The sequence below is a fragment of the Maridesulfovibrio pacificus (SeqCode) genome (genome assembly GCF_048612815.1).
Classification (GTDB): domain Bacteria; phylum Desulfobacterota; class Desulfovibrionia; order Desulfovibrionales; family Desulfovibrionaceae; genus Maridesulfovibrio; species Maridesulfovibrio pacificus.
In genome coordinates, this window is the sequence record NZ_JBLZNE010000001.1 from 1,374,799 (window position 1) to 1,432,469 (window position 57,671).

At 44.3% G+C, this 57,671-nt stretch carries 43 protein-coding genes (1 of these 43 running past the window's edge); 19 read left to right on the top strand and 24 right to left on the bottom strand.

Annotated elements, in window-relative coordinates:
* Window positions 1–303 precede the first annotated feature (303 nt).
* The gene (locus ACNI23_RS06445; RefSeq protein WP_420247377.1) at window positions 304–1,296 is read right to left on the bottom strand and encodes a hypothetical protein; all 993 of its coding nucleotides are present in this window, start codon (window positions 1,294–1,296) and stop codon (window positions 304–306) included.
* A gap of 176 nt (window positions 1,297–1,472) precedes the next feature.
* Here ACNI23_RS06445 and ACNI23_RS06450 point away from each other — a divergent pair, with 176 nt between their 5' ends.
* The 10 genes from ACNI23_RS06450 (at window position 1,473) to ACNI23_RS06495 (ending at window position 10,307) form a co-directional block, all read left to right on the top strand.
* Entirely contained in the window at window positions 1,473–1,796 is a 324-nt protein-coding gene (locus ACNI23_RS06450) for a helix-turn-helix domain-containing protein (RefSeq protein ID WP_420247378.1), read from the top strand.
* 130 nt (window positions 1,797–1,926) lie between these two features.
* On the top strand, window positions 1,927–2,604 hold the full coding sequence (locus ACNI23_RS06455) for an ERF family protein (RefSeq protein ID WP_420247379.1): 678 nt from the start codon (window positions 1,927–1,929) through the stop codon (window positions 2,602–2,604).
* 82 nt (window positions 2,605–2,686) lie between these two features.
* On the top strand, window positions 2,687–3,682 hold the full coding sequence (locus tag ACNI23_RS06460) for an AAA family ATPase (RefSeq protein WP_420247380.1): 996 nt from the start codon (window positions 2,687–2,689) through the stop codon (window positions 3,680–3,682).
* Window positions 3,683–3,763: 81 nt separating this feature from the next.
* Window positions 3,764–4,741 carry a DUF3150 domain-containing protein gene (locus ACNI23_RS06465; protein ID WP_420247381.1) on the top strand — a complete coding sequence of 326 codons (978 nt, stop codon included), beginning with the start codon at window positions 3,764–3,766 and terminating at the stop codon, window positions 4,739–4,741.
* Between the two features lie 12 nt (window positions 4,742–4,753).
* Entirely contained in the window at window positions 4,754–6,292 is a 1,539-nt protein-coding gene (locus ACNI23_RS06470; RefSeq protein WP_420247382.1) for a cobaltochelatase CobT-related protein, read from the top strand.
* 14 nt (window positions 6,293–6,306) lie between these two features.
* A complete protein-coding gene (locus ACNI23_RS06475) occupies window positions 6,307–6,642 on the top strand; it encodes a hypothetical protein (RefSeq protein WP_420247383.1) in 336 nt (111 codons plus the stop codon).
* A 150-nt stretch (window positions 6,643–6,792) separates the two neighbouring features.
* The gene (locus tag ACNI23_RS06480) at window positions 6,793–6,897 is read left to right on the top strand and encodes a site-specific integrase (RefSeq protein ID WP_420247384.1); all 105 of its coding nucleotides are present in this window, start codon (window positions 6,793–6,795) and stop codon (window positions 6,895–6,897) included.
* Window positions 6,898–7,092: 195 nt separating this feature from the next.
* A complete protein-coding gene (locus tag ACNI23_RS06485; protein ID WP_420247385.1) occupies window positions 7,093–8,358 on the top strand; it encodes a GmrSD restriction endonuclease domain-containing protein in 1,266 nt (421 codons plus the stop codon).
* Window positions 8,355–9,416 (top strand): DUF3696 domain-containing protein, encoded by a 1,062-nt coding sequence (locus ACNI23_RS06490; protein ID WP_420247386.1) that lies wholly within the window; start codon window positions 8,355–8,357, stop codon window positions 9,414–9,416. Before ACNI23_RS06485 ends, ACNI23_RS06490 begins: the two co-directional genes overlap by 4 nt.
* A 3-nt stretch (window positions 9,417–9,419) precedes the next feature.
* Window positions 9,420–10,307, top strand: coding sequence for a type II toxin-antitoxin system RelE/ParE family toxin (locus ACNI23_RS06495; RefSeq protein ID WP_420247387.1), 888 nt, complete (start codon window positions 9,420–9,422; stop codon window positions 10,305–10,307).
* A gap of 227 nt (window positions 10,308–10,534) precedes the next feature.
* On the opposite strand, the gene avs3b is transcribed toward ACNI23_RS06495, so the two are convergent.
* From avs3b to ACNI23_RS06510, 3 genes are read right to left on the bottom strand one after another with little or no spacing between them, the layout of a single operon-like run.
* Entirely contained in the window at window positions 10,535–11,242 is a 708-nt protein-coding gene (gene avs3b / locus ACNI23_RS06500; RefSeq protein ID WP_420247388.1) for an AVAST type 3 anti-phage protein Avs3b, read from the bottom strand.
* Window positions 11,172–17,516 (bottom strand): NACHT domain-containing protein, encoded by a 6,345-nt coding sequence (locus ACNI23_RS06505; protein WP_420247389.1) that lies wholly within the window; start codon window positions 17,514–17,516, stop codon window positions 11,172–11,174. The genes avs3b and ACNI23_RS06505 overlap by 71 nt, the downstream gene beginning before the upstream one ends.
* 58 nt (window positions 17,517–17,574) lie before the next feature.
* Window positions 17,575–18,423 (bottom strand): DUF3298 domain-containing protein, encoded by an 849-nt coding sequence (locus ACNI23_RS06510; protein WP_420247390.1) that lies wholly within the window; start codon window positions 18,421–18,423, stop codon window positions 17,575–17,577.
* Between the two features lie 218 nt (window positions 18,424–18,641).
* On the opposite strand from ACNI23_RS06510, the gene ACNI23_RS06515 reads away from it, so the two are divergent.
* A complete protein-coding gene (locus ACNI23_RS06515) occupies window positions 18,642–22,430 on the top strand; it encodes a hypothetical protein (protein ID WP_420247391.1) in 3,789 nt (1,262 codons plus the stop codon).
* A gap of 43 nt (window positions 22,431–22,473) precedes the next feature.
* Here the strand turns inward: ACNI23_RS06515 and ACNI23_RS06520 are convergent, their stop codons facing one another.
* The 14 genes from ACNI23_RS06520 to ACNI23_RS06585 all read right to left on the bottom strand — a co-directional run bounded on the left by ACNI23_RS06520 (window position 22,474) and on the right by ACNI23_RS06585 (window position 35,999).
* A complete protein-coding gene (locus ACNI23_RS06520; protein ID WP_420247392.1) occupies window positions 22,474–22,752 on the bottom strand; it encodes a hypothetical protein in 279 nt (92 codons plus the stop codon).
* Between the two features lie 88 nt (window positions 22,753–22,840).
* Window positions 22,841–23,773 carry a hypothetical protein gene (locus tag ACNI23_RS06525; protein ID WP_420247393.1) on the bottom strand — a complete coding sequence of 311 codons (933 nt, stop codon included), beginning with the start codon at window positions 23,771–23,773 and terminating at the stop codon, window positions 22,841–22,843.
* A 219-nt stretch (window positions 23,774–23,992) separates the two neighbouring features.
* A complete protein-coding gene (locus ACNI23_RS06530) occupies window positions 23,993–24,949 on the bottom strand; it encodes a nucleotidyl transferase AbiEii/AbiGii toxin family protein (RefSeq protein WP_420247394.1) in 957 nt (318 codons plus the stop codon).
* Window positions 24,946–25,677, bottom strand: coding sequence for a DUF6088 family protein (locus tag ACNI23_RS06535; protein WP_420247395.1), 732 nt, complete (start codon window positions 25,675–25,677; stop codon window positions 24,946–24,948). Before ACNI23_RS06535 ends, ACNI23_RS06530 begins: the two co-directional genes overlap by 4 nt.
* Window positions 25,678–25,811: 134 nt before the next feature.
* A complete protein-coding gene (locus ACNI23_RS06540) occupies window positions 25,812–26,333 on the bottom strand; it encodes a DUF6933 domain-containing protein (RefSeq protein ID WP_420247396.1) in 522 nt (173 codons plus the stop codon).
* A 110-nt stretch (window positions 26,334–26,443) separates the two neighbouring features.
* Window positions 26,444–27,583, bottom strand: coding sequence for a tyrosine-type recombinase/integrase (locus ACNI23_RS06545; RefSeq protein WP_420247397.1), 1,140 nt, complete (start codon window positions 27,581–27,583; stop codon window positions 26,444–26,446).
* A 459-nt stretch (window positions 27,584–28,042) separates the two neighbouring features.
* Window positions 28,043–29,377, bottom strand: a complete 1,335-nt coding sequence (locus tag ACNI23_RS06550; RefSeq protein ID WP_420247398.1) for a sigma-54-dependent transcriptional regulator — start codon at window positions 29,375–29,377, stop codon at window positions 28,043–28,045.
* Between the two features lie 15 nt (window positions 29,378–29,392).
* Window positions 29,393–30,889, bottom strand: coding sequence for a PAS domain-containing sensor histidine kinase (locus ACNI23_RS06555; RefSeq protein WP_420247399.1), 1,497 nt, complete (start codon window positions 30,887–30,889; stop codon window positions 29,393–29,395).
* A 121-nt stretch (window positions 30,890–31,010) separates the two neighbouring features.
* A complete protein-coding gene (locus ACNI23_RS06560) occupies window positions 31,011–31,700 on the bottom strand; it encodes a hypothetical protein (protein ID WP_420247400.1) in 690 nt (229 codons plus the stop codon).
* A gap of 1 nt (window position 31,701) precedes the next feature.
* Window positions 31,702–32,982, bottom strand: a complete 1,281-nt coding sequence (locus ACNI23_RS06565) for a sulfite exporter TauE/SafE family protein (RefSeq protein ID WP_420247401.1) — start codon at window positions 32,980–32,982, stop codon at window positions 31,702–31,704.
* A gap of 72 nt (window positions 32,983–33,054) precedes the next feature.
* On the bottom strand, window positions 33,055–33,426 hold the full coding sequence (locus ACNI23_RS06570) for a response regulator (protein ID WP_420247402.1): 372 nt from the start codon (window positions 33,424–33,426) through the stop codon (window positions 33,055–33,057).
* Window positions 33,413–33,814, bottom strand: coding sequence for a response regulator (locus ACNI23_RS06575; RefSeq protein WP_420247403.1), 402 nt, complete (start codon window positions 33,812–33,814; stop codon window positions 33,413–33,415). Before ACNI23_RS06575 ends, ACNI23_RS06570 begins: the two co-directional genes overlap by 14 nt.
* 18 nt (window positions 33,815–33,832) lie before the next feature.
* Complete coding sequence (locus tag ACNI23_RS06580; RefSeq protein WP_420247404.1) at window positions 33,833–34,264, bottom strand: response regulator; 432 nt, start codon at window positions 34,262–34,264, stop codon at window positions 33,833–33,835.
* A complete protein-coding gene (locus ACNI23_RS06585; protein WP_420247405.1) occupies window positions 34,233–35,999 on the bottom strand; it encodes a sensor histidine kinase in 1,767 nt (588 codons plus the stop codon). Before ACNI23_RS06585 ends, ACNI23_RS06580 begins: the two co-directional genes overlap by 32 nt.
* A 557-nt stretch (window positions 36,000–36,556) precedes the next feature.
* Between ACNI23_RS06585 and ACNI23_RS06590 the strand changes: the two genes are divergently transcribed.
* Window positions 36,557–36,943 (top strand): response regulator, encoded by a 387-nt coding sequence (locus tag ACNI23_RS06590; RefSeq protein ID WP_420247406.1) that lies wholly within the window; start codon window positions 36,557–36,559, stop codon window positions 36,941–36,943.
* Between the two features lie 26 nt (window positions 36,944–36,969).
* On the opposite strand, the gene ACNI23_RS06595 is transcribed toward ACNI23_RS06590, so the two are convergent.
* Complete coding sequence (locus tag ACNI23_RS06595; protein WP_420247407.1) at window positions 36,970–39,570, bottom strand: PEP/pyruvate-binding domain-containing protein; 2,601 nt, start codon at window positions 39,568–39,570, stop codon at window positions 36,970–36,972.
* A gap of 452 nt (window positions 39,571–40,022) precedes the next feature.
* Between ACNI23_RS06595 and ACNI23_RS06600 the strand changes: the two genes are divergently transcribed.
* A complete protein-coding gene (locus ACNI23_RS06600; RefSeq protein WP_420247408.1) occupies window positions 40,023–40,670 on the top strand; it encodes a peroxiredoxin-like family protein in 648 nt (215 codons plus the stop codon).
* A 192-nt stretch (window positions 40,671–40,862) separates the two neighbouring features.
* Here the strand turns inward: ACNI23_RS06600 and arsB are convergent, their stop codons facing one another.
* From arsB to ACNI23_RS06625, 5 genes are all read right to left on the bottom strand, one after another.
* Window positions 40,863–41,939, bottom strand: a complete 1,077-nt coding sequence (gene arsB / locus ACNI23_RS06605; RefSeq protein WP_420247409.1) for an ACR3 family arsenite efflux transporter — start codon at window positions 41,937–41,939, stop codon at window positions 40,863–40,865.
* A 307-nt stretch (window positions 41,940–42,246) separates the two neighbouring features.
* Window positions 42,247–42,591, bottom strand: a complete 345-nt coding sequence (locus ACNI23_RS06610) for an ArsR/SmtB family transcription factor (protein WP_015852076.1) — start codon at window positions 42,589–42,591, stop codon at window positions 42,247–42,249.
* 70 nt (window positions 42,592–42,661) lie between these two features.
* On the bottom strand, window positions 42,662–43,360 hold the full coding sequence (locus ACNI23_RS06615; RefSeq protein WP_420247411.1) for a cytochrome c biogenesis CcdA family protein: 699 nt from the start codon (window positions 43,358–43,360) through the stop codon (window positions 42,662–42,664).
* A 4-nt stretch (window positions 43,361–43,364) separates the two neighbouring features.
* Window positions 43,365–43,790 (bottom strand): thioredoxin family protein, encoded by a 426-nt coding sequence (locus ACNI23_RS06620; RefSeq protein WP_420247412.1) that lies wholly within the window; start codon window positions 43,788–43,790, stop codon window positions 43,365–43,367.
* 19 nt (window positions 43,791–43,809) lie between these two features.
* On the bottom strand, window positions 43,810–44,040 hold the full coding sequence (locus ACNI23_RS06625) for a thioredoxin family protein (RefSeq protein ID WP_015852079.1): 231 nt from the start codon (window positions 44,038–44,040) through the stop codon (window positions 43,810–43,812).
* Between the two features lie 343 nt (window positions 44,041–44,383).
* Here ACNI23_RS06625 and ACNI23_RS06630 point away from each other — a divergent pair, with 343 nt between their 5' ends.
* From ACNI23_RS06630 to ACNI23_RS06655, 6 genes are all read left to right on the top strand, one after another.
* Entirely contained in the window at window positions 44,384–45,220 is an 837-nt protein-coding gene (locus tag ACNI23_RS06630; RefSeq protein ID WP_420247413.1) for a nitroreductase family protein, read from the top strand.
* A 109-nt stretch (window positions 45,221–45,329) separates the two neighbouring features.
* The gene (locus ACNI23_RS06635; protein ID WP_420247414.1) at window positions 45,330–46,226 is read left to right on the top strand and encodes a phosphatidylserine decarboxylase; all 897 of its coding nucleotides are present in this window, start codon (window positions 45,330–45,332) and stop codon (window positions 46,224–46,226) included.
* 513 nt (window positions 46,227–46,739) lie between these two features.
* The gene (locus ACNI23_RS06640; RefSeq protein ID WP_420247415.1) at window positions 46,740–47,822 is read left to right on the top strand and encodes a hypothetical protein; all 1,083 of its coding nucleotides are present in this window, start codon (window positions 46,740–46,742) and stop codon (window positions 47,820–47,822) included.
* Window positions 47,823–47,851: 29 nt separating this feature from the next.
* Window positions 47,852–49,399, top strand: a complete 1,548-nt coding sequence (locus ACNI23_RS06645; RefSeq protein WP_420247416.1) for a TolC family protein — start codon at window positions 47,852–47,854, stop codon at window positions 49,397–49,399.
* 2 nt (window positions 49,400–49,401) lie between these two features.
* Entirely contained in the window at window positions 49,402–57,183 is a 7,782-nt protein-coding gene (locus ACNI23_RS06650; RefSeq protein ID WP_420247417.1) for an Ig-like domain-containing protein, read from the top strand.
* A 35-nt stretch (window positions 57,184–57,218) separates the two neighbouring features.
* Window positions 57,219–57,671: the 5' end (the start) of a hypothetical protein gene (locus tag ACNI23_RS06655; RefSeq protein WP_420247418.1), read on the top strand. It continues 495 nt past the right edge of the window; the window shows 453 of its 948 coding nt (coding positions 1–453); the start codon lies at window positions 57,219–57,221; its stop codon lies beyond the right edge, outside the window.

The window sequence follows — 57,671 nt, forward strand, 5'->3', positions numbered from 1 at the left end:
TACTTTTATATACAAGTTTCTTTACAGAAACTGCTAGAATAAAATATTTATTATATTTAGATATTACCATATACCTACTTAGAGTATTCAAGACAGCTTTTTCATTTAAAGCGAACAAAGTTATGTCTTATGCCATTTATATAAATAAAAATTGTGTCTGAATTAACGTTACTTATAATATAGTTGAGGTAATTTATATCATGAAATTTATTTCAAGAGGCTAAACTAAATAGCCCCTACCTGCTTTTTGCTCAGGTAGGGGCTTCCAGTATGTGACTATAGGTCAAAGAATAATTTATTTATTTAATCAAATAGCGTTAATGATGGGCCCCTGTACTCATAAAGGTCAAGATAGCCAACGGCAGGGTATTCTCCGTCTAAGTGTTCAGCTCCATTGCAAAAAGTGCAATTCGCAGCTTTGCTGATACTTATAGTATACGGCATTCCTTTAGATGTCTTGTTCTTTAAGCTGATTTCAGGAGAGCAGCTAGAATCCTTGAAAACAAACTTATCACCAGCTTCGTTTATATTCCCCTCCTCAAAGAAAGAACATGCCATCCCATCGGTTCTGTTGAATCCTCCACCTAAGATTCCTCCAACTAGGTTCCCAAATAGGATGGCCCCTTTATCTTCATTTAGATATACTAAGTATCGCACTCTTCCCAAGCTCTCCGGGAGCTGAAAGGTATTAAATGCATTGACAATAATGTCTCTTTTCTTGCGTTTTAATTCTTTTTTCTTTTCCAAATAATTATAATGAATGACATGAAGAAGGTTGTATGGAACTAGTTTTTGATTCTGATACAACTGCTTCAAGAGTTGAGATGGATCTTGATAAGTTTGCCCTTTGTCTACAAGGGCCTTGTATGCGTCGGGCAAAACAATATCACCTATTAAAATATTGGGCTTAAGGGTTATTCCAGCATAGGTTAATTGGAAAGAGTCATTCTGATTAATCTGAAACTGCAAAGTCAGTTGAAAGACAGGATCGAGGCCCTTTACGATTTCTTTGAGTACATCGATTTCCTGTGTGGTCAACGGAGTGTTAGGAGTAAGTGAATCAATTTTTACAGGTATATCAGCTGTAAAATCTACAACTCTACGTTTCAGGTCCGTTTCGAACTTTGACCACTTGCGATTCTCCAGCCCCTTGCAATTATCGAGAACGTCACCGATTGTGACGCTTTGATCGAAATTCATATACCCTTTTTTTACAATTGAAATATCATCTTTTGTACAAGAGCAAAACAGAAACGCTAGAATCAAAAATAATAAACTTCGCAATAACCGAGACATAGAGACAACTCCTTTTGAAAATACGTATGTTAGTATCGGGCGTTTGAAATATCATAAGACCAAGATGGAAACACACTTAACACCGATAGGTGGTTTTATTCAATGTGAAATGTTACCTGACATGGGTTTATAAAAAGCCAGTACCTCCACAAACTTCATGAATCATTGGAGGTAATATGGCGCATATCGTAGAAGAGATCGGGCAGACAATCAGGGCCATTAGAAAACGAAACAATCTCAGCCAACAAGAATTGGCTGAACGCGCTGAGATAAGTTACAAATATCTTGGAGAGATAGAGAGAGGTCAGGTTAATTTGTCCGTTGAAATTCTGATCAAGATTTCCAATGCGCTGCATGTTGATCCTGCTGAAATCATCGCCATAAAGACTGTTGAAGCCAGTAACCTCTCACGGGCAAAATTCCTGCTTTACGAATTGTCTGAGAAGGATATTGAGAGAGCAATTGATTTACTGGAAGTTCTGAAAAAACATTCAGCATAACTCTCTATTCTACTGCTCCTCAAACAATTTCAAATATATATTATCTCTGTAATACAAACAGATTTTTTATCGAATAAAGCTCCTGACCGATCATTACGGAAAGGAGCTTCTTTTATTGCAGGAGGTAATTATGCAAAACTTCACACTTTGTTCCCCGGAAATCACTGAGCTCGCCGGAGCAATGCTGAAGGTACAACAAGCTTTGAAACCGGCTGCCAAGGATGGGCAAAACAATTTCACCAACAGCAGATATGCATCCCTAAAATCTGTTATGGAGACATGTCGCGACGCCCTGCTTGTAAACGGTATTTGGCTAACCCAACTGCCGGTACAGGTCGAAAATGGTAATCTTGGGTTGGTCAGCAAGATCGTCCACGCTGAATCAGGTCAGTGGCAATCTTCTTTACTGGTCATGCCTTTGCCGAAATCCGATCCTCAGGGCTATGGATCTGCCATGACTTATGCCCGTAGGTATGGATTGGCTGCACTCATCGGTATTGTTACTGAGCATGATGACGATGCTGAAGGCTCATGTCGTCCGCAAAATATGGACAACGATTATGATCCTTCCAGACATCTGGGATCGACTTCATCTGGTCCTCAACAACAGCCACAGAACAAGGGTAGCTCATCACCGAATCTACCTCGTCTTGATGGGATTCAGTACCGTAAAGAGAATGGGCAGAATGGCAGGCCATGCATTTTAGCTACTGGAAATACCCATTCGCAGAAAGAATCACTGCGCAAGGCAGGCTTTCGCTGGGATGGTAACCGTAAGTTGTGGTGGAAATATGAGCAGGCAGCATGATCGAAGACAAGACAGACTATTAATATGAGGCACATCTGAACAAGGTGTGCCTTTTTTCATGCTCAATACTCAGGAGAATAACATGTCAAAAATAAATGAAGAAATTGATAAGCTGGTCACGACAGATCTGGATGCAGGGCAGATCTTCAGCGGTAAAGCTTCCGGGCGTATGGTTAAGGGTTTTGAATCTGCTTCATCTTTCACTCCGGACTCGGATTCTGAATACCTTTTTCATGAATCCAGCCGGGACGTGGTTGTCTGGTTTATGGATAGCTCAGACCCAATATACCTCTTTGGCCCCAGTGGCAGTGGCAAGACCAGTCTTATCAAGCAGCTTGCGGCAAAGCTTAATTACCCGGTGTTTGAAATTACTGGTCATAGCCGTCTGGAGTTCCCGGAAATGGTAGGTCATCTGACTGTTGAAAAAGGAAACATGGAATTCCAATATGGTCCACTAGCCCTTGCCATGAAGTATGGTGGTCTGCTTCTGCTTAATGAAATCGACATCATTGATCCTGCAACCGCTGCGGGCCTCAACGGAATTCTGGATGGTGACCCGCTCTGTATTCCTGAAAAGTCTGGCGAGATCATCCGTCCCCATCCCATGTTCCGTTTTGCAGCTACTGCAAACTCCAATGGTGGAGCAGATGAAACCGGACTTTACCAAGGTGTTGTCCGTCAGAACTTGGCTTTTATGGATCGGTTTTGGCTTTGTGAAATCGGGTATCCTACCCCTGAAGCTGAAACTGAGTTGCTTTCCCGTAAAACCAAAAAACTCCCTGAGAATATCCGTAAGAAAATGGTCGAATACGCCAACTCCGTGCGCAAGCTGTTCATGGGTGAAGCATCAGGCAATCTTACAGATACTATTGAGGTCACATTTTCAACTCGGACTTTGATTCGCTGGGCCGATCTGACGGAACGCTTCCAGCCGCTGGCAAGGCAGGGAATCCAACCTGTTACTTATGCTTTGGATCGGGCTCTTGGGTACCGGGCCAGTCGTGAGACTCGTACTGTTCTGCATGAGCTTGCCCAACGCATTTTCCCGATGGAAGAGGAATCACAATCAACATCATAAACTAAGCACGCAAATTTTTATGAGCGGGGATGGCTCCGGCTGTCTCCGCTTTTATTTTGTGCGTCCGTAAAGGAGATAGCCATGGAATCCAAAACCAAGATTACGGTCCTCAACCATCTTTTAGCCCTAAATTTAGATGTGAGCATCTGGTCAGCCAGAAAGAAACTTACTCCTTATGATTTTGGGGAAACACAGCTTCCGCCGGAAGATCTTGCATCTTTGGGTAGCAAGAAGGTTTGCAACCCTGAAGATCTGCGCATTTTCGGGACACTGAAATCCCGAGCATTCAACATGCTTGATCGTCATGGTGTGCGCTTCCTTGGTGGATGGGCAATTCCTGAAAAAGCAGCAGAAGAAATAGTTAAAGAGCTTGTTATGATTCAGAAAGAGTTCTTCGCAGCCAAGGAAGGTTTCCTCAGCCGCTACGATGAATCTGTGAAGGATTGGGTCAAGTTGCATCCCGGTTGGGAAAAGCTAATTGGCAATTCTAATGTCAGTGCTGAATATGTGCGTTCCCGGATCGGTTTCAAATGGCAATTTTTCAAGCTGGCTGCTCCTAAAGAAAATTCAGTAAAGAAAGGACTCAAGGACGAGGTCAATAAACTCGGTTTTACTCTCTTTGATGAAATTGCCAAAGCTGCAACCGACACTTGGAACCGTTGCTATGCCGGAAAAGTCAAAGTCTCACACAAGGCTCTTTCACCGCTGCGGTCCATTTACAGCAAGCTCGATGGGCTATCCTTTGTTGACCCCAGAGTCCTGCCTATAACCGATCTGCTTCAGACGGCTTTCAACAAAGTTCCATCCCGCGGGTTCATCCGCAACACAGACCTGCTCATGTTGCAGGGAGTGGTTTCCCTGCTCCGGGAACCTGCTCTGCTTGTGGAGAACGCGCAAAAGATTCTTGATGGTTCCACAGCCGAGGTCCTTCTTGAATGTTTGGTCTCTAGCCCCAAGGATGCAACTGCCGAAACTGAAGCCACATCTGAGAATCCAAAACCGTCCCATACTTCCCAAGTCGTAACTCAGCAACAGATCGACAGTCACGGGCTGTGGTGATCCGGAGGATTTATGAATAACAAACTGATCATGAAATCGCTTCCGCTGGTGGCAAGTGTGCTTGGTCGGAAATATGGAGTTAAGGTTAGCATCGGCGGAAACAAAGCTTTCACTGACGGCAGGACCATTCAATTACCGGCTCTACCCCTTGATAGCGATGAAACTTTGCGCTGTATGGTTCGCGGCTACCTTGACCATGAAGCTGCACACATACGTGAGACCAATTTTGAATGGCTAAAGATGGCAAAGCTTACTCCGTTCGAAATGCACATCTGGAATTCTCTGGAAGACTGGCGGGTTGAAAACAAGCTGGCTGAGATCTTTCCTGGCTGTCGTCAGAACTTCCATTGGTTGATTCGGAAGCTATTTATTAATGATGACGATCAGCCGCAGTCTGGAAAAAATGACTTAGTTGTCAATGCTCTCAACTGGATTCTTCTGAAAGTTCGGTCATGGGATGTTCCAGATCTGGAGGGACTGTGTGCAGATACAGCTTCAGTTATTGAAACGCACCATCCCGGACTTACTGCACGCTTGGATTCTATTCTGCAACAGGTACGAACAAAATGTGACTCTACGCAGGATTGCATTCTTTACACACGGGAAATCGTAGCCCAGCTGAAGGCATATCTTAAAGAAGCTGGTTCAAGACCCAAAAACAAAGGTCGAGGTCCGGCTGACGATCTGGATAAACTCCTAAAATCCAAGTCCATAGATCTGCCCAAAGGATTCGGGGAGGTTCTGGAGGACACTCTGACCAAGCTTGCCCCTGACAATGTGGAGGAAGGCATTCAGGTTGCCAAGGACGGGTACAAGAAGATTGTTGAGTTGGATAAGGATGATCTTGATCAAACCCGCAGGGCTTCGACGGCACTTAAATCCCGTCTTCATGGAATTATCCAAGCCAAAACAATCAAACATGATCGCATCGGCAGGCATGGCCGTTTGAGTACGGCCCATCTGCATCGTATCGCAGTTGGAAATCCACGGATGTTTCGTCGCAGACAGGAAAGTCGTGGAATCAATACCGCAGTCCATATCCTTATGGATTGTTCCGGCTCCATGCGAAGACGCATCGGGTTGGCTTCTAAAGTCTGTCATACGGTGGTCAGTGCTCTTAATTCCATCAACGGAGTAAATGTCGGAGTCAGTGCCTTTCCAGCAGTAAGGACTTCGGGCGGTGATAACTATGATGAACCGACTGTGGCCCCTGTCCTTAACCATGGGCAAAAACTACATTCCCGGTTTGGGCTTGCTGCATCAGGCTCAACCCCGCTGGGTGAGGCTTTGTGGTGGACTTTCCAGCAAATGCTGCCTCTGCCGGAGAATCGAAAAATTATCCTTTGCATAACGGATGGTGTTCCGGACAACCCGGCCAGCACGCAGAAAGCGATCAAAGACGGAAGCAAAAACGGCTTCGAAATATACGGTCTCGGAATCAACTCCGAGGCCGTTTTTCATTTGTTCCCCGGAAAAAGCAGAGTCATCACCGAGCTCTCGGATCTGGCTCCGGCCATGTTTGACCTGCTTCAGGAATCATTAACCAAATAAACAAGGAGATAATTATGTCTGAAGAACTTCCAAAATGCCCGCAGTGCGAAATTAACACCCATGTAGTGCTCATCAACACAGCCCAGAAAGTCGGAACAGTAGCCGGTGGCGTTACCGGAGCGGCTTGCGGATATGCAGGCGCAGAAGGTGGAGCCATAGCCGGTGCCGCTATCGGATCATTTGTCCCTGTCATCGGAACGGGAATTGGTGCATTGGCTGGAGGACTGGCAGGAGCTGTCGCAGGCTTCTTCGCCGGTGCTGCCACAGGCAATGCTGTAGGCGAACAGATCGATATGCATGTTATCGGGCAGTATCGTTGTAATCGGTGTGGTGCGGAGTTTGAGGGGTAAGAAACGAAACTAGCAATTCAAAATAGCAGTCAGAACTTTGTACTGCTATTTTTTTTACTCTTGCGCGACCATAAACTTATTGCATGTATACTAATTGAACACTCTTTATTTTTGTCTCATTAAGTCAAAAAATCAAAGGAGATACTATATATGAAACTCAATCTCGCTATTAAATCATTCCTACAGTACTGTTCGTTAGAAAGAGCACTCTCCCCACTGACTTTAAACGCATACAAAAAAGACCTTGATCAATGACTCAATATCACTTGGGCATAGACTCTAAAAAGCCAAAATTTCAAAGTTCAAACAATGAGATTCCCTCTTCTCAAATTATAATTATCATGGCATCATCCTGTAATGAAATACACATCAACAGACGCTACCTAATGTATAAGTAAATATTAACATATGCCCCTGAGAAGAAATAAATAAGCTAAGGAAAAATGATTGATGAAATCAAATATAAACAAAAGAACCTCTTCTGTTGAGCAAGAACTTGCAACCCCCAGCAGTTTTTCCGGCGTTGAAATAGAAAGAGGTGAGGGAGATTTCGTAGAACCGTTTGACCCAAAGTCAATCTCAATTGAGTCAAAAGTAATCTCTATCGATACAGTGATTAGGCGATTATTAAATGGACAACTACGGCTAGCTCCCAATTTTCAAAGAAAAGAGATCTGGGACACAAAAAGAAAAAGTCAATTAATAGAGTCTCTTATGATGAGAATACCTCTCCCAATGTTTTATGTTGCAGCAGATACTGATGGATGTTGGGATGTGGTAGATGGATTGCAGCGACTATCAACCATCAGAGACTTTGTATTGGGCCAAAAGTATTTAAAAGAAAGGAATGAAAAAGATCGGGGTCATGGACATAAGTTGCAAGACCTTGAGTTCTGGGGCGAAAAACTGAACGGCAAAGATTTTGCTCACTTGCCGGATAAACATGTCAATACAATTTTGGAAACAGAGTTCAGATTTACAATTATTAACCCAGGAACCCCTGAAGTTGTCAAATTCAATGTTTTCAAACGAATTAACACAGGCGGACTACAGCTGACGGCCCAAGAGATAAGGCATGCTTTATATCAAGGCCACTCAACTGAATTATTGACAAAACTGGTCGCATCAAAGGAATTCATAGCTGCGACAGATAACTCAGTAAATGACAGCCGAATGGCTGGCCGTGAATTAATTTTACGTTTCCTAGCGTTCACCATCCGAGATTATCGCGATTATGATGGAAAGGACCTTGATGTGTTTCTGGCTGATACAATGAGAATTATCAACCTTATGCCTGATATGGATAATTCTAAAATTGGCAAGATATTCAAAGGAACCAAAACTCCCAAATTCAAAATAACAAACCTTGATCTACTGGAAAAACGGTTTATCAAAGCCATGGTTCGCGCTAAAAAATTATTTGGCGTACACGCCTTTCGAAAATCCCTTCGCCACTATAAACGCTCACCGATTAACAAATCTCTTTTTGAAGCGTGGAGTACTATTCTTGGACATATAGATGATGAATCTTTTGAACAATTGATGCGTAACAAAGAAGTTTTTTTCGACATGTATGAGAACATGATATACGATGATACTTTTTACAAAATGATGAGCCGAGATAGTTGGAAAAAGGCCAGTGTAAAAAACAGACATGAGATATTATCCAATTTAATAAACCACGTAATTGCAATAAAAGAGAAGGAACAAGAATGATTAACGGTATATATTTAAAAAATTTCAAATCGTTTAAAAATTTTGAACTAAACCTTGCTCCTTTGACTGTACTCGCTGGTCTAAACAGTTCAGGTAAAAGCTCTGTTTTACAAGCTCTCCGATTCTTTGAATCATTACGTAATACAGGGAAACTCAACCCATTACCTGGTCATGGCGACCTTCAGGAATTCATCAATTCTGACGTTAGAGACAAACCTGCAATCATTGATTTTTCATATAAACACCATGAAAATCAAAGTGTCGCTATAAAAAGAAATAAAATTAATCATGCTAACCCATGGTTAAGCTATTTTCAAACCTATTATATTGGTGCCAACAGACTTGGGCCATCAACAACCCTCCCCCATTCTGATCAAACGCATGATATTGGTGTTGGAGCTCAGGGTGAATATGTATTAAGTTATATTGCCCAAAGGGAAGACCTACTTCTGCCAGAATCAATACGTCACCCTACGGCAGAGGGCAATATCCTTGAATACAATATTCCAGCATGGTTGGGAGAAATCTCCCCTGGAATCTCATTCAAAATTGAATCTCAACCCAAAATAGATTTAGATTTCGCTAGATATGATAATTTCAGACCAGCCAACGTAGGATTCGGACTGAGCTATACTCTCCCTGTAATCGCCCTTATACTTGGAGCATGTGCAGACAAAAATAAAGCCAACGCGGATAGAATTTCGCTTTTCCATGCCGATAGTCCGGATCGGACTCTCTTGTTGATTGAAAATCCAGAAGCACATCTTCATCCATATGGTCAAACTATTTTGGGCCAACTTTTAGCACTTGCTGTTGGCTGCGGAATACAAATTGTAGTTGAAACACATAGCGACCACCTTATGGATGGTGTACGAATTGCAGTAAAAGACAATAAAATAGCTGCCTCAGATGTCCAATTCCACAACTTCACAAAAAATGATGGGTACAGCTCTGTAAGCTCACCAAAAATTTTCGAAAACGGTAAACTTGAATTCTGGCCTGAAGGATTTGGTGATCAAAGTGTGAAAAACATGGCCCGTCTGGCAAAAAGGTCATAATACATGGAACATGCACTTTGCTTTAACCACCTTAGTGTTGATGCTGAAAAAACCAAAGATGAGGCATATGATCTCGCTTTTCAAATGTTTCAAGGTGCACTTGAACTCAACCAGGGCGAAGATAGTTATTCGCTATATGCAGAAGCTGCATGTAAAGAAGAGTGTAAGCTCACAAATAACTATTCCCTTGAAAATTTTTCTGCTTCTCTTCTGGAAAAAGGAGAACGTGATTTTGCACTTTTTATAGAGCACTGTGCTAACCGGTGCCCCTGCATTGATCATTTAGATGAAAAATTTGAAGAATTAAGCCAAATAACTATCTCTATACGTGACCTCCCACCAAATAACTACGATATTCTCGGAATTAGTTGGTTGCTGGACGGTGTCACAATTAGTCTTGAAACAGAAGACCGTTGGAGTAAGCCTTCTTTTTCAGTTGACTTAATAATGGATGAATGCGCAGCTCCTAATATTGTAAAATTAAAAAACATATCGAACATTATACATGGAGAAATTCATGCAGATTCGACAATAATACCTCCGTTAAAAGATATTTGCCCTAGTGCACTTTTCACAGAGAACTTTATCGAACGTGAAGAAAATTTTCAATTGCAGCAACGCAAAGCTATTAGAGACAAACTAGAATTGGCAGAAAGTTTAAGCTTTGGCGGTGGACGGCCATTAATTGACACACTCAATGGATCAAAACACTCTAACTTAAAAGAAATCAGAGTAGGGGGACAAATACGTATTCTCTTTGCAAGACAACAAGACAGAACTCCTGCCATTCTACATATTTTCTTTAAGCATGGAAAAGAGAAGGAATACGACTCTGAAATTATAATTGCAGACAATTTACTAGATTCTCTTACAAAAAAAAATCGCAAATAAAATAAAAACCCTTGCACCCCACTCGCAACGGCATAGCGAAAAGACAATACACCACAATGTATATTGCCAGTGACGATCCCGGTATTTTTGCAACCTGCCTTCGCAACGAATATGCCCACGCATACAGGGAATTACTCCAAAAAGGATACTCTGAGTGCAAAGCACTATCCGAGATTGAACGCCTTATTGATAATGCGTGGGCTTTTAGATTTAAGGCTGAATAATACTTAATCCTGAAATTCTTCAACCTTACCCTTTAAATCCTCAGAAAGAGCCATAGCCATTTTTGTAAAAGCGTCCAACTTTTTGATTCGCTCAAGAAGTTTTTCCTTAGTTTCGAGATCTCCGAAACGAGGCTTAAGAACCTCACTTTCATCTTCAATAAAGGTAGCTACATCAAAATCTACCCCATGCCCTACGCCTGCTTTTCGGGCCAACTCTACCCAATCTTTGGATTGATCTACGGCTATCCCTGCAGCCTGAACATACAACATATTAATAATCTGCTTTGCTGCATTATCAACCCCATCAATTAGTTCAAGTAAAGACTGTGTTTCATCATTCTCAGAGGAATCATCAACACTCCTTCTCATATTTCTATAATAAAAATTTTCCCTATCTGGATTGAGACCTTCCAAATTTTCAGCAATTTTCTCAAAAACGACCAGTGGTCTATGAGACTTATGCCACGAAAAACGATGCTCCCAAAGTTTTAAAATTGCATCAACACATTCTTTTTCAACGTTTGGACGTTCCTCTTCTCCTACTCTTTCAACTCTCTCAATTAACTCAGCAATATAGTGTGCCATCCAACGTCCAAGGGTATCATTAGTCTTTTGCAGACCAAACTCTTCAACTATTTTTTTACCAAGCTCCAGAATTTCCCGATGCTTGGTAGATTGTTCCATCTGCTCTGAGCAGGATGATCCTGACATGACTCTTCTCCTCATTATCCGAATAGGACCGTTGCCTTCCAACTGACTTTTTCACTAACACTTCACAGATCAAATCCTTATTTTGCTCATTAAGGAATTCACGAATAAAATCTATCTTCGCCCAAAGCCTTCTTCCTTGTGTCTGTGGCGCATCGATATAAGAATTATCTCTTTCGGGCTCGTCACACCAGCTTTCATAATTCATAACTACTTCTGTTGAATCTAACCGCATCCATTTATTTTCCCCTGAAGCCTTAACAAGCTTTGAACTTAATTTTAATCCGGGGAATACAGCCATTGCCCCTATTTCATAACGCAAAGGGTCATGTTCATCGAATCTCAAATCGCGGTCACTGAATCTTAACCAACCTGTCATTGAAAAAGGAAAACTATCTATCATCATCGAATCTCCTTCACTAGGAATCCGATAACTATAATGACTATCAGCCGACTGCAGAGCCCTAACCAACGCCGGAGACGTACCCGGAACAACCAATGCTGAACTTATCTGTATCGTACATTTACCTTTAGGAAAATCCACGGAATAGCTAGTATCAATGGCAAGCCAGCCGGGATTTGCCTCACCCCCTAACCCAAGAAGAATCATCACTTCATCATTCGAAACACTCTCAGCCCACTTTTCATTTTCCTCTGATAAAGGAAACCACAATCCTGTTTCAAGAGGAGTTGCTCCTTTGTTGTCTGAAAGCCACTTATCAAGCTGAGAAGGAAGACACCTGCCAATCCATTCATCAAAACTGTAAAATGAATCTTCATTTTCAAGCAAAGGATGGGTTTGAAGTAATTCGCCAACGACACAATGCATAGCATTCCACTCTAAATATCTTACATAACGCTCCATACGCGGATAAGAGCCATGTCGATGATCAGTATGCCGCCAATTTTGCTGACGAAGTCTATCTTGACGGGGTTCTTTATCCCTCCATGCAATGTCGCTTGGTGGATGCCATTTATCGACAATCCATTTTTCAGCAATTTTCAAAAAATATTCAGGAGTAACAGTCGGAAAAAGTCTCAACAAACTTTCATACCAATACGGAAGAGTATCTACTGTATCAAAACGAAACCGCCAATTTTTATCTTCATCAAACCCAAATCCCCTACCAGAAAATGGGTCGCCAGAAAATTTATCCATCACCGGTTCATTAACCCTTTCTAATGATTTTAAATCTCTGTCATTAAGACTAATCGTACCGGCCTTATGTAACTGTAGTAATGTTCTTTTGGAATACTCTCTTATTGCGCTATGCGGTAGCTCCGGGGATAAAGCCAAATCTAACAGCTCATTTTTAAACTCAGAGAGAGCCTCTGGAGTTTCGAAAGCAATCCTATGGAGCGAAATAAGTAACCAAAGTTTAGCCGAAAGATGATAAAAAGGATTACCTGCCGCCAAGAAAGAACCATCTGACTCTCTCGAATACTGAGCTACCGTAGCCTTCAAAACGTCATGGCATCCAAGCCTTGCCAATTTCCTAAGAACATGAGCAGCTTCCCACCGAATATGCTTGTCTATATCCCCCATCATTACAAAAAGAAACCTTGCAACTGATTCAGTGACAGACTCAGAATCAGTTAAAGACTCAGAACAAAACCTGCCATCCTCAGGGATCTGCTTATAAATATGGTCCAAATACCATATAAACAGTTCATTGACCTCATCTGAACTGAGCTCTTGCGCAAGCCTTCCGGCCAGTACAAAGAGCTGCCTGCTTGACAAAGACTGCTTTGAATTTATCAGACTATCCCTAAAAACATTAAAACGCCCATCGCTATCAAGACCAGCCTTGTCGAGAAGAGATAACCAACTTGAGTCACCATAATCCCACCAAGTGTGGGTCTCAAAAAATTTAACAAGAACTTCCGGAAGGCGACCTTGAATCCATTGTTGAACTGCTGGAGTCTTGCCCCACTCATCAATAGCATTTTTAAATAAATCGAGTACGGATCTTGCTTCAACATCATCAATTGACAAATCCGCAACGGCATTAAGAAACGCAACCCGAAACCGTGACCCAGAAGAACGGGTCATCATTTCTGCAAACAAACTGGACTCGAAAAGAGTGTCATCAAGATCAGACTTTCGGGCAATCTCTAAAACTTCAAAAATACGTTCAGCAGACGAAAAGTGTTTATCCGCAATATTAAGTTTTGCCAGAGTCAATTCTTTTCTATCTGAGCCATACGACAAATGCCTAGCATCGTCTCTTGTATTTTTTTTACTATCACTATGTTTATCTAAAAAATCGATGGTTTGCTCAAGTCTATTTCCCCACACCCCCTTTGAACTCGAACATTCGGGATATTGACTCAAAATCTCACGCCCAAAATCATATCTACTGTTTTGCGGACGATACAATAAGGCATCTTTCGCCATCTCTTCCAACAGCGGGCCCAGGCTATCTTCTTTGTCATGTGAACCGGATACTATTTCATCTCTCAACTCACTGGAGCACCCCCCGAAAAAAGTAGATAAACTATAGGCCAATTCTGGAGTTATTTTCTTTTGCTGAAGTGCTACATAAATCCACTCAGGTAGGGTAAAACCAATCGAAACAACTCCACGGTCAGCCCACCGTGATATGGCGGCAAGTGAGTAGACAATATTTATAGTTGATAACGTACGTGCAAAATTCTCCCACGGTAAACGATCAAGATAATCTGAGATATAACCAACAATATCAGCGAAATTGTCGCATAACACGGCACTGTCTTTAAGATTATTAATATTCGTATAAAGCGAAGCGGTTCCTAAAAAATTAACTTGGTCTAAGATTTCAGTATCAATACCACTGGCCATTTCCATGGATTCTTTGAAAAATATTTCTGCATCATCCGGACTGGTGGGTGATAACAGCCAAGCAAGCTGAAGCCCTGATGTTATTTTATCGGAAACAACTTCCTTGTTCGTTTTAATCGTTTCAAAACACTTAGAGGACACATCTAAAATGTCTTCATACTCATCGACACGAAGAGCCATCAGAGGAATTAAATTCATACATTTAGTAACAGAATGACCTTCGCACTTGGTCCCAAGAATATCCTTGCATCTGTGAAAGAGTTCTATCCCTTTAAGCTCCTTCACACATAACAGATGCATTACACTTCGGGCTGCTTTTTCAGCTATACGCGAAGTCTCATAATCTCTATCCGGCCAATATCCAATTGAAGGAACCATTCCTTCCAAGGAATCTGAATCTATCGTTTCTCCAGATCTAAGCTTCCGTAAAATGTCCACCCGTTTTACATATATTGGGGTCACTCCACCAATGACTCTTTTTAATTCTTCAAAATCCGAAGATTGGTAGCTTTGTTTTTGGTCATCTTCCGAGTCCGGCTTAAAAATGACCAGCCTATCATCAAAATTATCTTTACGTTTTTCATGCCCCCTAATGATATCACTCAAAAGCCAACACCTAATGAGTGCGTCTATTCTAGGTATCTCTGATTTAAACAATCTCTTTTTGAGAGCGGTCATTTTTTTTAAAATACGCTCAACGACCTGCAAAACAACTCCGGTATCCACCCCAAAAGCGTAAGCCTGTTCGCAAGCCAAAATAAAAACATCCAGTAAATCAGCTTTCCATGACATTCCATTGGACGACCACATATTATCAATATCAGGAATGGTGATTGCGGATACTCTTCGCAAAGAGCTCTGAAGAATCTCCAGAGCTATATCTTCCCCGACCATTAGCAAATTAACAATGAGCACTAAATCCCAAGGTTTCGGAACAATGCCACTATCAAGCAACTCTTTTAGTTCAGAAGCCTTGCCACTTGCGATAAGCCTTGGAACCAAAGAAATGGCAACCTTTAACTTCACATACACAGGTCGCCATCGCATAAGGTAATGAAAAGCTTTAGCTGTTCCGCCCAACTCCAAAACAGTTTCGGTCAAGGCCGCAATATCATTATCTGTAATCGACCAATTATTCCTTACTCCATCCGGGTCTGCATGTTTTCTCCTGCTATCCAACCACAATTCATAATAATATAATTTTTCCCTTGCTAGAGCAGTTCTCCCCCTTCTTGCTTGCCTCAACGCCTCATGAGCTAAAAAAGATCCATGCTTATGGGCTAACTCGGAATCCATAAGCACTTTTCTATGAACAGAGTCGTAAGCAAACTCCACTGAAAGTCCCAGATGTTCATCAAGCACCCGACTGATCATGCTGTCGCTATAGGTCGCCTGGGCACTGTGGAGAACAGTTTTTATTACATCAACTTTTGACCCTGAATTCTTATGCGAATGAAGTGACAATCTCATTCTATTTAGCTGTATTTGATAAGACTCAACAGGATCAGTAACCGCTGAAATTTGGGGATCATCCTCAAGTAGACCCAAAATTTCAGTAGCCCTATTAGCTTTAACCAAAAAATCAGCAATATGAACAGCACTGTATGAGCTATCTTTATTGGTTTTCAAAAAATGACTTGCGGACTTTTCAATAATCTTCTGCCGATTAACAACTCCTCTGGTTCCTATAAAATCGGCATAATCTTCGTCAGCAATCGTGATGCTGTCTTCTCGAATTATCAAGCCGGGAGCGAGATCTGAAACAATGTCTTTGATCTCTCCTTTAGTAACTTCAAGCACATCCGCTATTCCCTCCAATTCTATTGGAGCAGGAAGTACTGAAAGAGCTGAAACAAAATCATCAAAAATATCGGGCCGCCCCATCCTTTTCAAAGCTGTCTCAAAGATGGAATCAAACACATCATCCAGCCCCTTCCCCTTTGGCATAAGAGGAATCAAAAGATCTTCGAGTCCTTCCGAATATTCAAGCGCATAACCTTGAACCCTCGGCACTCCATTTGAAAGGAGATGCAATTGCTCAGCAAGTAACTGATCTGCCTCTGGATAGGATAGACTTAAATTTTCAGCAGTCTCTTCCAATGAAAACGGTAGGCATTCTATCTCCACCCCATTCTTAGGAAAAGAAATAAGATCTCTGCGGGCAGTTCTGCATGAAACGATAAATCTTATGTTCACTGGAAGACGTTCCAAATTCGCTTTAAAAAAATCGTAAATAAACGGTTGCTCAGGCGGATCACAAAATTTAGCAGCAGCAACAGAATTATCTACTGCATCAATCATTACCGTGAGTGTCTTTTTAGGATCGACTTCATGCAGTATATTACCAGCTATTTCAAGTTGATCAATAAACCTACTTATATCAAATGGGTATTTACTATTCCTCGGAAACTGAAGGGGTAAATTCAGACATACAGAAACATCATTAACTATCTGTAAAAAAGCTTTCTTAGCCAAATGTCTCTTATCATCGGCATAAACATAACTCCCCCCGCCGAAACAGTCATAAATGACCGAATATGAATCCTCCATCGCAGCAGCGGCTTGCTGCAAAAGAGTTGTCTTTCCGCACCCTCCATCCCCATGGACAAGAATATGTTTCTGACCTTCATTAAGCGCGACTAACAAATCATTTAGTGCTGCCCGTCCAACAGCCAACCCTAAAGGTTTGAGAACTGGCTTACACGGGAAAAGCCCTTTTTCATCCCTTACACCTAACCAAGACATTATAGTGGTTCTGGTAGCAACTCTTTGACTTTCAGGAAGCATCATTTCACGGGTATTCATATGAAGCTGCTTCATTTCCTGAAGGAAATCGTCCCCAAGCTTATCGGCAAGAGCACCTAACACCTGCTCTTTATATGCAAACCTTGAGTTTGTCCCACACTCACTAAAATCAAGAACCTTAAGAAAATCCTTGAATGCCCTTTTGCCAAGCCCGGCCCCCTTTCGAAGCTTTTCATAATTAACACAGTCCTCTTCCGTACGAACTGAAATATCCCAGAAATTTAATACTGCTCTAATGTCTTTAGCGGCCTGCTGATTGCTTACCAGCTGAATCCTTATATTCTCTACATCAATAGACTTGATGGCTTCTTTATAATCATTTGCCATTTTCCGAATTACGGAATTATTTTTACTTTTAGCAGAGCTGTCCACTAGTCGAGCAACAGACCATTTTCCTGCCGGATTAGATGCTGAATATTTAAGCTGAATAAACTCAACTTTATCTGACGACTCTAGACTTTGCCCTCCATAGTAAAGCGTACAATCAACTCCAGCCCAATCGTGATGAGAGTTCTTGTCTGTCTCAACACCTTCAACTCCCACCGCAGTCAGTTGCGTACTAGGTTGAAGAAGCTCTAGAATTTTAAGAAGAGCAAAAAGTTCATGATATTGATCACCAGTATTTGATCCGAGAGCACCTGAATATTCCATTGCTAATTAACCCACTAGCTACAATTAAACTTAAAAAACACACTATCCATTTATATTATCAAATCACATATGCTAATGGTCCATTCAAACTTATAAAACCTCTAACATCATTCAACTCAATTGGTACAATTATAGATCCCTCTGCTCCACATGCAACTTCATATTCAGAAAAACAAAGAGACAAATAAGCCCCCTCATAGTAATACTTCTGATCATCTTGAACTGTATCAAAGTGATCCGCTATCCCCTTATCTTTGAACCACCTTTTGACTAGCTGATTAATTTTATTTTTATACCCCGACCTGAAAAGATCTTTAAATTCAACAACTTCACCATTATCAACATTCAAATTTACACACTCCAAAAGATTGGCAGCCCCTCCAGCTCCATGTCCATAATAAGTACCCTCTGCAACAACACTTAAGAACCTATCATCAACTGAAGCCTTCGCAATTATCATAGTTAAATCTTCTGTACCGTCATATCTATCATGAGCACCTACGACTTCCTTAATAAGCCAATTGATCTTCTTTTCAACAATTTTATTATTTAACCCAGTTAATTGTATATAATCTATGTTTATCGTTGCAACCTCAACATTAGTACCTGGGTTATTATCAGGAATTCTTCTTTCAAAACGACATTTTACTATTTGAGGACTTTCTTTACTTAAAGAAACACAATCTCTTGTATTATAAAAGACAAATTTATCTGTTATAAATAAAAACAAAACTACAAAAGTAAATAAATACATTGTGTGCATATATATTTTATATGACTGTTCCTTATCAAAAGAAGCATGACCTTTATACTTAATTATACAGATCCCCAAAGAATAAACAGAGACAACACACAGTCCGACAAACCCAGCTTTAGACAAAATCATTTCAATAAAAGCAGAATTCACACTAACGTCCTTAAATATTTACAAACAGCTCTCAAAAAAAACACAATTCAACTACTATTACGACAACTTACGTACATAAAATAAAGAAATTGCGTTCAAATCACAAACTTAAATTTTGATGAAATTCATAGCCAATAAAGGTGACATTATTACCAAAGACGCTTAAATCATAAAAAAACAATTATCTAAAAGTCAAAACCATATAACAACAAATATCAATGCAAGACATCTTCGACATCACAGAAAAAGAAATCCAAGAATTATACGACTCAGACCTTCGCACTCTCATTGGCCTTCTGTGCGAGGCAGAACTTGAACGTAACAACTTACCAGTAACCGCTGCTAAGTGGGGTGGAAACCAACGCGCCGCTGATGGTGGCCTTGATGTCTATGTCGATCTGGAAAATCCAACGGAAAAAATTGGAGAAATCCCACGCTGGAAAACGGGCATTCAGGTCAAACAAGAGAAAATGCCTAGAAATAAAATCATTAAGGAAATGTGCCCAAAAGGCATTCCTCGTCCTGTTTTTACCAAACTCGCATCAAATAATGGTGCTTATTTAATAGCTTGCGGCAAGGAATCGACCTCACCGCCTATGCGAAAAGACAGACTGGAGGCTATGCATGAAGCTTGCAAAACCGTTCCGGGAATAAAGAACCTTAAACTGGATTTTTTCGATAGCAGCAATATCAAATCATGGACCCACAAACATCCCAGCCTCGTATTATGGGTCAAGACAAAACTCGGATCAAATTCCAGTGGATGGCAACCACATGACAACTGGTCTGAATGCTCGGACGGAATAGACGGAGAATTCATCTTAGATGATTCATCCAAAATCTACGATGATCGCAGTAAAGACACAGACGGATTATCGGCAGAGGATGGACTAAACAGGATCAGAGCACTTCTGCGTGAAGAACGTAGCTGCATTCGACTCGCAGGACTATCGGGTGTTGGTAAAACCAGATTTGCTCAAGCTCTTTATGACGAACGCATTGGACAAAATAGCCTTCCCAAATCAATTGCCTGTTATACAGACATTGCGCATAGCCCATCTCCCATTCCGCGAGATATGGCTTTGCAGCTAATAGCCCAGAATAAAAGAGCCATCCTGATAGTAGACAACTGCCCACCGGATTTGCACGACGAGCTCAGCAAAGTCTGTACCCGCGCTGACAGTAAAATAAGCCTGCTAACCATTGAATATGATATCCGCGACGATAAGCCAGAACGGACAGATGTGTTTCGTATGGAGCCATCTTCCAACGATCTTATTGAGAAACTTATTTCGAACAGATTCAAGGACATCAACAACCTTGAAGCCAGACGAATAGCAGAATTTTCTGAAGGCAATGCTCGCATAGCGATCGCCCTCGCTGAAACATTTGAAAAAGGCGATGCAATCCTTACTCTTGAAAACAATGAACTTTTCAAACGTCTCTTTCATCAGCGTAATGCAGAAGATGATAGTTTGATGCGAGCAGCTGAAGTCCTCTCGCTTGTCTACTCATTCGAGGGTGAAACACTTGGCTCTCCAGAAAGTGAACTTGATAGACTGGCTGAACTGGCTGGCATGCCCGCTATGGAATTGTATCGCCACGTTGCAACTCTCCTAAAAAGAGGTTTAGCGCAGAAACGCTCAAAATGGCGTGCAGTACTTCCGCATGCAATTGCTAACAGACTTGCTAAGCAGGCACTGGAGAATATACCTGCACAAGTTATTACAGAGACCTTAGTTAAGGATGAATCACACAGGCTGCTTAAGTCGTACACAAGAAGGCTGGGTTATCTTCATGACTGTGAAGCTGCGCAAGGAATAGTTAAAAGCTGGCTGCAACCAGGAGGAGGGCTGGACGACATCGCCACGCTGGGTAAACGTGGTATTGAATTTCTTAAAAATGTCGCACCTGTTGCCCAAGAGGAGACACTTGAAGCGATAGAACGTGCAGCCTATGGTCCTGAGGAAGATCTGTTTGCATCTAGAAAAAACGAGCACTACGTCGATATTACGAGACTACTCCGAAAACTAGCGTATAAACCACACTTATTTAAGCGTAGCTGTCTAATTTTATTGAAATTTGCAGCCACGGAAAAGCCTAATGAAAATTATCATTCTATTGAAAAACTAACCTCATCTCTCTTTCAAATTATACGCTCTGGAACACATGCCTCCATAGACCAAAGACTTGAAGTTTTGACCGAATGCATGGAAGACAACTCGCCATTTGCTTCAATGACAATGCCAATACTGAACAATCTATTGAAAACTCGGATGTTCAGATCAGCTGATAGTTATGAATTTGGTGCCATCCCACGCAACTATGGATACACACCCAAAACAGATGAAGAAATAGCTGAATGGTATAGTAAAACATTCAACTTGATTGAAGAAAACATCATTTCTAACTCCAAATGTTCCCAAGAATTTAGATCAGCCTTAGCACGTAACTTCAGTGCATTATGGGAATACTCAAGAGCCAAAACCAAGCTTGAAAAACTAGCTTTTAACATTAGCGAAAACAGTTTTTGGACAGAAGGCTGGATTGCTATTCGCAGGCAGATAAATGCTATACAAATAGACGATAAAAAAGATGTTTCCCAACAACTGCTAGCTCTTGAAGAGGCTCTCGCTCCCAAGAATATTCTTGCACAGGCTCAAGTCTACGCTCTTACTGAAAGATACATATTATTTAGAAGCATTGAACAGATCAAAAATATGTCCCTTGAAGAAAAAGACCTGTATGTTAATGGAGTTACCACAGAGCTTGCAGGAAAAATAGTTCAAAATAGAGAAGCATTACAGAAACTCATCCCTAACTTAATTTCAACAAGGGGAAATACGTTTTCTTTTTGTCAACATCTCGCAGTTCAATGCGAACTTCCAGCAAAACTATGGATGCAATTAGTTAATTCTTTTTCTGGTACCCCCAAAGAAAACAGACGAACAGAAGGCTTGCAAGGTTTTCTGGAAGGGATGCGTCATCGCGACAAGGATTGGTATGATCAAACCTTAGACAATTTGATTAAATCCGAGACACTTCGCCTTTATTTCCCACAAATTCAATGTAGTTTTCATGACGACCCCAAAGCAGCAGAACGTCTTTTCAAATCACTTGAACTAAATGTAGGCAATGTATGGCACTATGAGCGATTGTGGACGCTTGAAACTGACAGCTTAACTTTTGCCAACCTGCTATCACAACTATTGGAGACACCAGAGGATGCAAAGGTGGTCTTGGACATACTCGGAATGAGATTCCATCACAAACAAGGCTGTCATCTAGACCACCCGATACAAGTCCTCGGGAAAAATCTTTGTATAAAACTATGCGAAGCTCAGCTAAACAGCAATGATGACTACCACATGGATGAAATTATCAAAAAATGCTTTTCATACCATTCGGCAAAATCTAAGGCTAAAGAATTATGTAATAAGATCATTGAGGAAACACAAAAAAGCATAGCGTCCGCATACCATTTTGAATCAACAATTGCCTCACTCATACAAGTCCAGCCCAAAATCGTACTAAACGAACTACTGCTTAACTATAAAAATGGAGTTAGATATTTCTCATGGGATACCTACGATGGAAAAAGTGCAATAAATCTGGCTCCATTATCCTCTGTAGCAGAGTGGTGCGAAATTGATCCATCAGCACGCTATCCCTTGGTGACTCAAATAACACCACTTTTCGTTGAAAATCATGATGGCCGAGTAGAATCAATGTCTTCTGTAGCAATGATGCTGCTGGATAGATCAAAAGACTATCCTGAAATACTAGAATCCATTACGCCACACTTCTATCCAACCACGGGCTGGTCTGGTGAACTTTCAATTGTAGCTGCCACACGAATTCCCTTTTTCGAACAGCTAAAGGAGCATCAACATCAGTGCGTACGGAACTGGGCAAGCGAACAACTAACAGAATTAAAAAAACGCATTGCACGTCAAAAAATTGTTGAAGAGAAAGAAGCTAAGGCGAGACACGAATCCTTCGAGTAATCTCCGGGAAACTAAGATGGGGACGGACGCCAGCCCCATACAGCTACCAGATACGACTATCAACCATCTCAACAAGAGCCTTTAATTTTTCATCTCCATATGAAAACCTATTGCAATCGTAAACAGAGTAAAGTCCTCCGCTGTCCGGGACATCCTCATGACTAAGGTGAGGTGCAACATCTTCATACGGTTTCAATCTAGCAATTATGGCACGGCCATGTCTCTCTGCTATTTCTGTTGTTCCTGCTAAAACAGCTATTCCATGCTCTACGACAGAATCCACAGCATCATAAATATTATCACTCTCGCTAAAAATTTTCACGTCAAATAAAACTCCATAAAATCGAAAACTTAACTCAGATACCTCGGTGAAACCTACAGACCAAACATATAGGGCAAATTAATCAACATTATTCTTTAGACGTACCCAAAATAATTTTTTCCAAATAATACATCAATCGATATCTAAACTTTCTCTTAAGCCCGTGAGTACCATAAAGACAACAACTTGGGTCTCTCCGTTCAAAAAGAACAGGCATTGGATTATATTGTTTAACAATATCCTCAGGATCTGAGACATCAATATCAGAAATATTATTCCATTCGTCAGAAGTAATTTTTATACCTGAAGTCGGAATACTTGTTATTCCGTCAAAACTTCTATTTAGAATAACCCACTCTCCATTTTCCATAGGTTGTTTCGCCCCTTTGAAATCTCCAACAAGGTTACTGCAATAAAATACATCTTCAATAGGGACAGCCAATTCAAGAGTAATTCCTTTTTGCTGCTTATAAGCTCCTTCATCACCAAATGAATTTAAAACATCCATATGGACATTAATTTTCTTTTGATCTTTTGCCTCTGCATTTTTCTTTAATTTGATCCAAGACTCCAAATATCCAGACTTATCCCTTTTAATCTCTCTTCTTAATCTTACTTCTTTTAACCCTGCATTCTTCAAATTACGTTGAACATGACTATACAATTCTCTAACCTCTGCACAGATATCATCTATACGATCGCTCGATAATCCTTTTAATATCTTTAAATTTCTAGCATTAAAAATATCCATTCTATGCTCACTATGCATACAATCAAAAAAGACTCTATCCTGGTACCTAGGAAAAATATTTAAATTTAAAGCAATCGTAGTAAAATATACAAGTAATGCATACCCGAATCCTTTATATCGGCTAAAACCATCAAAACGATCTCCACCGACTCTCCCCCCACTTCCTATACAATTCAATAGAAGTTCATCCTTAATCTTATATGGATTTACTTGAAAATTACCAAATCTTGGAAAATAGTCACACTGCCTAGTCACTTCAAAGACACTCATACAAATACCCCTTAATTTGACTCACCATCATCATAAGAACTAGCCCAACCCAACATACCACCCTTACCCTTCACACGTCCTCACTAACAATCATCGAAAAAGTGGTGGGAAAGTGGTGGGATTTTATTGAAAAAGAAAAATCTTCGTAAGGCTTTGAATTCATAGCAACCTCGACATTAATCGAAAATATGGTATCAAGTTTATGAGCTCTGTCTGAATTTACGCTACAGAATTAAAATTTCGACCCAGCTCCACCAAACTCTCCAAAACATCATCCGCAGCAGGCAGATCTCCATAAACGATAGCACCCAGACCATCACGATAGGCTGGCAACAAGGACTTCCACACGGCTTCCGTATCGGTAAAAATAGGACACTCGGCAATCCTCATATCCACCCACTTTGCATCACCAACCGGGGCTTCCTGGTCGAATTTGCGCACAACCTCAAGAAGCTGCTGGAAATCAGCAGAGTTAACAAACGTCTGAATCTCTTCCCGCTGCATGAGCTGGTGGATGTCGTAAATATGCCTGATCTTCTGGCGCAGGGATTCAGTTGGATTGTCGCTACAAGATGCTTTTACAATCGCCATGACTTTTTCCGTGAATGTCCGCTCAAGGCACAGGACCTGAAATGGAAAGGACTCAAGACCGAACTCTTTGATAAGCGCATCCTCTCCCCTGCTTTTCAGGAAGTCATAAATATACGTAGAAATCGGCAGCGGCTGAAATGGTGAAGGATGGGCAAAAGCATTCACTTCCAGCAAAATCTTGTTAGAAATCGGTCCGAAAGCACCTTCGAAACTTTGCGGGTAGGAATAATAGATTTTGCGGATCATGGAACCTTTGCTGCTCCCCGCAGGCTCTTCAGTCAAATCCTTGCTGGCTGCCTCTGTGATTTTCTTGAGCAGCTTCTTAATCTGGTTAGATGCGATGCCCTGTTCAGTGATTACAGCGAGGTCCACGTCTTCAGAAAAACGTTCAATGCAACCGTATGCCTTAGACAAGGAAGTGCCACCCTTAAAAACCGTAACGTCTGCAAGCTCAGTCTGGGCAATCCTATATAACGCGAGGGTCAGCCAGTAGTCCTTTTCGATAAAAATGCTTTGTAACCGCATATGTTCCGCAGTTGCCTGAATGGCATCCCGGAAAAGCTCTTTTGATTCATGAAGTCTCACATTATCCCCCACGCTTTCTTATTCTTCAAAACCGCATCCGAAACCATAACCTTGAACTTTGTGTAAGGATTCAGACTATCCCTTAAGGAGCCAATGTCTGAGGTTTTAACCATCCCTTCGCAAAGACACCCACAAAGAGCACGCACCATGGGAGGATACGATTTAGCCAACTCCACAAGCTTTTCCAGATCAGACTGTGATAGCACCATCATCCTTGTCTTGATAGCTTCAACCACATCATCAGGAGTACAATCCTGCGCCTTCTTGATAAACCGTAAAGCCTCAAGCAATTGCAACAGCGGAATATCTGCCTCTAAAATTTCATCTACGTAGCTACGCACGTACTGGACCTGAATCTTACCAATACCCTGCTTTCTTCTAGGGGCAACACTGGCAATGGTCAGCACACTCGGAACCTGTGTGGCAATCTGAAGCTGTAAGTAAACGGACTGGCCGGTAAGAATTCCGGTGATCTCATCCCCTTTGCGGGTCAGGAAGGAAATAAGCTCTTCATCAGCAGGCCCAACCGATCCGAAAAAAGTTTTCTTCGGGCGATAGAAAGTGCCCTTGGCCTGCCGGATAAGAACCTGCTTCTTGACCAGACGTCCCAAAGCCTTTGCCAGAGCCTGTGGCTTGGTTTCCTGCAAATCCTTAAAGTCACCGTAGGTTATGATTTTTCCCGGCGGAATGGATTCAATATAGTTGTTAATCTGTGCTGCAACCTGCATGGTTATATCCTCTTCTTAATCAAGAAATATTCTTTTATCGGCATATGTCAAGTTTTTGCATGTAAAAACTTGACACTCTATTCACTCGACAACACACCGCAGCGTCCCAACACAAATAAACCCTTAATGCAGAGTCATAATTCATTTAGCATTTTATGCATGCTGACAGCAGCAAACACGTACTTGTCCAAATCCTTACCCCGATAAGGAGTCTTGTTAAGCAACATGGTGATACGCCGAAGCTCCCACTCCGATTCCGGCAGCCGTCCAAGTTCGGTTTCAAGGATGAACTCAATAGCCTGCTTCATATCGTTCATGGTGCCCAGTACGCTTTTATTGTGGGTTTTACCGAATGAACATCCACCGCACTGGAGCAGAGCCTTGGCAATCCGGGTAGAATCAACATTGGCCCACTCCAGAGTCTGCCTGAAGCGATCACGGAAAATCTGGTCAAAGTTCACAAAATCCTTTTTGACCATCCTCGGAATGAAAACCGCGAATCTGGTTTCATCGTTGACCAGCAATACAGCCTTACTTCGATAAAGACGAAAGGTATTGCCATGCCAACCACGTAATCCCCGGTGATCAATCTCTTCAGCTGGCTCCTTGATACCAAGTTCATCCAATAATATTTTAGTACATCCGATGTATGGCATGGTTATCTCCATTAAGTATTCATTCGGTTAACATCCTTAAATAAAAGATATCTAGTTACTAATTTGCGGATGCCTGCACGCACAAAAACCTTAAAGTAAAACTTCAACAATCAATTTCCACCACCCAAAACATCATCTGCAACAGACGCAGCCCGCCGCAAGGCCTCATCGGCTAAATGGGCGTACCGCTGGGTCATCTGGGGACTTCCGTGGCTGAGCAGCTTCTGCAAGGTGTAGAGGTCAACCTTACCGCTTGAAGCAAGCAATGAAGCAAAGGTGTGGCGTAGTCCGTGAAGCGGCCTGAAGTCTTTGGGTAGGCCTGCCTTATCCCGAACCCTACGGGCAATCCTGACGAACTCCTTACGCTTGCCGCCATCATGGCCGGGGAAGACATATTCGCTTTCGCCTTGCTCTACCTGCTTCAGGATGTCGTAGGCGAGTTGGGCCATGGGAATCTTTTCAGTCTTGCCTTTCTTGGCTGCTTCCCCGCGCAGAGTGATGAACCGTTCTTCGAAATCAACATCTTCCCATTTTAGGGCAAAGAGTGCGCCACGACGCATGCCGGTTGTCAGAGCCAGACGGATAAGCGAAGCAGCGTTCTGGTCTTCCTCTTCATCAAGAGCCTGCCAGAAGGCCTTGAGCTGCTTTGATGTCATGCTCTCGGTTTTAACATTGTCGATCTTGGGCATTTCAAAATGAAGCAAACGAGGATCGGGGGCTGCACAGAGCCCTTTCTTGATACTAAAATTTACGATGCGCTTGAGCAGCGCAAGGACGTGTTTGGTGGTCTGCGGGGAAAGCTTCTTCAACAGATCGGAACGCAGCCGGTCAATCTCGATGGTCCTCAGCTCTCCGGTTTCCATATTGCCGAAGCCATCTTTGAGATACCTGTTGTAGCGATTGATGTCGCTCTTCAGACTTTTGGTGACTTCACCACGCTGCCGAACGTATTCATTCCAAAGCTTGTCGATGGTCCATCTGGCATTCTCGGCTTCTTTCTCTGCCTTTTTGGCGATGCGGACCTCATCGTTGGTCGGAAGGTCTCCGTCAATCTTCATGGCCCGCAGCTTTGAAGCCTTGGCCGGGGTCATGTCGTCGCGATGCTGTCGACCTGCCTTCTCTTCGATTTGTTTTCCGTGCTTGCGGTAGCGGATGAAATAGACTTTTTCGGGCTTTCCGGTCAGTTCATGCGTTTTTTCGACGTAAAACACACCAGGGTATTTCGTCTTATGCCTTGTTTCCTTTGCCATATCGCCTCCTGTTTTCCCCCACACTCTCCCCCACACTTGAGCGCAAAATGGATGAAAAGGCAAGCAAAAGGATGCAAAGCAAATTCGACTAAACCACTGAAAACATATAAAATATGAAAAGGATGAAAATAAGTGCAAACAGCTATTTACGGCCTTCTAAGCCGTTGGCCGAGGGTTCGAATCCTTCCTGCCCCGCCACATAGAAATCACAGGGTTACAAACGAAAGTTTGTAACCCTTTTTCTTTTGGATTCTGTACTATCCACGATTTAGATGGAGGATGAAAGCCCATTAAAAAGATATCCCTTAGCTTAGATTCAAAAAAAAGATGACTACACAGCAGGTGGGAATAGCTCAAGGCTAAAATCATAATCAATTCAGAATATATTTTTAACCGCAGCATATTTTAAATACATTTGCGGAATTCTCAACTTCGCTATCAGCTTATTTACAAACCTTCCTAGTCCTGCTCTTCCATGCGCTTTAATTTTTCACGTAGAGTCTTACGGTTTATGCCCAGTATCTCGGCAGCGCGAGTCTTGTTATTATCAGTCATAATCAGCACATTTTTTATGTGCTCCTGCTCCACTTCAGCCAGAGAACGGTCGACACGCTCTTCCATCGGCAAACTGAAACGCATATTAGGGGGCAGATCCGTAACCTCAATCGGATCATGGTCCACAATAACCACCATCCTCTGAATAAGGTTTTCCAATTCTCTTACGTTTCCCGGCCACGAATAGTTGCGCAAAGCAGTCAGGGCCTCATCTGTTATACTCGGCGTAGGACATTGCATGCTTTTGGAGAACTTCACCAGAAAATTACTGATCAGAATCAGAATATCATCACCACGCTCGGCAAGAGAAGGCACAGGGATATCCACCACGTGCAACCGATAATAAAGGTCCTCACGAAAGGATCCATCCTCAACGAGTCGTTTCAAATCCTTGTGAGTGGCGGCCAAAATACGGGTATCTACAGTATGCACAACGCTTGATCCAACCTTGCAGTATTCCTTGGATTGCAAAATACGCAAAAGCTTGGCCTGCATGTTGGGACTGGCATCGCCTATTTCATCAAGAAAAACAGTACCACCGTTGGCTATCTCAAAAAAACCTGCTCTGGCCTCTTTGGCACCGGTAAAGGCACCCTTAACGTGACCGAAAAGTTCACTCTCAACCAGCGAATCAGGTATTGCCGCACAGTTGACCGGAACAAACGGGGCAGCCCTGCGGTCACTGTGGTAGTGAACAGCTCTGGCTACCAACTCCTTACCCGTACCGGAATCACCGGAGATAAGAACGTTGGCGTTAGTTGCCGCAGCCTTACCGATACGACGAAAAACAAGCTGCATACCGGGAGAATTCCCGACAATGCCATAAGTTTCATCCGGGACCTCGACCGCTTTTAATGCCCGCCTGCGGTGAACACGTTCAACGATGCGGTCCATTGCACCCTGCAACTCTTCGGAAGTGAATGGCTTAGGCAGATACTCGCCTGCGCCGTCCTTTATGGCTTCCACCGCACCGGAAATTGACGGATATCCGGTTATCATCATGAGTTCTACATCGCGGTGGTTCTCACGCACGTGCCGGATCAAATCCAAACCTGTAGCCTGAGGCATCTTAAAATCTGTTATGACAATATCTATTTCATGTTCTTCAAGCAGGGACAGCGCCTCGTCCACCCGCAAACAAGTTAATACTTCGTAACCTTGTGATTCAAGATTACGCTTGAGTACTTCCAGTGTACTTTTACTGTCGTCTACCGCGAGAATTCTAATCTTTTCGCTCATCTTCCATCCGTGCGGCTATTCAACCGACTGGTTATTTTGCAGACAGGGCAAAGCTATCTCAAAACTGGTTCCGTGCCCATATTCGCTTTGCACCTGAATCAATCCTTTATGGGCTTTTACGATTCCCAAAACAACTGAAAGCCCCAACCCGGTTCCCTTATCAACGTCCTTGGTAGTGAAAAAAGGATTAAAAATCTGTTTTAAATCATCAGCATGAATACCCGGTCCATTATCGTCCACAATGATATACACGTCATTACCATCACTGAGAGTCTTTATGGTCAACACCCCGCCTTCATCCATAGCCTGAATGGCATTGGCAGCCAAATTGACAATGACCTGTTTGATATGCCGGGGGTCAGCAGACACCAGTGGAAGTTTTTCATCAAATTCACAACGAATCTCAATATTACCGCGTTTAGCTGCAGTCCCGGTTATGCGCAGAGCATCTCGAATAGTCTGATTTAAATCTGTCGGAATAAATTGAGGCGGCAACTGCCTGCTGAAAAACATGATCTTCTTTATGATCTCACGCGCATGCAGCGAAGAATCAACTATATTATCTAAATCCATGCGCACCTGATCAGGCAGTTCAGGAGTCTGCAATGCAAGCTGTGCATAACCGAGAATATTAGCCAACGGTTCATTGATTTCATGCGCCACCCCGGCAGAGAATTGCCCAATTTTGGCTAACCGGTCCGCTTGCCGCAACTGCTGCTCAAGCTCTTGACGAGCAGTCTTAATCTCTTTCTTACCTACAATGAGCCCGATCTGCTGTGCCGTTGTAACCAACAACTCATTTTCATCTTCAAGAAAAATGGATTCCCCTTTTCTCTTATGACCTGCATATTCTACAGACACAGTTATAGATCCGCGTATATCCGGTCCGGACTCAATCGACTCAACTAAAACATTATCCGTCTTATGGTACCCTTCTGTTTCCCAGCAACGATTGCCGATGCGCAGACGAATATGAGTCTTCTCCGGATTTTGAAATCCAGAAGGAAGCAGGTTTACTATTTTTCTAAGGGTCTCTTTTAAATCCAAATCACCGTCAGCCCCGAGCTTACTGATCTCATATAAGCAATTAAGCTCCTTATTGCGTTCAATCAGGTTGAACCGCTCCCGAAGCAGACCATTCTGACGCCGCATGTGCTCGGTAACATCCTGTCCTACACAAAGGATACTGATTGTACTGGAATCCGAGTCAGTTAAGGCTTTTAGATTCCAATCAATATAAATTTTTTCTCCGCTTCTGGCCCTGATACTGCCGGATATTCTGGAAATATCCTTTTTCCCAGCCTTATCCAGCACCTCTTTACGTGAATCATCACGCTGTTCCTGAGGTATAAAGGTCTCAAACCAATCCTTGCCAGCCAATTCCTGCATGGAATAACCGGACAACGATTCGAGCATGGAGTTGCCGTGGATAATAACACCGTCTAAATCAAGTGTGACCACAATGCCATGACTCAACTGCATTATAGTGTCATAATATTCCTGAAGATTCATAATTAAAACCTCATGTTCAAGAATACGGCAAAGTTATATGTGAGTAAAGCATGAACGGACGATCCGGCAAGGAAGGAAGCCGGACCGCCCGCCACATATCTTAGGAAATCATACAAATTCCCTAATGCCCAAGATTCAGACCCCATCCTTCGAATACAAACAGGATGGCGAATCCGTACCACAAAGTATAAACCACATAAAAGATCAGAGAGAAGATAACCAGACCGAGTTCATCAGTTATGTCGAGAGGCGCAATCTCATAGTAATTGTATGCGGTCTCAACTGCCTTCTTCATTACGGTAGATGTTACCTTGGCAACTTTAAACTCTTCCTGACCGTTCAGAGCCTTTTCCATCAGCACTAAAGAAGTCCACCAGTTAAAAGTGGTCCTGCGTGCCTCTACACCATACTTAGCTTCGATGGCTTCTGCATCGTTATGATACATGAGTTCCGCATCATCAAGGCTGGCGTTGAGTATATCCACCACAGAACCGGTAACTTCAAGGGCCTTTCCATTTAAGCTTACCTTTACCCCGGCTTTTTCAAACAACTTGGCAGACTGTTCTGCCTGTACACCAGTAGTATAGGTCAGCTTGAGAGTCAGATCCTTCTTAACCGCAGGGTCTTTTACTTCCTCACGCAGTGGAGCCACATAGTTAACTGACCCCTTGGATATTGAGTTGTACATGGCATCGAGATATGCCATCGCATTCCTTCCGTCGAAGATGGGCTGGAACATCACAGCAAGTACAATGAAGAAAACTGCGAGAAGTGCCAGACCGCCAGAGAATTCTTTTTTGTTAACAATCATTTTAGTGTGCCCCTTCTGACTTAAGATTCGGGATATTCTTTAAGAAAGTACCGATAACCCAGACTGAAAAACCGCCAATTACTACAAAGAACGCCCAGATACCTATAGTGTTAAGGGTATCGCCAAGGGCCGGAGAAATCGGGATGTATCCCATTTCACCCAGCTTTCCGGGCAGAGCAAAAATACGGTTAACAAAACCGGCCAGAACAGCCATGGCATAAAATCCGCGAATGGTAATACCGGGAACAACCTTAGTTACCAGTGCGCCAATCTGAATACCGAGCAGGGAACCAAGCAACATACCCATTGCAAGAGTATAGAAGATGAACCCGTATATGGCATACTGGGAAATAGAGGCGAAACCTGCGGTAAAAACAATCTGGAAGATATCAGTACCAACAGTTGTCATAGAGGATACGCCAAGTACGTATACAAAGATGGGGAAGGTAAGGAATCCTCCGCCTACACCCATAATACCTGCGGCCAGACCTACCAGTGCACCGGAAAGGACCAAAAAGACCCATGAAATCTGACGTCCGCCGGGAGTAAGGTCCTGATCGAATTTTACCATGGGCGGAAAGTTAACGGACTGCAGGGACTTACTGAGAGCACCCAGTTCAGCTCCTTCTCCGCCGCCGTGCGCAGAACCACCGGAACCGGCCTTGCGGGCTTTCAGGTAGTCAAACATGGCGTAGAACCCGAGGAATCCGAGCATTAAGGAGTAGACAGTCGTAATAAATGCATCGGAAAGAACGGGGTTAATCTCATAAAGAACACGGTTGATAATACCGCCCGCAGTGGCGCCGAGAATTGCACCGATAAGGAACACTACTGCCAGAGGCACGGATACGTTACCCATCTTACGATGGATGACGCTACCCATAATCGCCTTGGCGAAAATGTGGAACAAGTCGGTACCAACAGCCAGAATACCCTTAATACCGGCACTCATAAGTGCAGGGGCGATAATAAATCCACCGCCAGCGCCGATACAGCCGGTAATCAGTCCTGCACCAAGACCGATGGCTATCGAGACCATGAAAATACCGAAGCTGTAAAAAGCCGGGCTATAAGCTTTTTTACCGCCGAGAAGGTCCGGAAGAACCGGCGCAATATCATCGGCAAAAGCAATACCGCCCAAGATTACGGGAATCAGCATCAGCCCGAGCAGCATACGTAATTTTTTGCTGCCCATGATCGCCTTTGCATTATCGATCTCCCAGCGGGCCATGTAACCGGCCCCAGCCATCATAAATCTACCCCATTGATTGAAAAAACTCATGATTATCCTCACAAATTCATTTCTATTGTTACCTTCGCTCCGGCCAGCTTTTCAAAACTTGCTACCCGGACCTTAATTACTATTTGCAGCCACATCCTTGATCTTTCCGATCAGTTCATCCGCATTAATCGGCTTAAGGAGATACTCCGATGCACCCATAGCCTGACAGGATATGACAAGATCAGGACTTATATGAGCTGTGAGCATCAAAACCCCAATCTGCGGATAAAGTCGCTTTATTTCTCCAAGAAGCCTGACTCCGTCCCTGCCGGGCATTTTGACATCAAGCAGAACAACATCCATCACTTTAAGCCTGAGCGTCTCCATGGCTTCATTTGCGCATGAAGCCGTGCTGACATCCACCCCCCGCTTCTCAAGCCTGCAAGCAAGCACGCGGGAGAAATCTACTTCATCGTCAACCAGAAGAACTTTAATCCTTTTCATGGACATTCTCCTTCCGGATACATACCTGCCGTATTTTTTCTAACAGCAGTTCGAAATCAACCGGCTTAGACAGATAATCTGCAACTCCTAACCTGATGCTCTCGGCGGCAGCCTTTTCACAACCGTGACCGGTGAGCATCAAAACCGGCAGTTCCGGAGCAAGCATCTTGAAAACTTTCAAAATTTCGATTCCATCCATGCCTTCAAGCTTCAGATCAAGGACCGCGACATCAAACTCTTTTTCGCGGAGCATTCTCACTGCGTCCTCACCGCGATAAGCGGTTTCAACAAGAATGCCCCGCCTGCTCAATCGTTTACGCAATACCTCCGCAAAGCCGACCTCATCGTCGACCATGAGCAGCTTTATTGCCTTGTTGTCATTCCTCATCTGAACACCATCGGCCCCTTAAGCCATTCGATTGGTTATCTCATCGATACGAGCCATGGTTTCTTCATCTTCATGCTCGTGATACAGCTTCATTGCTGCACGTATTTTTTCAACGAGATCATCAATTGAACACGGCTTCATAAGATAATCGAAGGCACCGTTCTGCATGCCGGTTATTGCCGACTCCACTGTTGCATGGCCGGTGAGCATAATTACCTCGACCAGGGGAAAATCCCTTTTGATTTCCTGCAACACGGTAAGCCCGTCCTTATAGGGCATCTTCACATCCAGAATGACCACTTCAATTCCGGGATTTTTGCCCAACAGACTCAGGCCTTCATCACCGCTATAAGCTTTGTGGACAGTCATGTTGCGTCGCTCAAGCCTCTTAGCCATAGCTTCTACAAAAGCTTCCTCATCATCCACGAACAGAATGGTTGCGTCCGTCATGATCTTCCTCCTTGTTGTATTCATGAACACTTTCGGAATGAGGCAGGGGTAACCAGATATTAAAGCGGGCTCCCCGACCCAAGTCGCTTTCAACCTCTATTTCGCCGCCCATTTGATGGACAAGTCCGTAACAAATGGACAATCCCAGTCCGCTTCCCTTACCCACCGGTTTAGTGGTGAAAAAGGGATCAAAAATTCTGCCAAGATTGGCTGCCGGAATACCGGGGCCCGTATCTGCAATAGAGATCAAAGCGTGCTCATTCTCGGCATGGCAGCTGATCATAAGTTTTCCACCCTTGGATTCCATGGCCTGAATGGCATTGTTGATCAGGTTCAGGAAAACCTGCTGCAACTCTGAAACAGAAGCCCGGACCGGAGGCATGCCTTTATCCAGATCAAGTGAAAGCTCCACCTGAGCATAGCGGGCCTGCTGCATTGATATTTCAACAATCTCTTCAATAAGACCCGGAAGCTGAACATCGGCGACACGAGAATCGGTCTGACGAGCAAAACTGAGCAGCTTATGGGTAATATCTTTGCAACGTCCACCCTGAGTACGGACCTGTTCCAAAGCTCTGCTGATCTCTGTGTAACTGGTGATCTCACCTTCCTCGTCTTCAAGCAGATCCTGAACCCAACCGGCTTCTTCAATCATTATGGCAACCGGATTATTGATTTCGTGCGCTATACCTGCTGCCAACTCACCAATGGAGGCCAGCTTTCCGGTTTCCACCATCTGCCTGTTCATCAGCTCATTTTCTTCATCAATGGCCTGAAAACGGACGACCAGTTTTCTGGAGAGATAAATGGCCATCACGACAATCGCGATTCCTCCGGAAAGGAAAATAGCCAAGGTAAATGATTCACTGCGGATCATGGCGGAAAATGCATCACTTGCATCCTGCTGGTAGACCAGCTTCCAATCCCCATCCTTAAGCTGGGAAGAAACCGTCACGTATTCTTCCCCGTCACTGCCATGAGAAAGCTGCACAACAACTCCATCCTCGGCCTGAAAGCGGCGCACGGTCTCATAAGGAGTCAGCACCAAATTGCTTTCACGGTTAGCCGGCGGCTTGGTCTGAAAAACTCCACTGCGATTAAGTATGTAAGCGTATCCGGTCTCACCGATGCGAATGTTCTCGACAAGATGTGAAAATGCCAGGAAATCTATAGTTGCACGCAAGGTCCACTCGCGTCCGTCAGGATCAGCTCCGCCCTGTTCGCTGTTGACTGCGATGATGAAATGAGGTGATTGGCGTAAGCCCATAAACACATCACTGATCCCGGTGACCTTTCCACGGCTGTTCAAGAACCAGTTGGCACCAGAGTAATCCGCTCTGAGCAGGTTAAACGGCCCGGCATAAGCAACCTGACGGCCACTCTCATCAACAACACCCAGATCCACAAATATAAGCCCGTACTGCTGCTGCATGGACTTGAGAGTCTTTTCCAGAAACACCGGATCGGTCAGCTGATCATAGGAGTAAGCACGGGTAAGAAACTGCAGTTCAGCCTGCTTCTCTCTGAGAAAGGTGTTAACGTTGTCCTTATGCTTATCCACCACCTCAGCTAAATGAGCATAGACCTTAGCGCGGTAGATGGAACGAAATTGGTCGAAGATAAGGCCGCCCACCAAAATCAACGGTGCAATGGATACCGTGATCACGATGAGGGCGACCTTGCGGGAAAGCTTGTCGTATGAGGTCTTGTTTTCAGTCTGCATATTCGTTTCCATTCTTTTATCTGCTTAAGGCTACGGCCCCCACTGAGGGGGGTGGTCCCTAACACCCCAGAGCAAACGCTGTGCCACACTACGAGCTGGACAGTTTGACCCCACTCAGAGAACACAACAGAATAACACACTGAAATAATGAATTTTTACTGATAAAAACAGGATCGCAAAGCCTATTTAAGCACGAAAGAGCATCTCAACTAAAAAGCCTGTTTTGCTCACAATTAGTCACTATCGATACCTTTCACCCCGTGCGGTACAAATTGTGCCGACGCACACAAAAGAGGACATCTCCCCCTCGTCTGTTACTAAATTCACAAAGATACAGATATTGAAAATAAACCTACTGGCACGAAATGAACCACCTGCCGGAGAAATACAGGAGACAGGCAGATTCCTAATTCATATTTGATGGACTTTTTTTGAATACGGCAAAATAGATTGTTCAAGGAGATATGCGCTAAACCCAGCCTACACCGGCTATATTTACCGTTTGAAAGAGACATTTGGCATATAGATTGTAGTTTAGGCAGGACAGACGTAAAACTATGGGGGAAGACATGAAACAGATTCGAGTACTTATTATTGACGATGAAATAGGATTTTCTTCAGTCCTCGCCAAGAGACTCGGCAGGAGAGAAGTAGACGTAAGTACTGCCTGCTGTGGAGAAGAGGCACTGAACCTACTTACACAAAATACATATCATGTAGCTATACTGGACATGAATATGCCCGGTATGAACGGACTTCAGGTTCTTAGAGCTATAAAAAAAGACTATCCATTTGTGGAAGTAATTCTACTGACCGGAAACGCGGATATAAAAAGTGCACAAGCATCCATGAATGCAGGAGCATTCGACTTCATTCTCAAACCTGCTGATACCGAAATTATCAGCAACAAAATCATCGATGCAGCCCGGATCAGCGGACATCAGAACCGAATCTAAATCGACATTGGCAAGGGTTGCTCCGGCTACGTTTCAGAAGCATCATCCTTGACCTCAAACATCTTGAAGTCATTGAAGAAACGTTGCCTGTATGTCTCTACCTGCTTCGGACTGGTCATGATCATATCCAACTGGCGGGTATGGGTGATCAGATAGCCCAAAACCTTTAGGTGGTATTCCATATCCTGACGGTTAAGCCCCTCAAGACGCGCGTTCAGGTTATCTTCCCGAATGCGGACCCTGAAATCGAGCTCCTCAAGTATTTCACCGATAAATCTAGCCCTTAGAATCCTTCGCTCCGGGTTTGCAGCCCCGCCCTTGAACTGGAAACTGGCATAATTCTCCACTGTCCGCTCACCCACCAATGACTCCACGGAACAAAAATGGAAACCGAATCTGGATTGCAAGCAGCAATAATTCTCTGAAATCATGAAATAATTCTTTTGGGTATAGGATGAACGCGAAGCCACATTCAAATTAGGATTCATAGTCGCTTCGAACATGACCGACATAAGCCCTTTGCCATGAATGGCAGGAGGGCCATCCCAGACAACTGCCTGCATACCGGCCCAGAGCGCGCGCATGGGAATGGAACGGACATGCTCCATGAAGACACATTTCTGGTTAATCTCACTCTCATCACTGACACCGTTACCCAGATCCAGAATCCAGAACTGTCTAGGAACATTACATACTAGCTGTCTCGATGCAGCAGCAATGTGCTCATCACTGATACCGAATCCGAACATCTCGCGGACAGCCATTTCATGACAGAATCTCATTATATCATGATAAGTCCGACACTTAGAGGGCCTGAAATCGGGCGAATCCGAATCAGTAAGATTAAGCCGGACAATATAGCGAGCAGCCCTGCGCAGGGAAGCCTGTACAGGACTCCCCTTCATCAGTCGCTTGCGCGGCTTCTCAGTAACTAAAGAATCCATAGACCCGGAATAGATAGCATGACCGTCTGCATCAACAGTAACGATCTGTCCTGATTCAAGTTTTTCAAGAGCATCCTTTACACCGAATAAAGCCGGGACCCCGAATTCACGGGCAACATTAGCCAGATGTCCGGCCAAACCGCCCTGCTCAGTGATTACAGCGCTGCAACGGTCCAATAGAGCAGCGCGGTTAGGCAGGGCTTGCTTGAGCACCATTACCCCACCATCAGGAAAGGAAAGTTTATCCGCGCTCTTACGGATGGGAAACACTGGTCCTATACCAACCCCGGGACTGGCTGTTTTACCACCGGAAAGTAACGGTGCAGGCAGATCGGGATCACCAAAAGCATGCTCTTCAGTATCGTTTTCAATAAGTAATAGCGGACGGCATTGCAGCAAAACAAAGGTTCCGTCTTCGGTAAAGGTCCATTCGATGTCCTGAGGGGTTCCAAAAAAATCTTCTAACTGTATGACTGTCTCAGACACCAGAATAGCCTGATCCTCGCTTAATGAGGGTTGAAGTGCTTCCTCGCCAAGCTGGACAGTTGCACAGACCCCCTCAGCAGTATCACATACGAATCTGCTGTTTTTCGCAGCAATTTCGGTCTTCAAGACCTGCGCCGGACTACCGCGCGATACGATAAATTCATCAGTCTCGGCAGAGCCGTCCACTACAGCCTTCGGCAACCCCCACACGGAATAGATGTTGACATTACGGTCACGTACATTCACAGGACTTCGCGAATAAGCCACTCCGGACGAGCTGGCATGTATCATCTCAATACATCCCACGCTCATAGCCATATCCTCATCCCGCAACCCGCGATTATTGCGATAGGCCATGGCCTGCAAGGAATACTTGGATGCCATAACTTCCTTCACCGCAGCAGTCAGAGAATCCCTTCCGACATTAAGTATGGAGCGGTATTGCCCCGCAAAGGCCGCACCCTCCAAATCTTCACCGAGCGCACTTGAACGTACAGCTAGATTAACTTCTCTGCCCAACTCTGCACAGAGAGTGTCGTATGCATCCAAAATCGCATCAGAAAGCTCTTCAGGCAGCTTAGTCTCCAGAATCAATCCCATTACCGCTGAAGAAAGCTGAAAAATCTCATTGCGGTCATTCAAGTCCGTAGATTGAATACGCCGGTCGATTTCCTTCTGTAGCCCTCCAGAATTCATAAACAAATTAAAGGCTGCAGTTGAAACCACAAACCCCGGAGGAATATTCAAATCAAGCTTGGCCCCGGCTTCACCAAGCAACGCCATTTTAGGACCACAAAGATCTATTTGTTCTCTCCCGACTTCATTCAGATTTAAGACCAAATCGCCTTCTCCGGTAAGGTGCACCGGATCAATATGCTCAGCAATTCGTTCCTGTATCTCTTCAAACCGATCATACAATTTGAGATATCCATCCGGCTTAAGCTCATTGAGATATTTGATCATTTGATAGGTTGATACGGAAATACGAGTGCATTGAGCTCGGACATAGTGCATTCCGTATGGAGTATACCCGCGTAGGGCTTCCTCCAACTCAGCTACATATTCATGCATTCTGGTATTGGCCTGGATAAGCATACGAAAACTATTGTAGCGGTCAGTAAGCATCTGCCGGGCTAATTCCGGATCAATACTTTCCTTTTTCTTTTTCCCGAAAGGTAACCAATCAAAGAGACTCATAGGGCAATATCCTTATGAAATTACGAAAACACCAATGCCGTAATTGTCGCCCGAGACACATATCAGGCCAATACATTATCAGCACAGGAAAATACAAAGAGTCACACCAATACACACTTCGTAGCCTACCGACATATCACCATAATAACAATCTCCGGAACGAGAGGTAAATATCAGCAAACCCGAAATTTACCTTTGCAAAATTAGTGCAACACGAACGAAGACGTCTTCGGAAAATCAACCATAAACGGTACCCACCAATGCACTACGACAAAAAGATGAAATTCACACCGTTATCAGAGTAAGTACTTGCTTTAAGGAAAAAGTACGATATTCTTTCAGAACTTCTACCCGAACTCCATGAATAACTAGATGACAATAAAAACTGTAACGCCCTAACAAGAAGGCTAAAACCTTAATCATCAACCTAAGAACAAAGAAGGAAAAATAAAATGAGTAACCTCCATGAACAACTGGACGAAATACAACGTAATGCAAAACAGAACATACCCACTGACACCTTCAATACCATGCTTGATGAAACTGCTAAACTTAAAGCTTCAGGAATAGAAGGCAAAGCTGTACAGAACGGCGAAAAAGCACCGGACTTCACCCTTCCCAACCACCTGGGGCTGGACATTAATCTTGGAGCAATGCTTAAAGGAGGTCCGGTTGTGGTCAGCTTCTACCGGGGAGGATGGTGACCCTACTGCAACATAGAGCTGGTAGCTCTTCAAAAAAAACTCCCGGAAATCGAATCCCTCGGCGCAAAACTTATCTGCATTACTCCTGAAACACCGGACAACACCCTGTCAACAAAGGAAAAGCAGGGACTTACGTTCGAAGTACTCTACGATGCAGGCAACAAGGTCGCTGAATCCTACGGACTGGTATTCTCCCTCAGTAACGATCTAAAAGAAATCTATAGCGGTTTCGGAATCAACCTTGACGTTCAGAACGGTGACGATACTTGGGCCCTGCCGTTACCTGCCACATATGTCATCAAATCCGATGGAACTGTGGCATACCATTTCGCTGATGCGGATTACATTAAACGTCTTGAGCCGGAAGAAATCGTAACAGCCTTGAAAAATCTTTAGTCTTTCCCGCTAAAAACAAGACGCTGCCTGTTTATCACAGGCAGCGTCTTTCATAAGATCACTGGTTACAACTTTTTGCGGATTAAAGGTGGGAATGTTTTTATTATAGGAAATGGAAACACGGTGTAGAAATACCTCATCCACAATGCGCAACCGTGATCCCCGACCCTGCGGTACAGACAGGACCGAGATTTATTCAAATGCAGGTTTTACTTCTTGAGCAGCCCCGGAGAAGTACTTCCGCTTGAAATACAGGGCGACACTAACCAAGGCTATAAGCACGGGCACTTCCACTAATGGTCCGATAACGGCTGCAAACGCTTCCCCGGAATTTATGCCGAAGACCGCAATGGCAACAGCAATGGCAAGCTCGAAGTTGTTGGAAGCTGCGGTAAAGCTCAAAGTAGCAGCCTGCTCGTACGTGGCATCCGCTTTATACGAAAGGTAAAAGGAGACCAGAAACATAACCAGAAAATAAATTGTCAGGGGAATAGCAATACGAATTACGTCAAAAGGAAGCTCGATAACCTTATCACCCTTGAGTGAAAACATGACCAAAATAGTGAAGAGCAGAAAAACAAGGGTCAGCGGACTGATGCGGGGAATGAACTCATTCTCATACCACTCTTTGCCCTTTACTCTTATACCGATAAAACGGGTCAGCATTCCGGCGAAAAACGGGATTCCCAGATAGATGAAAACACTCTCCGCAATCTGGCCGATGGAAATGTCTACTACAGCACCTTCAAGACCAAACCATCCAGGCAGTACAGTAAGAAAAACGTACGCATATACGGAAAAGAAAATCACCTGAAAAATAGAGTTAAAAGCAACCAGTCCGGCGCAGTACTCGGTATCACCCTTGGCAAGATCATTCCAGACAATAACCATCGCAATGCAGCGGGCAAGCCCGATCATGATAAGTCCCACCATATATTCATGGTATCCGGACAGAAAGGTAATCGCTAAAGCAAACATGAGCACAGGGCCGATAATCCAGTTCTGTGCAAGGGAGAGCAAAAGCACTTTATAGTTTCTGAAAACCTTACCCAGCTCTTCATATTTTACTTTAGCCAAAGGAGGATACATCATCAGGATCAGTCCGATAGCAATGGGAATATTAGTGGTTCCCACCTGAAAAGAATTAATAACATCCTTCATTGCCGGATAGAAATATCCACACCCCACCCCGACAAACATTGCCAGAAAAATCCACAAGGTCAGATACCGATCCAGAAAAGATAACTTTTTAATAGTTGACTCAGCCATATTAACTCCAATTGATAATGTTTAAGCACCCATAATTTGGTCATGAAAAAGCATTGGACTTTGGCCCAACATATCCGCATATGCGGATATGTCAACACATAGAAATTTAATCATCCAAAAGTATAAGAACACTAAAACAAGTGTTGCTAACAACGGACAATCAGCCTGCTAACAATTAATCGGCAGCTATGTAATGGGTAATAGCAGATCAGGAGAAAGGAACCATTGCCGTACGATTAGGTACGACCAAAAAATTAATGGCAACAGGACGGAGAAAGGCCGTTTTATGAAAAAAACGACCCCATAATTAACAACTTTCAGTTACCTTGGTTTCAAGGTAGCTGCACAAACGTTTATAATCCTCTTCGGCTTGAGGGACTTGCTGGAGACCTTCACGCAGAACCTCCAAAACACGACGCTGAATTGAATCTTCCGGTTCGGCCAGACTGTAATAAACCCACTTTCCTCTTCTTACGCCGGTCACCCATCCTGAATTTTTCAAGAAAGACATGTGACGGGAAACCTTGGATTGCGGAAGATCTAACCCTTCCATCAAATCACAAACGCACAATTCTCCACGCTCAAGCAAACGGATGACCCGTAATCGGGTTGGATCAGAGAGGGCTTTCAAACATTCTGCTATTTTTTCCATACCGAAGTTTTATGCGCTTACACAAATATGTCAACATACATACAGCTAACAATTTATCCAAAAATAAAGCTCATAAAACAGGACGAATCACAAAATATAACCCCATCAATCCGACAGTGACTCCGGCCAGCTTGCGAAAAACACTGCCACCCTGCTGCCAACTGCTGCTCTCAATCATACGTCTGACCAGCGCAGTGGAACTTCCTGCAACAGCAATGGGCAGACAATGACCTATTCCGAAAAAAATTATCAGCAGAATTCCGACTCCGACATCACCTTGCACGGTAATAATCGCCAGAATAGGGGCAACAAAACCAAAAGTGCATGAACCAGACAGAATGCCGTAGGCCAACCCAAGAACAAAAGCTCCGCTATATCCTTTTAACTTAAGATGTCCCATCAGGCTGCCGGACATGGAACATGTTGCTAGACCAAGCATATCCGCAGCTACCCAAAGCAGGATAAGCCCGACCAACACCGTCCACCAAGGACTGACATCGCCCATCATCCGCCCCAAAAAGGCACAGGCAATACCGATCAGAGCGATGGTTATAAACAATCCGAGGGTAAACAATCCGGCATAGACCGATGCCCTGCGCCCTTCAACAAGTTCATTCTGCCCGCCCACATAGCCGACAATAAGCGGAATTGAGGCAAGATGACATGGCGAGAGCAGAACACTCACCATGCCCCAAAGAAGACAGCCGAGCCCAGCCCAAGCCGTGCCGCTTACAATCCAGCTGTTGATGGCAACCAGAAACTGATCCATATCCTTACCGGACGCCCAGCTCTTTCAACTTCGCCACAATGCTCTTCTTATCCAGAAAACCTACATGGCGATACTGTTCCTTACCATCAGCATCATAGAATATCTGCGTTGGAATAGAACGGATATTGTATTTAGCCGCTTCTTCGCGATATTCCCATACGTCAATGAAAGCAATTGCGGCCCGCCCATCATACTCCTTGGACAATTCCTCAATCACCGGAGTCATCATTTTACAGGGCACACAGGCGTGGGCACCGATATCGACCATAGTCACCACGCCAGGAATGGGAAGTTTGTGCGGTTTACCTGAAATAAGTTCGGAAGCTGCGACGCCTGCCTGTCCACGGTCCTCAGCATCAGCAGTACAGGCACCAATACACATTCCCAGAACCAGCATACAACCCATCAAAACAAGAATTCTATTAGGCATGCTTACTCCTCAAGCCTGATTATTTCAGCCACTTGAGCACTTCATTCTTACTTGGCACCTTACCCATAACCTTCACTTCACCATCTATAGCAACGGCAGGAGTGGAAAATACACCCATCATTGCGATTTCCTGAAAATCACTGATTTTGACGACTTCAGCCTGAATCCCGCTTTCTGCGACTGCTTCCTGCACTATTTTTTCCGCCTTGGCACACTTGGGACAACCGGGTCCGAGAACTTGAATTTTCATTTCTAACTCCTTTAATGTTTATATTTGGCAAATTAGCCAATTAAAAGACATTGTCAATAAAACACAACCAAATAGCAACCATCAAACTCAATTTAATTCTATATATAACAGCACAAATAGGATTAAATATTTTACAACCGCATAAACTCTACGTTAATAAACCGTTTTTTTAGTATTGTAGATCAGACACTTAAGAAAAATATCAATGCCTAGAAACAATGATTGCAATATGAGAAATTAATCTTCTGACATTTATCTGATGACACGGGAAAATAGTTCTTTATAATATTTGGTGAAACTTGCACCCTAACCTAAAGAAACTCAATAACGATAAGGGGAAATTATGCTCAATTTCAAAATAAACGAAGACCGTTGCATCCGGTGCGGTAAGTGTATCACAGACTGTCCCCCCATGTGCATTACCATGCAGGAAGGAGATTTCCCGGTAATTCAGGATGAAAATAAATGCCTGCGCTGCCAGCACTGTCTGGCTATCTGCCCCACTGCCGCCATATCAATCATGGGCGTAAACCCTGACAACAGCATTGAGCTGCAATACGAACTGCCCACCGCCCACTCAATGGAAGCCCTCATTAAGGGTCGCCGCTCTATTCGTAAGTACAAAAAGAAAGCTCTTGATGAAAAAACCATAACAAAACTGCTCGAAACATCTTTTCACGCACCTACCGGAGTCAATGCACAGGGCGTATTCTTCACCGCCACAACCACGACAGAGGCAACAGAAGAGCTGCGCAAAGAAATCTATACCAAAGTCGGCAAGCTGCTGAGCAATTCAGATTTCGATGAAAACGATATGCGCTTCCAATACCTGAAAATGGCATACGGAGCATACACTAACCATGATATGGATATTATTCTTCGCGGCGCCCCCCATATTCTCATTGCCAGTGCATCAAATAACGTCCCCCTGCCTAAGGAGGATTGCCTGATTGCCTTAACAACTTTTGACCTGCTTGCTCAAACCATGGGTGTTGGAACCCTGTGGGACGGCATGCTCAAATGGTGCGTAGACGATTTCTTCCCCGAGCTGGCCGGAAGACTCGGAGTGCCCGAAGATCATGCTATCGGATACACAATGATCTTCGGACACCCGGCAGTACAGTACCAACGCACAGTACAGCGCACCCCGCCTAGAATAAATCTCGTCAGCAAGTTCTAGATCAAAAAAACGAAGGACTCATACGAGTTCTTCGTTTTTCTTTATTGCCGCACCATCCTTCAAGTGCTATCAATCGCCTCAATCCAAAAGAACAAACACGAGGCACAATATGAACTATATAGAATACATTGATCGCGAATCAGGACAACTTCGCAAAGAAACCGTTCCGGGTGAAGGATGGTTGAAATGGCTCTACCACAATCCATTAGGAAAACTGGCCCTGCATGGGATCGTTAAGAGAAAATTTATCTCCCAATGGTACGGCAGTAAAATGGATACAGCGGACTCAAAAGCAAAAATCCCCGGCTTCGTAAAGAACTTGGGGATCGACATGAATGAAGCCACCCGTCCGGTGGAAGATTATGAATCATTCAACGACTTCTTTATCCGCGAGCTCAAGCCGGAAGCCCGCCCGATCGACCCAGCGCCAGACTCAATAATTTCTCCGGCAGACGGTAAAATACTGGCCTTCGAAAACATCCGCGGCCTTGATTCCTTTTTCATAAAAGGACAGGAATTTTCTCTTGAAAAATTCCTGCAAAACAGCATGCTCAGTAATAAGTATGAAAGCGGAACGCTACTGATCATTCGTCTTGCCCCGGTTGATTACCACCGCTTCCACTTCCCTGCTGATGGTAAGGCTTCTGCTTCCACCCTTATCAACGGTGAATACTTCTCGGTTTCACCTTATGCGGTCAAAAATATGCTTGACGTATATTGGGAAAACAAAAGAGAATACAGCATCCTTAACACACTGACAGCTGGTGATATTTTGCTTTGTGAAGTAGGCGCGACCATGGTCGGGTCAATTGAGCAGACTTACACACCGGACAGTGACGTCAGGAAAGGTCAGGAGAAAGGATGGTTTAAATTCGGCGGATCAACTGTCATAATGCTTCTGGAAAAAGGGAAAGCTCAGATCGATACCGATATTCTTACAAACACAGGTAACGGTTTCGAGACCAGTGTTAAAATTGGCGAACATATAGCGACCGTCCGCGCTTAAAATTACCTAAAAAAGATAAATAAGGATTGTGTAACAACTACACAATCCTTATTTTTTTCAAGATGTTACAAACATACATTCGTTAACGCATTTTTCTCTTGCAATAATTATTAAGAAAATATAAGGAGAGACTTCACATTTGCCTAGAAATAATGTAATTATACCACTTGAGTAACACAATTATTCAACACACAATGCTACATTTATTATCATAATTTCACTGATCCGGGGAGGGACTCTGTGAAAACCACTTTCTTTGCTTTTTTGGATATCCAACATCCAAAACGCCACATATTTTCGTGCAAGATTGAGCACCCTTCAATCTCCTTCAGGCATCGTCACCGCATTTCCTGCCAAAAGACTTCATACCAGAATATTTTATCGGTACACCTGTATTAAAATCGTATTATAAACTTTCTTTAGAACTTTTCATTTGATTATAATTACTTTATATCGAAGTAGTGCCAAATTGGCACTATTCTACAGATAAGAACAAAAAGGGATTTAATAAGAATGGCCTACAACAGCAATAAATATAAGCTATATTTAACTTTATCAATCTTCGTACTGCTTGCGGTTATCGTCAGCGTAGTGGTTAGTTTTGCCTTTTTGAAAACTCTCTTCGCTACTTCAGAAATAATCAACTCCATTATCCTTACCGTATTCGCGGGAAGTGTGATTACTGCCTTCCATTACATTTTTTCTGTACGAAGAGATATGAAACTTTTCGCGGCCTTTACTGACTGGTGTGAAAAACCTGAAGAAAGCACCTTTGAATTGGATGATCTTAATAAAGGATTGCTCGGAAACGTGCTCGTTTCCATAGGCTGCTCCATCAAGGAAAATGGCGTCCTGATCGTTAGATCGTCCAGTGACAGCCGTTCCATTATAGAAAGTCTTGAACAAACTATTTCTTCACGTTCGTCCTTAATCTCTTTTCTTAGCGGATTCCTTGTCCTGCTAGGCCTCATGGGAACTTTCCTCGGGCTGACCCTGACCCTGCAATCAATGGGAGATATCCTTTCCACCCTTGCCGGAGGTCTGACAGACTCCAGCGACACTTCCATTATGCAGGTTATGATTCAGCTTATTGTTGAATTGAAAACCCCCATGGCAGGAATGGGTACGGCTTTTTCAACATCCCTGTTCGGTCTTGCCGGCAGTGCTGTTGTAGGTGTTCTTTCTATCCTTATAGGTCGCATGCATGATCAGCTCAAACAACGTCTTGAGAATTGGCTGAACGAAAAAACAGAATATGCCGCAAGCAAATCCGGCTCAGCAGGAACAGTGTCACCCGATCAGGATCTGGGCAGCCAGATGGCAGCGATCTCCAACCAATTAGAGAAAAACAACATAGCGTTACTTGAATCACTTGAAAATACTAACAAATTTCTGTTGAAACTGACCCTTCTTCAGCAACGCTCAGCCGAAGCGATTAATACTGTTCAGGATCAGTCTATGGAAACCACCAAAGAGATCGGTCTCGGCAATGAACTGACCGGAAGACTGATCAAAGAATCGCGCCAGATGGTCACTGCGCTGGAAAAAAGCATAGAGACCATGACTATTATGAATGAAAGACATCATAAAAACTAAGCTGTTACTAGATCTTTTGGGTGAAAAACATGTCCGTGCAGATGATTAAAAAATTTGGAACAGCTTGCATTCTTTGTGCACTCCTTACCATTCAGAGCAATGTTTCTTTTGCTGACAATTCCACTGAAGGCATTCCTCCCCAGCCGACAATGGAATCTTCAACTGAAACAAGCAGCCTGTCTGATCTGGAAACCAAGAATAACGAATACAAAAATGCTGAAGATATTGAATCCTTTAAACAGGGAGTCATCAAAATTGAAGACCCCGGAGTAAAAGGATCTTCCTTGCAGGAAAACAGCCCAAATGCTGCAAATGCGAATGCAACTGCGCTGACCTTGCAGAAGGCCTGTGAACTGGCTGTAAGCAACCATCCATTGGTGGCATCATCCCGGTATTCTTTACTTGAGAAGACCGCAGAGTACGGCATGGCACGTCAGGTTTACATGCCCCGGATCGACTTCACTGCACAGGCAGGCCCCTCGCACAACCTTGACACAGATACCACCAGCTACGGTCAGTCCTCTGTTGCCATGACCCAGACGTTCTTCAACTTCGGTGGTCTGGACGACAGCGTAGACAGCGCCAAGATGAAGGCAGTAGGTGCCAAGTACCGTCTGGCACGCACACAGGAAGACATCGCAGCACTTGCCATCAACTCCTATCTGAGTGTGATGCAGGCACAGGAGACCTTACAGGTCTACAACAACTCTCTGGAATTCTATAACAAACTGTTAAAAACTTTCTGGGAACGCTACAATGCAGGAATCTCCTCCAAGGCTGATGCCCGCAAAGTGGAAGTATCACTGCGATCCACAGAATCTCAGGTAACTGTTCAGAAACAACAGCTTAAGACCGCCAGACTGCTGCTTGAAAACATCATCAAGCAGCCGGTTAATGAGGTGGAAACTGACATCTCCATGGCTAAAATGGAAATTTCGGAAACCCTTGAGGGGGCCTACGAAATAGCCAAAGCCAACAACGTAAACCTCAGGGCTTACGATGCTGAGATTGAATCACAGAAAAAGGCGGTTTCCACCGTGGAAGCCAACTACTACCCCTCTTTCGGGTACAGGTTGCAGGCCAAAAGTGAATTTAAAAAATATGACGGTTACGAAAATGCTCTGGATGCACAGCTCACCGTCAACTGGAACCTGTTTAACGGCTATGCCACTGATGAAGGCGTAAAAAGAGAAGAGGCCGTCCTCAAAAGACTGCAGGCCACCAAAGAAGCAACGGAGCTTGAAGTTCAGAACATTCTTTCCGATGCTTTCAATGCTTACCAATCATCTAAAAAAGAATTTGAACTTGCCCGTGATGCCTATGATGCAAGTATAAATCTCATGAGCCTCTATTTGAGCGAATTTGATCTCGGCATCAGAACCCTTCTCGATCTTATTACTGCCCGCGAAGGGCAAACAAGCGCAGCTGTGCGTGAAGTAAATGCCCGCTACGCCAGAATTCGCGCGGCACTCAACATTTTTCTCGAACAAGGCAGACTCCCCGAAATTCTGGGGCTCCCGGTGGAAAAAGTTCCATTTGAAAACAATAATTCTCTCTACTCTGCTATAGGTGAATAATCATGGCTGACGCACAGAAAGTTTCTCCGTCAACAGTTTACAACGTTCAAGGGTCACCTGACGACTACAACTACATCCTCAAAGGTGCCGACCTTATTCTGGTCAATAAACAGACCAATGAAGAACAGGTATTTCTTTTTGTCGGTAACATCATGAGCCTTGATGGACAGGTCAACATGGACTTTTCCAACGGCCAGTCCCTTGATTCCCCAAAACTGTTCCAGCGTTCGGAAATGCCGGACATGGATAAACAGGACGAAGAAGCCCCTGAATGGGAAGCTGTAACAGATGATTCCACTCCCTCGGACGATGAGGAAGGTAACTCCGATGATGGCAACCTCGGCGAAGGAGAACTCCTGAACGCTCAGGCTGCACTTGTTACCGATCCCACCGACGACATCCTTAAGACCCAGCAGCGCATGTTTGATGACATCAACAAGTTCGCGCAGCAGGAAAGTCTGTCCAGTACTCCTGATCCTATTGAGAAGATCGAGGCTGAAGAGAACGAACATGATGAGAAGAAAGAAGGCGAAAAAGAAGAAGAGGTCATAGAAGAAGATAAGACAGGCCAAGACAATAAAACTGATGCCAATAATGAAAACAGCGGCAAGGTGACCATCGCCCTTTCACAGGAGTCAGAATCCGGTATTAAAATTACTGACAGTGATACAGGTGAAACAAAATTCAAAGAAGATGGAATCACCAAAAACACTGACCTGAAAATTGAAGGTACCGCTGACCCCGCTACCAAGCTGAATATTTTCATGGACGGAACAAAGGTAGGGGAAGCCACTGCAGACAAAGACGGTAACTACAGCATTACCGTAACAGGTGTTGCTGAAGCTGAGCATGAATTTTTTGCCCGCATAGCAGACGACTCTGGCGAAAGTGCTCCCAAATCCAGCACCCTGAAAGTTGAAGTAGATACCACCGCGCCTACCCTTAATGACGATGCGAAAGCCGATGCAACTTCGAAGGTAACATTCCCTGAAGATGACGGAAACACCTATACCAACCAGAATCGTCCTCTCATTGAAGGTACTGGCGAAAGTGATACTATCCTGACGATCACTTACACAAATACTTCTGGCACTGATACCGGCACCATCGAAGGGGTCACCGTAAACAGCAGCGGTAACTGGAGCTACCGTTTCCCAGAGGGTAGAGAACTTACTGACGGGACCTACACCTTCACCATCGCAGGTCAGGATGATGCAGGCAACGCTCTGGCTGCAACCCAGCAGATTCAGAATGTAGTGGTTAAGACTTCTTTCACTACAGGTGCTTCTATCAGTCTTGATACCATATCGGATTCCATGGGGACCCATGCCGATGCCGCAGCGAACGATCAAATCACCAATGATGCTGATCTGAAACTGACCATCAGTAACATCAGCACTGAAGCGCGGCAGGTTACAGTCTTTCTTGCTAACGCAGACGGCACCAAAACCGAACTTGGCACAGCGAGCTTGAATGCGGACAAATCAGCATGGACCTACACTGTAGATAATAGCAAAATTCCAACTGATGGGACCTACACCTTCATGGTTGAGGCCATGGACATGGCTGGCAATGTTTATCAGCCAGCTTCCAGCCTGCCAGTGCTAATTGACCGCACTGCGCCCACTGAGGGTTTGACCATTGATCTCAATGCAGACAGTGACTCATCCGATCACCGCAATATTTTGGGTGATAACGAAGACAATTACACCCATGGAACCGAAGCCAGCAATCCTGATGGCCCCGGAATTCTGCACCTCAGCGGAACAGGTGCTGGATCAGCAGGCCGCGTGAACCTTTATTTTGAAGATGCCGCCGGCAACAAAACTCTGATCAACACTGCAGGTTACATTCAGGCCGAAGCAGATGGTAGCTGGAAATACAATCTTGATGCTTCGACTTATGGTAAAGCAGGTGCAGAGCAACTTAAGATAGTTGCTGAAATCACAGACGTTGCAGGGAACATTGAAAGCGCAGACCTGACTGTACAGGTTGATAACACCGCCCCGGTAAAGTCTACCATCACTATTGACGGACTTGGTGACGACAAAATTTCACACGATTCCGAGGGGTATTCCGCGACAGTAAAAGGCGATACTCTTACGCTCACAGGTAAAATTCTCGAAGGCGCGGATGATGTAATTGTAACCCTCTACCGTAAAAATGCAGACGGTAGTGTTACCGAAGTTACACACAGCCGGGCAGCCGAAGGACTCCTTACCATCACGGAATCCGGCGGATCAATCGACTGGGCCTACGATGCAACCGGATTGGAGCATGGTCATAAGTACTCCTATTACGTCACTGTGGAAGATGCCGCAGGTAACGTAAGTGACGTATCCGAGACTTTCACGTTTACTTCCGACCAGCAGATAAGCATCCCGACTATTGCCCTTGATGCTGCCAGCAACACCATCGGCGGCCCGGGAACAGTTGGCGATAATATCACCGGATTCGTGAAAGACGGTTCAGGAACCAAAGATACCGACGTTGAATTCAAAGTTACCGGAGACCACGATGATACTATCAGCGTCTATGTTGTAGATGCAGCCGGAACTCACACCATCACTGTGGGAGGCGTGGACTACCAATGCTCTTTGGTCGGTTCTGCCAAAAACGGTCAGACCGTTTCCTTTGATGCTTCGGCTTATGAAAATGATACCACCGACCTGCAATTCATTGCTGTTGCAGAGGATGCTGCTGGGAACACCGCCACCTCAGCAATCTACCCTGTGACCATTGACGATGAGGCACCTGTGGTCGGCGATATCGGAGTTGAGAATGCCGCAACTCTCGGACTTTCCGATGTAGACAATGAAACCAATGCTACCAAGCTGACCCTGACCGGAACTCTGGAAGAAGGTTCTGACAAACTCGTTGTACGCGTTTACGATGGAGTTGATGGCGAAGGCAATCCTAAGTATCTCGGCGATGCAACAATCACCAACACCGGAAGCGGCTACAAGTGGTCCTTTGATGTAGGCCATGACACTGATTCCGTTAAATACATTTCGGAAGGTGAACATAATTTCAAAATCGTTGTTGAAGATGCCGCAGGCAACCAGACCTCTGTACCGTCCAGCGACACCTACGACATCAACATCGACCGCACTGATCCGGTTATTTCCGCGGACCTCGGCGCCGGACTTGATACCGGACGCGGAGGATCATACACCGACGACTGGATTACCAGTATTGACGACAACCTGAGTATCGACGTTGAAGTCAGTGAAGGTGCAACAATTACCGTTACTGTGAATGGTCATGACTTCACCCACACCGTAACTGATGCAGAAGCCGCAGCAGGTAAAATCAACTTTGATCTTTCAACTATCTATCTGGAAAACAACGGTCTGAATCTCGGGAACAACGATGTTGTCATCACAGCAACTGATCCGGCAGGGAACAGCACTACCCTGAACAAAACTCTGGTCATCGACAACAAAGTCGATACCGACACCAGCACCATTAAGCTGGCTGCGGGTTCCGATACCGGAGTCAGCGGTGATAATGCCACCAGTGACCATACCCCGACCATGCAGGGAACCACCGAAGCTTTTGCTCTGGTGGAACTTCTGATCAAAGGTACTGATAAATTTGGACACGATGTTGAATACGCTGAAAGCGTTACAGCGGATAAAAACGGAAACTGGTCTATTACCCCGGACAGCGCCATCGCGGACGGCAGCTATGATGTCACCGCAAAGATTACCGATATTGCAGGCAATACCGGAACTATCAGTCTTGATTCACAGCTTGTCATTTCTTCCAACCCAACGGCCCCGGTCATCACCATGACCGAGGACACCGTCGCCCAGTACTTTGGTGAAAACACGGATCAGGACTGGGTTACCCGTGATTCCGACCCGGATTTCAATATCCAGAAAGATGTTGGAACCAAACTTGTTGTCACCGCCACCAAAGCGAACGATTCCGGATTTTCCTTTAGCCAGACCTATGAAGACACGGCTGAACTGGCTGCGGACCATATTGATATGCCCACCAATCTCGATGATGGGACATACACTTTTACGTTCACCACAACTGATACCTACGGCAACCAGAGCACCACAACCAAAACGGTTGTCATCGATTCAAACTACGATCCCGCGGACCTGACCTTGGCGATGGCTGCCGATTCAGATACCGGGGAAACAGACATCGGTGTTAATGATATCATCCTGACCAAAGACCCCACACCTGAACTTTCGGGTAAAGCGGAAGTCGGCAGCAAAGCCAGAATGATGGTCATAAGTTTCGACAGTGAAGCTGAACTGAATGCCAGTGCAGACCCCACCTCCATGACCGATGATCAATTGCGCAGTTTCATGGAAACCAACAAGGCGTCACTGGTTACCGAAGTAACAGTTGCCAGCGATGGAAGCTGGGTGGCTACCCCGAATCTCACCGATGGAGACAAGTACTACAAAGTTATAGTTGTATCCGAAGATAAAGCTGGTAACGTTGAAGCAGAATCCATATCCATCAACCTCGACACACAAGGCCCTGACGCTCCGGCAATCAACCTGACCGAAGATGACGGCGATGTTTATCCTGATTCCGCTCTTGACTCCATTACCGACCTGACCCCACGTCTGGCCGGAACCTCCACCACCGAAAGCGACATTACCACCATTGTTACCATTACGGATAAAAGTGGAACAGAAGTTCTGAAATTTGATGTAAGTACTATCGCTGAGGCTAACGGAGACTGGGAATACCATTATGGACAGGGCAGCAACAATCCGTACCTGCAAGGCGGGGAATACATTGCAACCATTACCAGCACAGACAAAGCCGGAAACATAACCAGGGACTCCAAAGAATTTACAATCCTGCAGGATGTTGCGGCTAAGCCCACCGTTGAACTGGCAGCTGATGACGACACGAATGTAGTTGGTGATGGCATAACCAGTACTGCCCTGCTCGCCGCAGACACCAAACTGACCCTGACCGGAACTGCTGTGGCATTTCAGGAAGTCAAAATTTATGACAGCAGCGACAACCTGATCGGCACATCCAAATCCGGAGAAGACGGAGTCTGGACCTACGACTTCGACTCCAATCCTTCGGGCGTGAATGTGTACTACGTCATTGCCAATGGCAAAAGATCAGATAATTACACCCTCAATGTGGACAACTCCACACCTGACCCCACTGCCGACCTCAAAAACGATACCGGAACCGATGGTGACTGGATCACAAATGATCCGACCATTGAAGGTAATGTTGAATCAGGCAGCACAGTCAAAGTAAGTGCCGAAAGGGTTTACGAGCTGACCGACCTCGGAGGCGGTGATTATTCATACACCGACAGTTCCGGAAATAGCCACACAATCACTGCAGCAGAGAAAACCTTGATTGACGGCAAGAACTATTTTGTAAGCACTGAAAAGTACACATACACTGTGGACTCGGAGAATATTAAGAGTGACGGTTCCTATGAAACCGGGGAACTGGCAACCATCCTTAACGGCAAGGACGGCCAGTACCGGGTTACCGTAAACTCCACAGACGTTGCAGGCAACAGCAGCAACCTCGTAATTCCAGAAGTGCTTGATCTGGACACAACCATCGAAAAACCGACCATTGGCATCAAAGCCGGAGATGACTCCTACCTCGCACCTGATGCTGACGGCGATATTGTGAACAGCAGCGGCACCAAGGTCGGCTCTTATGCAGACCTGCCAGAAGAATTCCGTAATCCTACTGTGGCTTACGATGAAGATAACATTACCAATGACCGCAATCTGGTTCTCACCGGAGATGCAGAAGCAGGAGCCAAAGTTCTTTTATCCATCACCTTGGACGGAACTATCACCAAATACGAAGTGACTGCTGACGAAAACGGAAAATGGGAATGCACCCCCGGTAACCTTGCAGACGGCAAATATACCGCATCAGTGACTGTAACCGATGCTGCGGACAACTCTTCCACCAGCAACGATTTCTCATTTGAAGTGGACCTCAGCCCCACTCGTGCAGCATATATCGACCTTGCGGATGATGACGACACCTACACCAAAGACTCCACTCCGGAGCTGACCATCATCGGGGATACCGGAGCGGCTTATGTACTCTACTATGTAGATGAAGCCACCGGGGATTTGAGCGCAGTTAAAAGCGGAACATTTGCAAACGCGTACCAGACCTACACAGTTCCCGATGCAAGCGCTCTTGCAGAAGGCGACCACAGCTACAGACTGGTTACCGTGGATAAAGCTGGTAACGTTCAATCCACAGACTACACCATTCATGTGGACCTGACCCCGCCAGATGCTGCGGAAGGCGTTACTTTCAGCAAAGTTGATGAAACCGGAGCGACTCCCACAACAGTCAACACCTATGTTGAACAGACAGGTAATGTCGTCAACATCAACACCAACGACAACACCACAGACCTGCTCGTTAAAACAGCATCGGGGACTTCTTTTGTAGAACTTGTCCGCTCTGACGGTCAGGTCGTTGCCAGCGGTTCAGTTAACGGATCAGGTAACGCTCTCTTGGATCTTACCAGCCAAGAGATGAACATCATTGATGACGGCAGTTATACCTACACCTTAAAATTTTATGATGGAGTGGGCAACCAGCTCGATGCCAACAACGTAACCGTTAATCTCGTTGTTGATACAACTGATCCCACTGTAACCATCGATATGTCCAGCAGTTCGGACCGCGGCTTCAATGAAGAGATCGGCTCAATTCTGACCAGCGGCGAAACCTTTACCTTTGAAGGCAAATTAACTGAAGACAGGTCAATTAATTATACAACTGAAATGGCCTATCTCATTGTCATCAGCAATGGTTCGGAAACATGGACATACAATTCCCTGGATAGCGCCAATCAGGACAGTCACATCCAGAATATCACGGTAAATACTGACGGTACTTACCATTTCGATTTCGTGGACAATGACTCTGCCAATCGTCTTGATGACGGCAACTACAATGTAAGCATCAAGGCTATTGATCAGGCCGGTAATGCTTCGGATGCCTCAAGCGTTGATTTCCAATTGGACAACAACCACATCAACCAGACCCAGCTGAACATGACTGCAGATATTGTCGGGTCCAAACGCTATGTCTCTCTGGAGCAATCGCACTATACCGGAGACAACGATCCTTTGACCACCGACACTCACTATAAATACGAGCTGACTCTGCATGACACAGACGGCAACACCACACAAACAAGTTCCGGTGACCTGACCGAGGGAGATGACATTGAACTCTCTTTCAGGGACGACTCCAGTGATTATGACTATGCCGAAGTAAAAATCACAGACAAAGCCGGTAACGAGTCGGAATCACAATACATTGATCTTGACAAGAGTGACCTGAACTACAGCACCAACCTTGGTCAAGATTCTGATGTTAAATCTGTTACCGCAAGCCTGTATATAGACAACAACAATGACGGCAAAGTCGATGCTGGCGATACAATAGTCAAAGATTTTGGAAACATCGCTGACAGTAGCAACTGGCATCAGACTTTTGGAGCCTCCCTTGCCGACGGGAACTATGTTCTACAGATTCAAGGGCATAATAAAGATGTTGCTGACGCAACTTCTGCCATAGATTCGGCAAAAACCGAATTTAGTTTTAGCTTTGATGACATGGACGCCGGAAATACAAACGACGACATATTTACAAGCAAAAGTGATCAGGATTTCAACGGGGCTCAGGAAGGGGCTGGTGGAAACACCACCGATACAACTTCCGCAACCCACACAGTGGTCGATGTAGAAGTGCACCATGACCACATTGATTTTAACATTTCATAAATTGTAGATATACGATTTTACGGGGAAAAATATAAATGTCTGCTGATAGCGGCCCTCCGTGGCCGGGTTTTGTTGATGCGCTCTCGACCGTACTCATGATGATGGTGTTTTTCACCCTGCTCATGGTACTGGTAACCGGAACGCTCTCATATATTGTTGCGCTCAAGGAAGTTAAGCCCGGAGCCGCCCACTCAAGCGAACAGGTTGAAACATTGGTGGCTGCGGCTCAGGATCTTTCTTTTATGGGAAAGACTTCTTCTATGGACAAACTTACCGAAGCCATGACCCAGAGCACTGTTCTGGACAAAGAAGATCTTGTGACCTCTCCCCCGCCCGAACGTGTTGATATTGAAGCGTTGGAGCGGGAAAAAGAGATGCTTCAGAAAAGAGTTGCTCTTGCGGAAAGTGCTGCATGGACTGCACATCAGGAACTCCAAAGACTTAAAGACGAAGTCAAAAAGCAAGAGGCCGCGAAAGACCCCAAACTT

What these genes read in the sequence shown, in the direction of transcription:
- ACNI23_RS06625 (WP_015852079.1), bottom strand. Translation starts at nt 44,040, where the DNA reads ATGAAAATTCAAGTTCTCGGACCCGGTTGTCCCAAGTGTGCCAAGGCG.
- ACNI23_RS06540 (WP_420247396.1), bottom strand. Translation starts at nt 26,333, where the DNA reads ATGCCATACATCGGATGTACTAAAATATTATTGGATGAACTTGGTATC.
- ACNI23_RS06585 (WP_420247405.1), bottom strand. Translation starts at nt 35,999, where the DNA reads ATGGAAACGAATATGCAGACTGAAAACAAGACCTCATACGACAAGCTT.
- ACNI23_RS06475 (WP_420247383.1), top strand. Translation starts at nt 6,307, where the DNA reads ATGTCTGAAGAACTTCCAAAATGCCCGCAGTGCGAAATTAACACCCAT.
- ACNI23_RS06645 (WP_420247416.1), top strand. Translation starts at nt 47,852, where the DNA reads ATGTCCGTGCAGATGATTAAAAAATTTGGAACAGCTTGCATTCTTTGT.
- ACNI23_RS06480 (WP_420247384.1), top strand. Translation starts at nt 6,793, where the DNA reads ATGAAACTCAATCTCGCTATTAAATCATTCCTACAGTACTGTTCGTTA.
- ACNI23_RS06515 (WP_420247391.1), top strand. Translation starts at nt 18,642, where the DNA reads ATGCAAGACATCTTCGACATCACAGAAAAAGAAATCCAAGAATTATAC.
- ACNI23_RS06545 (WP_420247397.1), bottom strand. Translation starts at nt 27,583, where the DNA reads ATGGCAAAGGAAACAAGGCATAAGACGAAATACCCTGGTGTGTTTTAC.
- ACNI23_RS06580 (WP_420247404.1), bottom strand. Translation starts at nt 34,264, where the DNA reads ATGACGGACGCAACCATTCTGTTCGTGGATGATGAGGAAGCTTTTGTA.
- ACNI23_RS06595 (WP_420247407.1), bottom strand. Translation starts at nt 39,570, where the DNA reads ATGAGTCTCTTTGATTGGTTACCTTTCGGGAAAAAGAAAAAGGAAAGT.
- ACNI23_RS06570 (WP_420247402.1), bottom strand. Translation starts at nt 33,426, where the DNA reads ATGAAAAGGATTAAAGTTCTTCTGGTTGACGATGAAGTAGATTTCTCC.
- ACNI23_RS06450 (WP_420247378.1), top strand. Translation starts at nt 1,473, where the DNA reads ATGGCGCATATCGTAGAAGAGATCGGGCAGACAATCAGGGCCATTAGA.
- avs3b (WP_420247388.1), bottom strand. Translation starts at nt 11,242, where the DNA reads ATGTCAGGATCATCCTGCTCAGAGCAGATGGAACAATCTACCAAGCAT.
- ACNI23_RS06470 (WP_420247382.1), top strand. Translation starts at nt 4,754, where the DNA reads ATGAATAACAAACTGATCATGAAATCGCTTCCGCTGGTGGCAAGTGTG.
- ACNI23_RS06650 (WP_420247417.1), top strand. Translation starts at nt 49,402, where the DNA reads ATGGCTGACGCACAGAAAGTTTCTCCGTCAACAGTTTACAACGTTCAA.
- ACNI23_RS06495 (WP_420247387.1), top strand. Translation starts at nt 9,420, where the DNA reads ATGGAACATGCACTTTGCTTTAACCACCTTAGTGTTGATGCTGAAAAA.
- ACNI23_RS06620 (WP_420247412.1), bottom strand. Translation starts at nt 43,790, where the DNA reads ATGCCTAATAGAATTCTTGTTTTGATGGGTTGTATGCTGGTTCTGGGA.
- ACNI23_RS06590 (WP_420247406.1), top strand. Translation starts at nt 36,557, where the DNA reads ATGAAACAGATTCGAGTACTTATTATTGACGATGAAATAGGATTTTCT.
- ACNI23_RS06460 (WP_420247380.1), top strand. Translation starts at nt 2,687, where the DNA reads ATGTCAAAAATAAATGAAGAAATTGATAAGCTGGTCACGACAGATCTG.
- ACNI23_RS06560 (WP_420247400.1), bottom strand. Translation starts at nt 31,700, where the DNA reads ATGATTGTTAACAAAAAAGAATTCTCTGGCGGTCTGGCACTTCTCGCA.
- ACNI23_RS06485 (WP_420247385.1), top strand. Translation starts at nt 7,093, where the DNA reads ATGAAATCAAATATAAACAAAAGAACCTCTTCTGTTGAGCAAGAACTT.
- ACNI23_RS06535 (WP_420247395.1), bottom strand. Translation starts at nt 25,677, where the DNA reads ATGCAGGTTGCAGCACAGATTAACAACTATATTGAATCCATTCCGCCG.
- ACNI23_RS06525 (WP_420247393.1), bottom strand. Translation starts at nt 23,773, where the DNA reads ATGAGTGTCTTTGAAGTGACTAGGCAGTGTGACTATTTTCCAAGATTT.
- ACNI23_RS06445 (WP_420247377.1), bottom strand. Translation starts at nt 1,296, where the DNA reads ATGTCTCGGTTATTGCGAAGTTTATTATTTTTGATTCTAGCGTTTCTG.
- ACNI23_RS06505 (WP_420247389.1), bottom strand. Translation starts at nt 17,516, where the DNA reads ATGGAATATTCAGGTGCTCTCGGATCAAATACTGGTGATCAATATCAT.
- ACNI23_RS06630 (WP_420247413.1), top strand. Translation starts at nt 44,384, where the DNA reads ATGCTCAATTTCAAAATAAACGAAGACCGTTGCATCCGGTGCGGTAAG.
- ACNI23_RS06615 (WP_420247411.1), bottom strand. Translation starts at nt 43,360, where the DNA reads ATGGATCAGTTTCTGGTTGCCATCAACAGCTGGATTGTAAGCGGCACG.
- ACNI23_RS06640 (WP_420247415.1), top strand. Translation starts at nt 46,740, where the DNA reads ATGGCCTACAACAGCAATAAATATAAGCTATATTTAACTTTATCAATC.
- arsB (WP_420247409.1), bottom strand. Translation starts at nt 41,939, where the DNA reads ATGGCTGAGTCAACTATTAAAAAGTTATCTTTTCTGGATCGGTATCTG.
- ACNI23_RS06550 (WP_420247398.1), bottom strand. Translation starts at nt 29,377, where the DNA reads ATGAGCGAAAAGATTAGAATTCTCGCGGTAGACGACAGTAAAAGTACA.
- ACNI23_RS06635 (WP_420247414.1), top strand. Translation starts at nt 45,330, where the DNA reads ATGAACTATATAGAATACATTGATCGCGAATCAGGACAACTTCGCAAA.
- ACNI23_RS06465 (WP_420247381.1), top strand. Translation starts at nt 3,764, where the DNA reads ATGGAATCCAAAACCAAGATTACGGTCCTCAACCATCTTTTAGCCCTA.
- ACNI23_RS06490 (WP_420247386.1), top strand. Translation starts at nt 8,355, where the DNA reads ATGATTAACGGTATATATTTAAAAAATTTCAAATCGTTTAAAAATTTT.
- ACNI23_RS06565 (WP_420247401.1), bottom strand. Translation starts at nt 32,982, where the DNA reads ATGAGTTTTTTCAATCAATGGGGTAGATTTATGATGGCTGGGGCCGGT.
- ACNI23_RS06610 (WP_015852076.1), bottom strand. Translation starts at nt 42,591, where the DNA reads ATGGAAAAAATAGCAGAATGTTTGAAAGCCCTCTCTGATCCAACCCGA.
- ACNI23_RS06575 (WP_420247403.1), bottom strand. Translation starts at nt 33,814, where the DNA reads ATGAGGAATGACAACAAGGCAATAAAGCTGCTCATGGTCGACGATGAG.
- ACNI23_RS06455 (WP_420247379.1), top strand. Translation starts at nt 1,927, where the DNA reads ATGCAAAACTTCACACTTTGTTCCCCGGAAATCACTGAGCTCGCCGGA.
- ACNI23_RS06555 (WP_420247399.1), bottom strand. Translation starts at nt 30,889, where the DNA reads ATGAATCTTCAGGAATATTATGACACTATAATGCAGTTGAGTCATGGC.